We start from the raw sequence: 56,649 nt of genomic DNA, 5'->3' as shown, positions 1-56,649 counted from the left end.
AGCCCGGTCCATCGACAGGAAGGACGCCTTGCGCACGTCCAGCAGCTTCCTGGCCCGCTTGTTCACGTCCGCACGCGTCGACGCCAGCACCACGCACGCCGCGACGCGCTCATCGCCGTCCCGCGTCCCTGCGATCACCACACAGTTCGCGGACGCCTCCGCAGGCAGGCCGTACGCCTCCATCAGCGCTGCGGTGTCCGCGAGGTCCGGATCGATCGCGAAGGCGCGGGCGTCCTGCAGTGCGGCCGGGGCCTCGGCGGCGGTTCGGGCGACCGGGCCTCCCAGGAGAGGCGGCTGCCGCTCCGCTGCCTCGGACAGTGCGAACGTGGTGACGGACTCGGGAAGAATGCTCATGCCCTCAGCCTAACCAGGAGCGCTCTCCTGACCAGGAGTGCTCCGCCCCCGTGTACAATGAGTAGCCGGTCCGCGCGCGGCCCTACGGGGCCAGGCCTCCATGTCGGTCGCGGACCAGTGCGGAATTCGGGCACTGGCAGGCAGCGCGAGCTGCATCAGGGCCTGATCAGAATTCACAGCAAAGGACTCAGAATGAAGAAGGACATCCACCCGGAGTACAGCCCGGTCATCTTCAATGACCTCGCTTCCGGCACCCAGTTCCTCACCCGGTCGACCGCGACGAGCGAGAAGACCCTCGAGTGGGAGGACGGCAACACGTACCCCGTGATCGACGTCGAGATCTCTTCGGCATCGCACCCGTTCTACACGGGCAAGCAGCGCATCCTCGACTCCGCCGGCCGCGTGGAGAAGTTCAAGGACCGCTACAAGGGCTTCGGCCGCCGCTGAACGCGTCCTCGCACGACCGCGGGCCCGGAATCCTCTGCGCGAGGGTTCCGGGCCCGCAGTCATTCGGTCTGAGCGTTCAGTCCTCCGCGCCGTAGTCCTCCACTGTCACGAACAGTCCCTCCTGCGGCTGCACACGCGCGGCGGGGTGGAAGAGCGAATCGACCCCGGTCGCGTTCACGAGCGAGGAGGCGATCCCGTGGGCGACCCGGGCCTTCGCGCTCCGGACCGCCTCCGCGACGTCAAGACCCGTGGCGAGTCCCGCCGCGATCGATGAGGCGAAGGAGCATCCCGCACCGTTCACGAGCTTCTCGTTCGCCTTCGGTGCTGTGAGAACAGTGATGCGCTCTCCCGACTCCGTCTCCTCGAGAAGGACGTCGATGGCGTCCGGTCCGGCCAGACGCGCGCCGCCCTTCACGACGACGTGCTCGGCGCCCATCGCCTTGATCGCGCGAGCGGCCGTGACCATCTCGTCGATCGACTCGATCGGATCCGCGTCGGTCAGCGTCGCCGCCTCCTCGAGGTTCGGGGTGATGACAGTCGCCAGTGGCACGAGGTTCTCGACGAACAGGTCCTTGAGGTCGACCATCGTGCCGCTGCCCTTGCAGACGAGCACCGGATCGAACACGTAGGGCAGCTCGTTCTCACGGAGACGGCCGGCGAGGGCGAGCGCCGAATCGACGGACCCGAGCATCCCCGATTTGATGACGGAGAAGTCGTGGATCGCGAGTGTGGATTCCAGCTGCTGGACGATGAGGTCCGTGTCGAGGAAGCTGATGGCGTGCCCGAACGAGTCGTCCGGATCGAATGTGACGACGCAGGTGACGACGGCGGTGCCGAACGCACCGTACTCGTTGATCATCTTGAGGTCCGCTTCGATGCCCGCGCCTCCGGACACATCAGATCCTGCAATGGTGAGGACACGGGGAGTGGTGGGATCAGTCATGCGAGACGATGTCCTTCGTCGTTGGTCTTCAGTGTCTGCTTCCGCAGCCGCAGTCAGCTGCGTCCGCGGAGGCTTCCGAGCTTCGACGACGGGCCTGGGGGAGGCGCATCGCTGAGCCCGAACGGTTCGCCCCGATCATATCGCTTCGTCACGCCCCGCCGGGGTACCCGTGCTGCCGCCAGGCTTCGTAGACCGCGATCGAGGCGGAGTTCGCAAGGTTGAGTGACCGGCGGGACGGCTGCATGGGGATCCGCACCTGGAGGTCGACGTGCGGATCGTCGACGACCTCGTCGGGCAGCCCCGTGGACTCCCTCCCGAACAGGAGCACGTCACCGGGCTGGTAGGCGACGTCCGCGAAGCTGTCCTGCGTGCGCGTCGTGAAGGCGATGACGCGGCGCTCACCCAGCGTCTCCCACACATCCTCCAGGGTCGGGTGGACGGTCACGTGCGCGAGGTCGTGGTAGTCGAGCCCTGCTCGCCGCAGCTTGGCGTCGGACAGGTCGAACCCCAGGGGTTCGACGAGGTGCAGATGCGCTCCGGTCACGGCCGCAAGACGGATTGCATTGCCGGTGTTGCCGGGGATCTCTGGCGTGTGGAAGACGATGCTCAGGCCCTTCATAAGGGCTTCAGCCTACTGCCGTCCCCGCGGGGACGCTGCAGGGGTCCGCACGGAAGCCACGAAGACGGTCAGTTCGCTTGATCTGTCGATCATGATGATCGAGTGCATAGCAGTGAGGTCAGAAGATCGTCTTCCCGTGTCCGTGCCTCCTTCTACTGTGTCAGCACAGCGGCAGATCGGGGAGCCCGCCCGCGACGACGAGGTCGCGGATCCCCGGCGGCACCCAGGAGGATGCGATGACAGGCAGCACCGACGGACTCAGCACCGACGGCCCTCACGACGCGGTCGGGATCGACGAGGCGCAGGAGATCGCAGACCGGATGCGTCGACTCGCCGGCAGTATCGCCCGGCAGCAGGCGCAGTTCCTGCAGCTGCTCGACCGGATCGACCGATCAGAGGCATGGACGCACTGGATCGGAATCCGCACCCTCGCCCAGTGGGTGTCCTTCGTCTGCGAGATGGATTCGCACACCGCACGGGAGCACATCCGGGTCATGCGGGGCCTTCGCGATCTGCCACAGGTCGCCTCCCTGCTGGAGGAGGGGAGGATCTCCTTCAGCAAGGCGCGGGAGATCACCCGTCTGAGCGGTCGCATCGACGACGAGGAAGCGGCAGAGATCACCCGCCACGCGACCGCCTCCCAGATCTCCGCGATGGTCGCCGCCTACCGGCGACTCGACTCCTCGGATCCGGAGGAACTGCTCGGATCGCTCGTGGGCCGCATGCCGGAGGACATCGCCGAGCTCCGGGTCCCCCTGACCCCCTCCGCCGAGGCTCCCACCCGTGAGGACTCCGAGGTCACCGAAGATGCTGGGGCCACCGAAGATGCTGAGGTCGCCGTTCGTCTGCCTCGTCGGCTGGAGCAGGACTCTCTGCACATCTCCACCCAGCAGTACGGGCGGACCCGCATCATCCTGGATCTGCCGGAGGCCGATGCGATCGAACTCCTCGAAGCGCTCGATGCAGTCCGCGAGCGCCTCGAGCGCGCGGATGAGTCTGACGACGAAGCCGACGAGCCGCCCGTGCGCGCCGAACATCGCGCGACGCGGGTCGACGCCCTCTGCGAGGTCATCCGGGAACATCGGGATGAGCTGACACGGAAGGATCGGGGGCGCGCGGCACGCGCCACGGTCGTCGTGCACGTCTCGCCGGAAGCCCTCGGCGCCGGCAGCGGCGCAGACGTCCCCGCGGGGACGTCACAGGGATGCAGGGAACGCTGCCACACGGCGGAGCGCGGTCCGCTGACGACCGCCTCCGCTGCTCGCCTGGCCTGTGGAGGCGAACTGGTCGGGGCCCTGGTCGACGCCAGCGGCGATGTGCTTGCGCTGGGACGCTCCCGCAGGCTGGCATCTCCTCAGCAGCGCATCGCCCTGTCCGCCAGGGACCTCCACTGCCAGTTCCCCGACTGCACCCGTCGTCACAGCCTGGAAGCCCATCACATCCGCATGTGGAGCGAGGGCGGTCCCACCGACATGGACAACATGCTCCTCCTCTGCCGCTCGCACCACATCGCCGTCCACGAGAACCGTCTGCGCATCACCCGAGCCGTCGCTCGGCCACTCACAGGTGCTCTCCGCGCGGGGTCGGGATTCGACTTCCACACAGAAGAAGGCGCGCTTCTCCGTGCAGGCGATGAACTGCCCGCCGACCTCAGGGCCGCAGCGACCGTCACCCACCCGTCACTCGTCGACCTCCCGAACGCCCGTCTGGGGCCCTGCGAGCCGGACATCGTGACGATCGGCGGAGGGTGGGGCTTCACCCTCGATGCAGGAGTCGCCTGGCTGTTCGACGCGGAGAGGACTCTGTGTGAGCATCGGGGCGATGAGCAGACGCAGAGCTCTGCGTGAGCGACACCAGCACACTTGCCGCGTTCGAACGTGTGTTCGATACTGGAGGTATGTCCGTCGCCCCCACGCCCGCCACCGCCGCTGCAGATGCAGTGACGGATGCGCGCGCACTCACGCAGAAGCTGAGTCGCTCACTGGGCATCCCCACGGCGACGGCCCTCATCGATCAAGCTCGCCCCCGGCCGGTCAGCTCCGCACTCGCAGGACTCTTCGCCCGAGGAGGCCTTCCCCCGGGAGAAGTCGTCTCCATCAGCGGTCGGGCCGTGCTCTCCCTCGCGCTGGCCTGCTGCGCGGAGACGACCAGGGACGGAGGGTGGTGTGCGGGCATCGGGCTGGGAGCACCGGCGGCCGCAGCCATGCGGGATCTGGGAGTCGATCTGTCGCGCTTCGTCTGTCTCGACACCCCTGCGCAGGACTGGATGCGCGTGACGTCGATCCTGCTGGAGTCCTTCGATGTGCTCGTCGTCGACCCGGGCTTCTCCGCCTCGGCGGGGGACAGGGCGCGGATCGCCGCCAAGCTCCGAGACAGCAGAGCGACTCTCATCCTGCTGAATGGCGGTAGGGCAGTGAAGGACCGGGGAAGCGCGTTCCCCGGCAGCTCCGAACGCCTGACAGTCCTCGAGGAGTCTTGGGAGGGAACGGACCGCGGCACGGGCCGCCTGCGGAGGCGGACCCTGCGCCTGCGCAGCGCGCACACTGGGGAGCACACCCTCGTCCTCCCAGACCCCCACGGCGCGATCACCACCCCGCAGCCTCGCACCACCCCGCAGCCTCGCACCTCTCCCTCCTCCGACGCCCCCACATCCTCCAGCGTCCCCGCGGGGACGCTCCGACTCGTCTCGAACGCACCAGATCCCTCGAGCGCCTCAGACCCCTCGAACACCGCAGACCCTTCGAACACCTCCGAGCGCTCCGCCGGTGCCTCATGACGCAGCGGCTCCTCGCCCTCATCGTTCCCGACTGGCCGGCGCTCGCAGCGGCGATCGACGCGGACCTGTCTGCCACGGACCCCGTCGCCGTCATGCGGGCGAACCGCGTGGTCTCTGCGAATGCGCCGGCCCGAGCACTGGGGATCAGTCGGAACATGGTGACCCGAGCGGCTCGGAGTCGCTGCCCGGGCCTGGTCCTCGCAGCGTGGGATCCGGAGGGGGAGGCCCGCCTCTTCGTCGCAGCGACTCAGGCCCTCGACACCGCAGTCGCCCGCTTCACCGTGCTGGGGCCCGGAGCGGTGAGCGTTCCGGCCGACTCCCTGCAGCACGTGCACACGGATGAGGCCTCGGCGGTGGAGCATCTGCTCGCTCGGCTCACGGAGTCGACCGGCTGGGAGTTCCTGCCCGGGATCGCGGACACGCCCTTCGCCGCGCTCCTGGCCGCACGCACCTCCACCCGTGTCGAGGCCGGTCGCACCCCGAAGTTCCTCGCCGCGCAGCCCGTCCACGCACTCGAAGCCGCAGATCTCCTCGACGAGACCCTCGATCCGGAGGACCTCAGAGACCTTGTGAGTGTGCTCACCCGGCTGGGGCTCCGCACACTGGGCGACCTCGCACTGCTCGATCCGGCGGACGTAGGAACGCGGTTCGGGCAGCTGGGGATGCGCGCGCGGGAACTCGCACGGGGCCTCGGCCATCGAGGGCTGCGCGACCACACGCGCGAAGCGGACCTGTCCGTCGAGGCGCCCCTCGAACCTCCGACACCGCGCACGGACGTCCTCGCCTTCCGCGCCCGCAGCGCCGCCGCCGAGCTCTTCGCCGCGGTCCGACGGCGCGCACTCGCGTGCACCCAGGTGACGATCCGACTCACCGCAACCTCAGGAGAGCACCACGAGCGGACGTGGCGGCTCGAAGACATGGACGACAACCGGGTCGCGGACCGGGTCCGCTGGCAGGCAGAGGGATGGCTGAGCTCCCGAAGCCCTCGAAACCCCCGGACCAACCCCTCCTCCGCGCCCGAAGACGGCCTCGGGGTCGACGAGGGGATCGCGCTCCTCACACTCACCGCGGCAGAGCTCGCCGCCCCGCTCGAGACCCAGCGCAGCCTCCTCGACGGGAGCTCAGGCGACGTCTCCCACAGCCTCGAGCGGGTGCAGGGCCTGTTCGGTCCCGACTCCGTGCTGGTCCCCGGCCTGCAGGGAGGCCGGGATCCCGGGGAGACGACCCTCTGGACGCCGTGGCAGCAGACGCCCCGCGCCGAACGCGATCCCAAGGCCCCCTGGCCGGGCGCGATCCCTGCCCCTCACCCCGTGCGCGTTCTCGACACTCCCATCGAACTGCTCGATGAGTCCGGTGGGACTGTCAGCGCACGGCCGGCAGGCCTCGACAGACCGCCTGCCCTCCTGCGGATCCCCGGGTCCGGCGCGCGCCGGATCGTGGATCATTCGTCAGCATGGCCGGTCGACACCGGCTGGTGGGATCCCGCCGTCCGTCAGTACCGGGTGCGTCTCCAGGTGCTCGCCGACGACGGCGCCGCCTTCCTCGTGTGCAAAGAGGCAGGGCGCTGGCGTCTGCTGGGCGAGTACGCATGAGGGGAGCCTCCGCATGACGGGCTTCAATCCCCGCACCCCCTGGTCCGAGCTCGAACGCAAGCTCTCCGACCGGCCTCCGCCCGAACAGGCGGGCACAGACCTGCCCGTCTCCGTCGGATCGTGGGGGGCTCGACCTGCCCGGACGCTGCCGGACGCACCGGCACCCCGCGTCCCCGCGGGGACGTCCTATGCGGAGCTCCACGTCCATTCGGACTTCAGCTTCCTCGATGGGGCCTCGGAGCCGGAGGAGCTCGTCGAGACAGCGGTCGAAGCGGGACTCGCGGGACTCGCCCTCACCGATCACAACGGCCTCTACGGCGCACCGCGCTTCGCCTCCGCCGCGGCGCAGGCCGACCTCTCCACGATCTTCGGCGCAGAGCTGTCGATCGGCCTCACCGAACGCATTCCCGGTCAGGTGGATCCGGACGCGGAGCACCTCCTCGTGCTGGCCCGCGGGGTAGACGGCTACCGGCGCCTGTCCGCCGCGATCACGACCGCGAACATGCGCGGCGAGAAGAACCGTCCGGTCTTCCACGCGGAAGAGCTCTACGAGGAGACGCGGACCTCCGACGCCTGGCAGCTCCTCACCGGGTGCCGGAAGGGTCCGCTCGCCCGCGCACTCGCCGACCCCGCGGACCCCGACGGCGGGCTCACCGCCCTGCGGAATCTGCGCGACGCCGCAGGCAGGGACAACCTCGCGGTCGAGCTCACCCGCCACGGGCTGCCGGACGACGACGAGCGCATCCGCCACCTCACCGAGCTCGCCGAACGGACGGGTCTGCCCCTCGTCGCGACGAACGCGGTCCACTACGCGACACGAGCCCGCCACCGCGACGCGCAGGTGCGCGCGGCCGTCCGCTCCCGCCGCAGCCTCGAGGCGATGGCCGGCTGGCTGCCGCCCACCGCCTCGGCCCGCATCCACACGAGTGAGGAGATGCTCGCCCGCTTCCCCCGCGCCGCGGTCACCCACTCCGCGCGCATCGCCGCCGAGGCCGCCTTCAGCCTCCGTGCCGCCGCACCCCGCCTGCCCACCACTCCGATCCCGCCGGGACACACGGAGGCGGAGTACCTGCGCGGTCTCGTCTTCTCCGGCGCCCTCCACCGGTACGGTTCCCGAGAAGCGGCACCGGCGGCATGGGCGCAGGTCGACCGCGAGCTCGACACGATCGAATCGATGGGCTTCTGCGGCTACTTCCTCATCGTGTGGGACATCGCCCGGTTCTGCCGGAAGCACGACATCTTCTGCCAGGGCAGAGGATCGGCCGCGAACTCCGCCGTCTGCTACGTCCTGGGCATCACAGCAGTGGACGCGGTGCGCTTCGGACTGCTCTTCGACCGCTTCCTCACCCCCGACCGCGAGGGGTACCCGGACATCGACATCGACATCGAATCCGACCGCCGCGAGAAGGTCATCCAGTATGTCTACGACCACTACGGCAGAGACCGGGCGGCGCAGGTCGCGAACGTCATCACGTACCGGGCGAAGTCGGCGGTCCGGGACGCGGCCTCCGCTCTGGGCTACGCCCCCGGCCAGCAGGACGCCTTCTCGAAGGGCATCCGCCGCTGGTCGAGCCTGCCCGCGGCCGGTGAGCCGGTGGGCGACAACGAGGACGGAGTCCCCGCCCCGGTCCTCGACGCCGCAGCCGGCCTGCTGGGGACCCCACGGCACCTCGGCATCCATTCCGGCGGGATGATCCTCGCGGACCGGCCGATCGGCGAGGTCGTCCCCATCGAGCCCGCCACGATGGAAGGGCGCACCGTCGTCCAGTGGGACAAGGACGACTGCGCTGCGATGGACCTCGTGAAGTTCGATCTGCTGGGGCTCGGGATGCTCACCGCCCTCCACGAATCGATCGATCTCATCGCCCGGCACACGGGGGAGCGGATCGATCGGGCCGAGCTCCCGCAGGAGGACCCCGACGTCTTCGACATGCTCTGCGCCGCCGACGCGGTGGGCGTCTTCCAGGTCGAGTCCCGCGCGCAGATCGGCACCCTGCCCCGTCTGGCCCCCCGCAGCTTCTACGACCTCGCCGTCCAGGTCGCGCTCATCCGACCGGGTCCCATCCAGGGCGGCTCCGTCCACCCCTACATCCGCCGTCGGCAGAAGAAGGAGGAGGTCACCTATCTGCACCCGCTGCTGCGCTCGAGCCTCGAGAAGACTCTGGGCGTGCCGCTGTTCCAGGAGCAGCTCATGCAGATGGCGATGGACGTGGGCGGCTACACCGGGGCGGATGCGGACGAGCTGCGCCGCGCGATGGGATCCCGCCGGTCCGATACGCGGATGAGGCTCCTGTCCGAGCGCTTCCTCACAGGAGCCGCTGCCCGTGGCGTCGACGAGGAGGTCGCTGTGCAGATCTTCGACAAGATCGCCGCGTTCGCGAACTACGGATTCCCGGAATCGCACGCGATCAGCTTCGCGAACCTCGTATACGATTCCGCCTGGCTCAAGCGGCACCACCACGCGGCCTTCACCGCCGGGCTGCTGCGCGCCCAGCCGATGGGCTTCTACTCCCCGCAGTCGCTCCTCGCCGATGCCCGCCGCCACGGGGTCGGCGTCCGTCCCGTCGACGTGAACGCCTCCGAGGTGCTCGCGGACCTCGAGGAGGACCCCGCGTCCGGGGGCGGATGGCCCGATGCCGCCGGGGGACTGGCGATCCGGGTGGGCCTGGCCTCTGTGCGAGACGTGGGGAAGGACGCCGCCGAAGTCATCGTCACAGCCCGCAGGAGTGACGGCCCCTTCGCGTCGGTGGGCGAGGTCGCGCAGCGGACAGGGCTGCCCACCCGCGCGCTCGAAGGACTCGCGACGGCCGGCGCGTTCGCCTCCCTCGGCCTGGGCCGCAGGGAGGCACTGTGGGTGGCCGGCGGGCAGGCAGGTGCCTCGCCCGCGACACTGCCGGGGACCTCGGGTCCGGAGACCGCACCGGCGCTGCCGGGCATGGACGCCTTCGAGACGACGCTCGCCGAGCTGTGGGCGACGGGGGTGACCGTCGACGGGTACCCGACGGAGGTGCTGAGGGACGCTCTGCGCACCCGCGGGTACGGCTCCACGCGTGAGGCATGGGACGTGCACGACGGCACCCGTGTGACGGTTGCCGGCATCGTCACGCACCGCCAGCGGCCGTCGACCGCCGACGGCATCACATTCTTCAACCTCGAGGACGAGTTCGGCATGCTCAACGTCGTGTGCACCCGCGGACTCATGCAGCGGCACCGCAGGATCGCACTCACGAAGAACGTCCTCGCGGTGACCGGTCTCATCCAGCGGGCGGACGGGGCGCTGCGCCCCGATGGCGCTCCGGGTGCGGCAGTCGTGAGTCTGTACGCGCACCGGCTGACACCGATCGCCACGGACATCGCCCCTCGCGCACGGGACTTCCAATGAGACGTCCGGGGAGACCTCCCGCGAGGCCCATGACTTCCGATGACACCCTGTGACACCCCACGAGGCCGATTGTGACGTTCGATGACGTACTCCTCACCCGACCGCTGCGGGTTCAGCCACGATGGACTCAGTACGATGCCCGGCGTCACGCCAGCGCACCCTCCAGCGAAGGAGCTCCCATGACCGCGTTCGAGACCCTCCAGATCCACGCCGGCCAGGAGCCGGATTCGCAGACCGGCGCCCGCGCACTGCCGATCTATCAGACCACCTCCTTCGTCTTCGACTCGCAGAAGACCGCGGCGGACCGCTTCGCCCTGTCGGATCTCGGTCCGATCTACACACGTCTGGGCAACCCCACGAACGAAGCGGTCGAGGCCCGCGTCGCGGCGCTGGAGGGCGGAGTCGGCGCAGTACTCGTCGCTTCCGGCCAGTCGGCAGAGTTCCTCGCCCTCCTCAACGTCGCGGGCGCGGGCGACCACATCGTCGCGAGCGGCAGTCTCTACGGCGGCACCTACAACCTCTTCGCGGTGACCCTCCCGAAGCTCGGCATCGAGACGACCTTCGTCGAGGCGGGCGACCCCCAGGCCTGGAAGGACGCGGTCCGGGAGAACACGAAGGCGTTCTTCGCCGAATCGATCGCGAACCCGCGCTCCGAGGTCCTCGACATCGCGACCGTGGCGGATCTGGCCCACGACGCCGGCGTCCCGCTCATCGTCGACAACACGATGGCGACCCCCTACCTCGTCAAGCCGATCGAGCACGGCGCGGACGTCGTCGTCCACTCGGCGACGAAGTTCCTGGGAGGCCACGGCACCTCGATCGCAGGCGTCATCGTCGACTCCGGGAACTTCGACTACACGCGCTACCCCGATCGCTTCCCCGGCTTCAACGAGCCCGACGAGTCCTACAACGGCCTCGTCTTCGGCCGTGACCTGGGCCCCGACTCGCCCTTCGGCGCGAACGTGTCCTACGGCATCAAGATCCGCGTCCAGCTGCTGCGCGACCTGGGTCCCGCGGCCTCGCCGTTCAACGCCTTCCTCATCGCCCAGGGCATCGAGACGCTCAGCCTGCGCATCGAGCGCCACGTGGAGAACGCCAAGAAGGTCATCGACTTCCTCGACGGCCACCCGCAGGTGGAGAAGATCCACTTCGCCGGACACTCATCGAGCCCCTGGTACGAACTGGGCAAGAAGTACCTGCCGAAGGGCGCGGGCTCCGTGCTCGGCTTCGACATCGCCGGAGGATTCGACGCGGCGGTCGCCTTCGTGGACGCCCTCGAGCTGCACTCGCACGTGGCCAACATCGGCGACGTCCGCTCCCTCGTCATCCACCCCGCGTCGACGACCCACTCGCAGCTGAGCGAGGAGGCACTCGTCGCTGCGGGCGTGACCCAGAGCTTCGTGCGACTGGCCGTGGGGATCGAGGGGATCGACGACATCCTCGCGGACCTGGAGACGGGCTTCGCCGCCGCGCAGGCAGCGGCGGGAGCCTCCTCGGGTCAGGACACCCAGGGCGTTCAGTGACAGCCGTCGTCCCCGAGACCTCGCACCGCACGCGCACCGCGCGTCTGGGAGCACTGACGCTGGAGACCGGCGTCGTGCTCCCGGACGTGACGCTCGCCTACGACACGTACGGCGTGCTGTCCCCGCAGCGGGACAACGCGATCCTCATCGAGCACGCACTCACGGGCGACTCGCATGCCCACGAGTGGTGGGAGGGACTGATCGGCCCCGGTCGGACGTTCGACACCGACCGCTGGTTCGTGGTCTGTGCGAATGTGCTGGGCGGATGCTCGGGGTCGACGGGGCCGGCCGGTCCCACGAGCGCCGAGCAGGCGGGGAGCAACTTCCCGCTCATCACGCTCCGTGACACCGTGCACGCAGAGCTGCGTCTCGCCGATCACCTGGGAATCGATGTGTGGCATGCCGTCCTGGGCGGGTCGATGGGCGGCGCTCGTGCACTCGAGACCGCACTCATCGCCCCGGACCGGGTGGCCCGCACCGGCGTCTTCGCGGCTCCCGCGTTCTCCGACGCGGACCAGATCGCGTGGGGTCATATCCAGATCGCCGCGATCCGCGCGGATCGGGAGCGCGGCCTCGGCATCGCACGGCAGATCGCCCACCTGACGTATCGCGCCGATGCGGAGCTCAACCACCGGTTCGAGGCGCGCCAGCAGGCGACGAGTGCCCCCGCGCAGGAACCGGGGGAGAGGTACTACGCGATCCAGAGCTACCTCGACCACCAGGCAGGGAAGCTCCAGGGCCGCTTCGACCCGGATTCGTACGTGACACTGTCACAGGCGCTCATGGACCACGACGTCCGCCGAGGCCGTGGCTCGGACCTGCGTCAGGTCCTCGCGGGGGCCGGCGGGCAGTTCCTCGTGGCCGCCGTCAGCAGCGACCGGCTCTACACCCCTCCACAGGTGCGGCTGCTCGCCGACAGCCTGCCCGCCGGTGCCGAGTTCAGGACGATCACCAGCTGGGCAGGCCACGACGGCTTCCTCACGGAATCCGATCAGGTCGGAGCGCTCATCTCCGAGCTGCTCTCTTCCTGAGCTCCTTCTCGTCCACAGGCCAATCGGACGTCGCACGCGCGGCACGGAAGTACGCGCGCGCCTCGTCCTGTCTGGCGGCCTCCGCCCCGTCGGCGATCGGAGCACGGCGGTGCGCCGGCCCGTACCCGAACGCCTCGACGAGGTCGAGTGAATTCTGGGCGAGCTTCTCGCACAGCGAGTTGATCGTCGGTCCGATGAGGCGGGCGCGGGCCATCGGGAGTCGCCCGTACATGCTGTGCCAGCCCATGTGCTTCTCGATGAGGCTCAGCCCGTAGAGGTCACGGATCCGACGCAGGACCTTCGCCTCCTCCGTGTGCTTCCCACCGTCCTCGATGCGGTGCATCTCCGTGTTCAGACCCTGCCACTTGAGCAGTTCGATGTAGGCGATCGAGGCCTCGATGAGCTCGTTCTGGTGCTCATTGAACAGGCGCGCGCCGTCCGCCTGGCTCATCGAGCGAGCCGGCCGCAGGGACTGGGCCAGGGACGCGACCATGGTGTCGACCCGGTCGGACAGCAGCGCCTCCTGCACCTTGCCGGAGCGCACGCGCTTCTCATTGACGGAGACGGTGACGAGGTCACTGATCGTCCGCCCGATGTTCGCGAAGCCGGTGCGGAAGAGTGTGTGCTCCGCCGCCTGCGCACCGATCAGCCGCGCAGCACCACCGAAGTCGATGTCCTTGAGCTCCTTCGCGTAGTCGGTGAGCAGACGCTTGCCGACCAGCTGGAGCAGCACGGTGTTGTCACCCTCGAATGTGACATACACATCGAGGTCCCCACGGAGCCCCACGAGACGGTTCTCGGCCATGTAGCCGGCGCCGCCGCACGCCTCGCGCGCCTCCTGGATCGTGGTGAGGGCATCCCACGTGCTCAGCGCCTTGAAGCCTGCGGCCTGCGTCTCCAGCAGCTCGCGCGCCTGGTCGGAGTCGTCTTCACCGGAGAACACCACGTCGAAGGTGTGCAGGAGCGTGTCGTGGGAGATCGCATTGGCGTACGCCTGGCTGATGAGCGGCATGAGCCGGCGCTGGTGGCGCTGGTAGTCGATGAGCCGCGTCTCCTCGACCGGTGAGGTCGACGTGAACTGCCGGCGGTCATGCGCGTATCGCACCGCGATGTCAAGCGCGAGCTTCGACGCGACGACCGCGGCCCCGTCGAGCGACACGCGGCCCTGCACCAGAGTGCCGAGCATCGTGAAGAAGCGTCGCCCGGGCGACTCGATCGGTGAGGAGTAGTCGCCGTCGGCAGAGACGGCACCGTAGCGGGTCAGGAGGTTCTCGCGGGGGATCCGCACCTGGTCGAACGCGATCCGGCCGTTGTCGACTCCCGGCAGACCGCCCTTCAGCCCGTCGTCCTCGAGCGCGATGCCGGGCAGCGGACCGCCCTCCTCATCGCGCAGCGGCACGAAGAACGCGTGCACGCCGTGGTTCACGCCCTTCGTCACGAGCTGGGCGAACACCACCGCGGCGCGGGCGTCGCGGGCGGCGTTGCCGATATACTCCTTCGTCGCCGCGCGGAACGGTGTGTGGACCTCGAACTCCTGCGCGTCGACGTCGTAGACCGCAGTGGTCCCGACCTCTGCGACGTCGGATCCGTGGCCGATCTCCGTCATCGCGAAGCTGCCCGGCAGCCGCCCGGAGAGGGCGTCCTCCAACCACTTCGCGTGCTGCTCGTCGTTGCCCAGGTGCATGATCGCACCCCCGAAGAGCCCGAACTGCACACCCGCCTTGATCTGCAGGCTGGGCGAGGCGGTCACGAGCTCCTCGAAGCCCGCGACGTACTCTCCGTGCTTCTCACTGCCGCCCTCGTCCTCCGACATCGGCAGGCGGGCGAGCCCGGATTCGGCGACCGCACCGACTGCAGCGGTCGTCGCGGCCCGCATGTCTTCGAGCGTGCCGTCCGCCGGCAGGTGCAGAGCGGGATCCTCGCAGAGGTCACGGATGCGGCGCCGGGCCTCCGTCCACTCACCGTCGAGCACGTCCCGCAGCACCGTCGCGTCGAGCGTGAGCGGCGTCTTCCCTCGGTTCATTCTTCATCCTTTCGTGATGCCCACAGCCACGTGGCGAGGCGGGTGGTGAACTGTTCGGTCGAATCGGCGTCGGCGGAGCGGTCGCCGCCCAGCCAGTTCAGGGTGCAGCTGCGGACGAAGCCCACAGCGCCCGAGGCCCACATCCGCTCCGTCGCACCGCTCAGGCCCATGCGCGCGCAGAGCAGATCGACGACGTCGTCGAGGAATGCGCCCCCGCCGTCGTCGGCGGTGACGACGGAGTCGCAGAAGCGGTAGACGGCGGGTGACCGCACCCCCAGAGCGACGAATGCCGCGATCATCGCTTCCAGCGCCTCCTGCGGCGTGCCGTCCGGTCGGCCCGCCTCGTCGAGCGATCGGCGGATCACCTCCATGGCCCAGTCGCCCATCGCCTGCTGCAGGCCCCGACGGTCGTGGAAATAGCGGTAGAACACCGTCTTCGACGTCCCCGTCGCCTCAGCGAGTCCATCCATGGACACCGTCTCGCCCTGCACAGAGATCGCGATGCGCGCGCTGCGGAGCAGTTCACGGCGACGCGTGCGGCGGTGCTGCTCCCAGCGGAGGCTCCGACCATCGCGGACGGTCTCGTCGGTCATTGCTCGGGCTTTCATGTGACTGACGGTATCAGGTACGGTCGGTACCGGTGAATCAGCTCACAGCTGACCGAATCCTTCAGCGTGACACCCTCAGAGAGGACCCACTCCATGACCCAGTCCCCGCAGCCCGCAGCGATCCTCGGCGGCAACCGGATCCCGTTCGCGCGCGCCCACAAGCAGTACGCGCGCGCATCGAACCAGGACATGCTCACCAGCGCTCTCGACGGACTCGTCGCCCGCTTCGGACTGGCGGGGGAGAGGCTGGGCGAAGTGGCCGGCGGCGCCGTGCTCAAGCACTCCCGGGACCTCAACCTCACGCGCGAGGCCGTGCTCGGCTCCGCGCTGTCGCCCCAGACCCCCGCGTTCGACCTCGGACAGGCCTGCGCCACGGGGCTCGAGGCGACGGTGTCCATCGCACAGAAGATCCGACTGGGGCAGATCGATGTGGGGATCGGGTCCGGCGTGGACTCCGCCTCGGACGCCCCGATCGCAGTGAGCGAGGAGCTGCGCGGCGTCCTGCTGGAGCTCAATCGCGCGAAGACGGTGGCACAGCGCCTCAAGGCCATCTCCCGCCTGCGGCCCTCCGACCTCGCACCGGCGCTGCCGAGCAACGGCGAGGCCCGCACGGGACTGTCGATGGGCGAGCACCAGGCGATCACCACCGCCGCATGGGGCATCTCGCGCCAGGACCAGGATGCTCTGGCCCTGGCCTCGCATCAGCGGATGGCGGCCGCCTGGGAGCGCGGATTCTTCGACGACCTCGTCACCCCCTACCTGGGCGTCTCGCGCGACACCACTCTGCGGGCGGACTCCACGCAGGAATCGCTGGGCGCGCTCAAGCCCGCGTTCGGGCGCGGCCTGTCCGCGACGCCCACCATGACTGCGGGCAATTCGACCCCGCTCACCGATGGCGCCTCCACCGTGCTGCTGTCGTCGGAGGAGTGGGCTGCGGACCACGGCATCGAGCCGCTGGCGTACCTCGTCGACGCCGAGGCGGCCGCGGTCGACTTCGTCACCGGCACCGAAGGCCTCCTCATGGCTCCGGCCTACGCCGTCCCCCGACTCCTGGCCCGAAACGGGCTCACGTTCGCAGACGTCGACGTCTTCGAGATCCATGAGGCGTTCGCCTCGACGGTGCTCACGCACATGGCCGCGTGGGAGAGCGAAGAGTTCTGCCGCGAGAAGCTGGGCCTCGATGCGCCCCTCGGTCCGATCGACCGCGACAAGCTGAACCCCAACGGCTCGTCCCTCGCCGCCGGCCACCCGTTCGCCGCCACCGGCGGGCGGATCATCGCCTCGGTCGCGAAGCACCTCAAGGAGACGGGCCAGCGCCGTGCGCTCGTCTCGATCTGCGCGGCCGGCGGCCAGGGACTCACCGCGATCGTCGAGGCCTGAGCGGCACACCCGCCGGCACCATCCACAGATCGCCTCTCGACCGCACACCCCTCGGAGGACCCCATGACTGATCGCTACACCCGCCTCGCCAACGGACCGCTCAAGGCCCTGGTCAAGACCCTCGGGCTGCCCAGCCCCGTCCCACTGCGCCGCTACCGGGACGGCGCCTACCTCAGCGAGCCCGTGCTCGTGCTGGGAGCCGGCGCCGCCGCAGACGCGTACGCGCAGATCCTGCTGGACAACGGCTTCGAGGTCCGCCGCAAGCCCACCTCGGAGAAGCTGTCGGCCGTCCTCGCATTCTTCGATGAGGCCCAGACTCCGACCGACCTGTCGGAGACCGCCCTCGAGATCGGGGGAGCACTGCGCGGACTCGTCCGCTGTTCCCGCGTGGTCGTGTTCTCCCGCGACGCCCACATCGCGCCCGAGCGTCCCGCAGACGTCGACCCCGCCCTCAACGCGGCTCGCAGCGGCACCCTCGGCCTCATGCGATCGCTCGCCCATGAGATGCGCGGCGGGTCGACCGCCAACGGGATCGTCGTCTCGGATGGAGTGCCGATGGATGCCCCGAGCGTGCAGGGCGCCCTCTGGTTCCTCCTGTCCTCGAAGTCCGCCTATGTGTCGGGACAGCCGCTGCACGTCACGACGGCGGACGGAGAGGCCACCACCGCCGAGGCACTGGCCGGCACACATCTGGACGGTCGAGTGGCCGTCGTCACCGGTGCGGCCCGGGGGATCGGAGCGGCGATCGCCGCAACGCTCGCCAGGGACGGCGCGAGCGTCGTGGGCGTCGACGTGCCGCAGGCCGGTGACGCGCTCGCTCGCACGATGAACGAGGTCGGCGGGACCGCGCTGCAGCTGGACATCACCGCGGAGGATGCGGGGCGCGTCATCGCGCAGCGCGTCGGGGCGCCGATCGACATCTTCGTCCACAACGCGGGCATCACCCGTGATCGGATGCTCGCGAACATGGAGTCCTCGCGCTGGGACTCCGTCATCGCCGTGAACATCGATGCGCAGCTGCGGATCAACGCGCAGCTCACGGAGGCCGGCGCCTGGGGCAGCTCTCCGAGGGTCGTGTCACTGGCCTCCACCTCCGGCATCGCGGGGAACCGCGGCCAGACGAACTACTCCGCCTCGAAGGCCGGCGTCATCGGCATGGCTGCGGCAGCTGCCGACTCGTTCGCCGCGCAGGGCGGAACGATCAACGCCGTCGCTCCGGGCTTCATCGAGACGGAGATGACCGCGACGATGCCCACGCTCACGCGCGAGGTGGCCCGCCGCATCGCAAGCCTCCAGCAGGGTGGCCTCCCCGACGACGTCGCAGAGGCGATCGCCTTCCTCGCGGCGGGATCATCCGGGGGGATCTCCGGCACGACACTGCGGGTGTGCGGACAGAACATGGTGGGTGCCTGATGCTCGGAACATACCTGGCCGCCGCCGGATCGAGCGTGCTCAAGCGCATCCGGTCCGCCCCCGCGGTCCCACTCGCCCAGGTGGCCGGACCGGACTCTCCCCGTCGGACGAAGACCGTCACGGCTGACCCGCAGACGGTGGCGGAGTTCTGCCGCGCCGTCGGCGAGCCGGTCCGCAGCACCGTGCCCGTCACGTGGCTGCATACCCAGGGGTTCGGAGCCAGTCTCTCGCTCCTGAGCGCTCCGGACTTCCCCGCTCCGGCCCTGGGGATGGTGCACGTCGCGAACTCCCTCACGCAGCTGCGTCCGGTGCACGTGGGCGACACGGTGACCGCAGCGGTGTGGATCGACCAGATCCGCACGCATCCGAAGGGGACTGAGGTCGTCGTCGCCGCCGCGTTCGACGTCGATGGTCTGCGCTGCGTCGACGAGCGCTCCCACTACCTTGCCAAGGGCGTGGAGGTGGACGGGGCGACTCCGCACACTGCGGGGGAGCGCACCCCCTTCGAGGCGCCCGATGCCACGATGACCTGGAAGCTGACGCCGCGGACCGCGGACGTGTACGCCCGGGTCTCCGGCGACGTGAACCCGATCCATCTGAATGGCCTGGCGGCGAAGGCATTCGGCTTCCCGGGCCGCATCGTCCACGGGATGTACACCGCGGCCCGTGCGCTGGCGACCGTGCAGGTCAGGACCGATTCCTTCTCCTGGGACGTCGAGTTCGCCACCCCCGTGGTCCTGCCCGCCACGGTGTCGGTGCGAGTCGCCCACGACGGTGCTCAGACGTCCGTCGACGTGTGGAATCCGCGCGACGGCAGGCCCCACATGCTGTCCTCCGTGCGCACGGAGAACGGGCGGCAGTGAGCCCCCTCACACGAGGTCGAATCGATTTGGACTGGGCCTGAGGAGTGTGTAGTCTTGTCTCTGTTGCCCGCGCGGGTGGCGGAAGTGGTAGACGCGCTAGCTTGAGGTGCTAGTGCCCTATTAATGGGCGTGGGGGTTCAAGTCCCCCTCCGCGCACAGCAGTGGGTGAGGCCCCTGACAACGGAGAGATCCGAGGTCAGGGGCCTTACTCATGCGGGTATGAGACTGCTTCAGGCATGAGACTGCCGTCCCTCAGCTGAGGGACGGCAGTGCGGGCTTCATCGGTCGGCCGAACAGGGCCATGCGCCAGCCGGGCGGACGGTGATCCGACCAGTACCGCTCCACGGCCTCTTCATATCCGCCGACGAGGCTCTCCGTCGCTGCGCGCCAGCCCTGCTTCTCCGTCTCCCGACGACCGCCGGCGGACAGCCGTTCCCGCAGCTCCGCATCCTCGAGCACACGCGTGACCTTCGCCGTGATGTCGTCGACGGAGCCAGGCTCATGGAGCAGGCCGCCGACGCCGTCGCTCACCGCGAAGGGCAGCCCACCGGCACGTGCGCCGATGACGGGGACGCCGGAGGCCATCGATTCGAGGGCGACGAGGCCCAGCGTCTCCGTGGTCGACGGGAACACGAAGAGGTCAGCGCTCGCGTAGGCGGCGGACAGCTCCTCGCCGCCCATGTACCCCGTGAAGACGGTGCGCGTGCCCGCGAACAGGCGCTCCAGCTCATCCCGGTGCGGTCCCGAACCGACGAAGGCCAGCCTGACGTTCGCCGGGAGGCGATCCATCATCGGGCGCAGCAGGTCGAGGTCCTTCTCCTTCGACAGCCTGCCGACGTAGACGAGCAGCCGGTCGTCCGGATTGCCTGCTGTCAGCCGCTCGCGCATGGCGCGGTCGGCGCGGTCGGGCCGATACGCCTCGGTGTCGACGGCCTTCGGCCACAGCTGGACGTTCCGGATCCCCGAGCCGCGCGCACGCTGCACCATCTGCTGGGAGGTGCAGAGGTTCACCTGCGCGAAGTTGTGCATCCAGGTGATCCACCGACTCGTGGTGTCGGTGATCCACTCCAGGCCCAGCCGTTCGGTGTACGACGGCACATCGGTGTGGAAGCTGGCGACCAGCGGCAGATCGCGCCTCCGCGCCGACAGTGTCCCGTAGGCCGCGAGCCAGATCGGATTCACCGCATGCACGACGTGGGGATGGAACCGCTCCATGACCCGTGCGATCTCCGGAGTCGGCAGACCCACGGACAGCTCCGGGTACCACGGACGGAACGGAACCGCCCGCACCCGGATGACCTCGAAGCCCGCGAACGATTCGGGAGGATGCCCGGGCGCGAAGACGACGACCTCGTGCCCCATCGCCTGGAGCTGCTCGAGGGAGCGGACCAGCCGCGTGACGACCCCGTCGACCTTGGGGAGGAAGACCTCCGTGAAGACGGCGATGCGCACTGGGTCAGCCCGCCGTCACGCGGTTTCGGCGATCCGCGTCGGCGCACCGACCGCCTGGGCCTCGGTCCACAGCGATGTCGCCGGGATCTTCGACTGATCCGCGCGGTCGGCGTACCGACGCGCTGTCTCCTCGACCTCCTGCAGGAGTCCGGAGGACAGGGTGGTCGGCTCGAGGCCCAGGTCGAGGAAGGTCCGGTTCGACGCGTACAGGTCGTTCTCCGCCGACTCCTGACGAGGGTTCGGGACGAGTTCCAGCGAGGCGCCGGAGATCTCGCAGATGAGCTCCGCCAGGTCGCGGACCCGGTGCGTCTCCGTCATCTGGTTGAAGATCTTGACCTTCTCCCCGCCCGCAGGCGGGTTGTCGACTGCGATCGCGATGCATCGCACCATGTCCTGGATATGGATGAAGGCGCGCGTCTGTCCGCCGGTGCCGTGGACGGTCAGGGGGTAGCCGACGGCTGCCTGCATGAGGAAGCGGTTGAGGACCGTGCCGTAGTCGCCGTCGTAGTCGAAGCGGTTGATGAGGCGCTCATCGAGCTGGGTCTCCTCCGTGTGCGTGCCCCAGATGATGCCCTGGTGGAGGTCCGTGATCCGCAGCTTGTCGTTCTTCGCGTAGAACGCGAAGAGATGCTGGTCGAGGACCTTCGTCATGTGGTAGATCGAGCCGGGGTTCGTCGGGTAGAGCATCGTCTGGTCGAGGAGCTCACCGGTCGCATTCCCGTCCGGGTCCTCGCCCGGGACCTTCACGTCGAGGTAGCCCTCGGGGATCCGCATGCCCGCCGTGCCGTAGCCGTAGACGCCCATCGTGCCCAGATGGACGAGGTGCACATCGAGATCGGATTCGACGATCGCTGACAGCACGTTGTGCGTCGCGTTCACGTTGTTGTCGATCGTGTACCGCTTGTGGGTGGGCGATTTCATCGAGTATGGGGCGGCTCGCTGCTCCGCGAAGTGGACGACCACCTCCGGACGGGTCTGCGACAGCAGTGCCACGAACCCCTCGTAGTCCTGGGCGATGTCGACCTCGTGGAAGTCGATCGTGCGCCCGGTCGCGTCCGTCCACGCCGCGAGGCGCTCCTGCGGGGTGCGGATGGGGGTCAGCGAGTCAGTCCCGAGCTCCTCATCGATTCGCCGACGCGACAGGTTGTCGACGATTCCGACGTCGTGGCCCAGCTGCGACAGGTGGAGGGCTGCCGGCCATCCGCAGAAGCCGTCTCCGCCGAGGACAAGGATGCGCACGTATGTCTCCTTCAAACGTTCATTGCGAGCTCTGTTCGCGTTCGTCGCTCCACACTACCCGGCCCGTAGACTGGCCGATGGACAGTGTTCTACAGAGAGGTGAACTCATGACGGACACCCGGGTCGGGCCCCCGCTTCCGCACATGCCCGATGACTTCTCATCAGTGCTGGTGATCGTGGCACACCCCGATGACCCCGAGTACGGGATCGGGTCCGCCGTCGCAGCCTGGACACGTGCCGGGAAGCGGGTGGGCTACCTGCTCGCGAGCCGGGGCGAGGCCGGCATCGCGGGGATGGATCCCTCCGTCTGCGCGACCGTCCGCACGAAGGAGCAGGAGGCAGCGTGCCGGGAGGTCGGCGTCGAGTCGCTCGTCTTCCTCGATGAGCCCGACGGTCGGATCCTCGCGACCCCGCAGCTGCGCACGAAGATCGCTCATGAGGTGCGCCGGTTCCGACCGGAACTCGTCGTGCTGCTGAACTTCCAGTCCACGTGGGGCGGACGGTTCTTCAACTCCGCGGACCACCGCAACCTCGGTCAGGCAGCGGTCGACGGCATCGCAGACGCCGGCAACGAATGGATCGTGCCCGGCGCACGCTATGACGGAGTCGGCCACATCGCGGAGTTCGGCGCCGACCCCACCCACCGGATCGATGTGACCGATGGTGTCGAAGCGGCTGTCGCCTCCCTCACCTGCCACCGGGAGTACCTGTCCGCGCTCTCCGACGAACCCGTGGAGCAGCAGGCGCGCGCTCAGATCGACTCGACACTCACCCACGAGGAGGGACGCTCCTACCTCGGTTTCCGACTGTACGGCTGACGTACCCGCCCACACGGCCGAACACCGCCCTGACGAAAGGACCTGTTCCATGACGCAGTCACCCGATCCCTACGCGAGCGCTGTCGCAGAGACCACACAGATCGCGCAGCGGCTCATCCGATTCGATACGCAGAACTGGGGCGAGGGGAAGGCAAACCCCGAACTCGAGGCCACGGAATGGATCGCCGCCCAGCTGGCGGAGGTCGGTCTCGAGTCCACCATCAAGGAATCGGAGCCCGGACGTGCGAGCCTCGTCGCCCGCATCCCCGGCACCGACCCGGACGCCGGGGCGCTCGTCGTCCACGGCCACACCGACGTGGTCCCGGCCGACGAATCGGAGTGGTCCGTGGATCCCTTCGGCGGCGTGATCAAGGACGGGCTGCTCTGGGGCCGCGGTGCCGTGGACATGAAGAACATGGACGCGATGATCATCTCCAGCGTCCGCGACATGCTCCGCAAGGGGCTGCGTCCCCGGCGCGACCTCATCATCGCGTTCTTCGCGGATGAGGAGGCCGGCGGTGGGTACGGCGCCGGGTGGATGGTCGAGAACCACCCGGAGCTGTTCGACGGGGCCACCGAGGCGATCAGCGAGGTGGGCGGCTATTCGACGACCATCCGAGGACAGCGCGTCTACCTCGTCCAGACCGCGGAGAAGGGACTCGCCTGGCTTCGCCTGCTCGCCCACGGCACTGCCGGACACGGCTCGATGGTGAACGAGGACAACCCCATCACCCGGCTCGCAGGGGCGATCGCCCGGATCGGCGCCCATGAGTGGCCGGAGGACATGCCCCAGTCCACGCGGGACCTTCTCGAGGGAGTCTCGGAGATCACCGGCATCCCGTTCACTGCGGAGACGACGGAGGAGCTCATCAGCGAGCTCGGCACAGTGTCGCGCTTCGTCGGCCCCACCCTGCGCAACACGTCGAATCCGACCATCCTCCAGGCCGGATACAAGCACAACGTCATCCCCGCGACGGCGCAGGCCTTCGTCGACTGCCGCGTGCTGCCGGGCCAGTTCGAGGACGTCATGCTGACGATCAAGGAGCTCGTGGGGGAGGGGATCGATGTGGAACCCGTGACCGTGGGCGACGCCGTCGAATCCCCGTTCAGCGGTCGGCTGGTCGACACCATGCAGGCGTGCCTGCTCGACGCGGACCCCGGCGCGAAGGTGCTGCCGCACACGATGAGCGGTGGCACGGACAACAAGTCGCTGGCGCGACTGGGGATCGTCGGCTACGGCTTCGCGCCCCTGCAGCTGACAGACGATCTGGACTTCGCTGCGATGTTCCACGGCAAGGACGAGCGGGTGGCCCTGTCCTCGCTGGACTTCGGCACGCGCGTGCTCAGTCGGTTCATGCTGGAGGCGTGACTCATGCTGGACGCGTGACGACCGTGCGCCGCGGCGGCTGCTGCCGTCGCGGCCACGACGCGATGAGCACACCGATCAGCACGCAGGTCATCGCCGCGATCGTCGTGATCGTGATCGTCGCGCCCGGGTGGAGGAGGTCCACGACGAGCGAGCTCAGCAGGTTCCCGAACAGCGATGTCATCGACACGAGCAGGACCCCCAGCTGACTGACCGTCGTCGATGTCACGCCGATGAACACGACACCGAGCGCGCCTCCGACCAGCAGCCACGCCTCGCCCGGCATCTGCGGCAGCCGATCCACCCGTGTGCCTGCCGCCCACACGGCCGCGCTGCACGCGAGCAGGAAGAGGAAGCCCACCATGAAGTTCACCGTCGTCGCGGTGATCGCTGAACGGGACGACTCCCGCACCCTGCCGTTGAGAGCCGCCTGCACAGACGTGAGGGATCCCGCCAGCAGCGGCACCAGGGGGGCCCAGAGCGGGATGCCGCGTGAGAACCCGCCCACGGACACCAGCACGACACCTGCGAGCACGACGATCGTGCCGATGTGCCTCCGCACCGACGGCGGTGTGCGGCCACTGGGCGGCAGTGCGGTGTTGTCCACGACCAGCGCTCCCAGCAGCTGTCCGCAGACGAACGACATCGTGAGTACGGAGACACCGATGAGCGGCACGGTGAGGGCCTGTGCGAGCACGACCGTCGAACCGCCCAGTCCACCGAGCAGCATCCACCAGCGCACCGCGCCTCCGCGCAGATCCGCGATGAGACGGCCCACGCCGCGCCGCGCCCCCGATGACACCGCGAGAACGAGCGCCATGAGGATCAGGCCGCCGAAGAAGCTGAGGGTCGCGGCGTAGACACCCGAGCCGATGACGCCGGCGAGCGATCCGTTGGCACGCGACTGGATGGCCATGAGGAAGCCGGCGAACGCCGTCGCGGCACCGGCCAGGAGGATCGTTCCGTCTACCCGCACCCGGTGACCGTATCACCGGCCTATCCTGGGGTGATGGAGATCATCCTGGTGCGCCACGGCGAATCCACCGCGAATGCGGGCGGAGTGCTGGCCGGACGCGACGATTCCGTCGAACTCACTGATCAGGGCCGCACCCAGGTGCGCGAGGCCCGCGACCTCATACCGGAGCTCACGAGCGATAGGCCCGCAGCGGTCTTCAGCTCGCCCATCCGGCGCTGCCTGATGACAGCGCACGAACTCATGAACGTGCACGAACCCATCGCCGCGGCCGACCCTGCGGCCAGCCCGCAGAGTCGGGGACCGCACAGTCCCTGCACGGTGCTCCAGGACCTCTCCGAGGTCGACTACGGCGACTGGACCGGCAGGAGGATCCGCGACCTCCTCGATGAGCCCCTCTGGGAGACGGTCCGTGCCGCCCCCAGCCGCGCCCGGTTCCCGGGAGGCGAGTCGCTCGCCGAGGTCGCCCTCCGGTCCCGCTCCGCTCTCGAGTCCGCGTGCGAGCAGGCTCGCGACAGTGGTGCGAAGGTGGCGATCCTCGTGTCCCACGGCGATGTCATCAAACTGATGCTGGCCCACGCGCTCGGCATGGAGGTCGACTGCTTCCAGCGGATCGCGGTCGCACCGGCGTCCGTGTCACGGCTCATGGTGGGGAAGAACGGGTCGGTCCCGCCCATGACGGTCACCATGCTGGGTGCGACCGCACGGGGGCGGCGCGCACAGGCGCGCCAGCCCGGTGGGGGACGGTGATCAGAGGGGCTGCAGGACCCCGGTGCCCAGCAGGATGTAGATGAGGACGCCGATGGCCACTCGATACCAGACGAAGACGGCGAACGACTTCGTCTGGACGAACTTGAGGAAGCCGACGATGACGACGTAGCCGACGATGAAGCTCACCAGGGTCGCAATGGCGGTGGGGCCCCAGCCCAGCACCATCTCGTTGCCGGCGGACACCTCCGCCATAGACTTGTAGAGGCCGTAGAAGCCGGATCCCATGACCGCCGGCACTGCCAGCAGGAACGAGTAGCGCGCGGCCTCGGGACGGGTGAAGCCCATGAAGCGACCGGCCATGATGGTGCCGCCGGACCGTGACACGCCGGGAACGAGCGCGAGCGCCTGTGCGAAGCCGTAGGCGAGACCCTGCCCCCACGTCATCTTGTCGAGCGTCTGGACGCGCGGACCGACCTTGTCCGCCAGGCCCAGGATCAGGCCGAAGACGATCAGCATGGTCGCGGTGATCCACAGACTGCGCAGGACCGAGTCGATCGCATCTTCGAAGACGAGGCCCAGGACGACGATGGGCACCGAGCCGATGATGATCAGCCACCCCAGCCGCACCTTCGGATCCCTGCGATCCACCCTGCCGACGAGCGATCGGCACCATGCGCCGATGATTCCGGTGATGTCCTTCCAGAAGTAGACGATGACGGCGGACTCCGTGCCGATCTGGACGATCGCTGTGAAGAATGCTCCGGGGTCCTGACCGGGCAGCAGGAACTCACCGACGATCCGCAGATGCGCAGACGACGAGACCGGCAGGAATTCGGTGAGGCCCTGGACGATGCCCAGGATCACGGCGATGATCCAGTCCATGGAGGGTCATGTCCTTTGCTTCGGGGGCGTGAACCACGTCAGGCTACCCGCATCCGGTAGCCTTCGGAACTATGCATTCCAACCGGATGGGCAATACGGGCCTGCAGGTGTCCGATCTCTCACTGGGGACCTTCGAATGGGGTCGACGCGTTGACGTCGCGACCGCTCGGGAACTCCTCGATGCCTACGCGTCCGCTGGGGGAACCGCACTCGAGCTCCCCGCCTTCGATGCCCCCGCCGTGGGTCTCGTCACCGACATGCGGATCCCGTCCCGCGTGCAGCTCCTCGCACGGGTGGGCGTGCGCGCGACCGAAGCGGGGGGCACGCCCCAGCTGAGGACGGGCCGCTCCGACCTCCTGACCGATGTGCGCAGTCTGCTCGGCGCACTCGATCGCGATCACCTCGATGTGCTGGTGCTCGACGCCTTCGACGACCGGATCCCGGTGGAGGAGTCCGCCTCGATCCTGCGCACGCTCGTGGACACAGGGGACGTCGGCTATGTGCTGCTGTCGCACCACTCCGCATGGCAGCTGTCGCTGCGAGCCGCGGACTCCGGACTCCCGTTCGCCGGTGCGATCGCGGAGTACTCGCTCCTGAGAAGGGACGCCGAGACCTCGCTGCGGCCCGCGCTCGACTACCTGGGCCTCGGGCTGATCGCCGGCGCCGGCCTCGGACGCGGGGTCCTGTCCGGTCAGTACCTGCGTGGACTGCCCGCGGGGAGTCGGGGTGCGGGGGACCTCGGCGGATACGTCGGTGAGCTGCTCGACGACGACACGACCGGTGTCGTGCAGGGCGTCGTCAAGGCGGCGACGGCGCTGGGAGTCGACCCGATCGACATCGCCCTCGCGTGGAATCGTCGTTCGCTGTGCGCTTCGACGATCGTGTCACCGCGCACCCGCGAGCAGCTGGATCAGCTGCTCGCGTCCGATCTGGAGCTCGCGAACGAGATCAGCGAGGTCCTCGATCAGATATCGGATCCCTGCGGCTGACGTCGTCTGCGCTCGCGGAACCACCGGACGCCGGACCCGCGTCGTCGGCCTCCACATCACCGTCGTACGCGTCCTCGTCGTCGTAGTAGTCGTCCTGGTCGCTCGAGTCGCCGTCGTAGTCGTCCTCGTCCTCGTCCTCGTCACGATCGTCCTCGACGTCATCGAAGAGTTCGAACGGAGTCACCTCGCCGTACGCGGTGTAGAGGGAGTCCTCGTAGATCTCGAACGCGTCCGCGAGCGCCATGTACGAGGCCTCGACGCGGGGGTCGGTCTCCGATGTGCGGTGCGCAGACGCAGCGAAGTGTTCGCGGACGGCGGAGAGGAAGTCTTCGAGGGCAGCGCTCGGATCCGTGCTCATGCTCCCCACTCTAGCGCTACCCGAGGGTGTCGGACAGGGGTCGGCATCCTCGTATAGCCTGGGCGTATGCCCGCCCACGCCTTCGAGCACTCCGCACCCGACCGCTTCGTCGCCGGGACCGTCGGCCTTCCCGGAGAGCGCACCTTCTACCTGCAGGCATCCTCGGACGGCGCGGTCCACTCCGTCACGCTCGAGAAGGAGCAGGTGGAGATCCTCGCGGAGCGGGTCGATGAGCTGCTCGACCTGGTGCGCTCGCGCTCCGATGACGCGCACGGCGTCCCTGCGGCACCTCTTCCCGAACTCGAGGACAACGGCGGCCTCGTGACCCCCGTCGACCCGGAGTTCCGCGTCGGCACGATGAGCCTGGGGTGGGACACCGAGGACCATCGCCTCATCATCGAGTGCTTCGAGCTGACCCGCGCGGATGCGGAGGCGGGCGCGAGCTCCGAGCCCGGCGCGGACGGCGAGGACAGGTCAGTGCTGCGCATCCGTCTCACCGGACCGCAGGCACGCGAGTTCGCCCGCCGCGGCGAGCAGGTCGTCACCTCCGGCCGTGGCGAGTGCCCGCTGTGCCACCAGGCGCTGGAACCCTCCGGTCACGTGTGCCCGCGTCTCAACGGGGTGGCTCGCTGAGCAGCGGAATGTGCCGTCTGCTGTCCACCGGGACCGTCCGTCCCCTGGGCAGGATGCGCGGTGCCAGCAACGAGACGCTGCTTGCCACCGTCACGGGATCCGACGTCCCCGAGGGGCCGCAGCGCACCGTCCGCACTGTGCTGAAGACGCGTGCGGGGGAGCGTCCGCTGCACGATTTCCCCTCCGGCACGCTGTCGCTGCGGGAGGTCGCCTCCCATCGTCTGTCGGCACACCTCGGCCTCGATGTGGTGCCGCCCACCGTCTGGCGCGACGACATCGGGACGGGCGCCTCGCTCCAGGCCTACGTGGAATCGGATCCGACCGCCGAGGAGCCGGTCGTGCTCGCGGCGGAGGAAGCAGTGGACGACGGGCTGGCCCCCGTCCTGCGGGCCGTGCTGAGCGATGGCACCGATGTGGTGCTCGCGCACTCCCTCACAGCGGACATGCGTGCGCTGGCCCTCTTCGACGTCCTCATCAACAATGCGGACCGCAAGGGCGGTCACGTGCTGCGAGGAGCCTGGGAGTTCGACGGCCACTCGCCTCCGCGGGTGGCCCTCCAGGCGATCGACAACGGGCTGTCGTTCCACGCGGAGCCGAAGCTGCGCACGGTCCTCTGGGGCTTCGCCGGATCACCGCTCACCGCTGACGAACGGGCACTGGTCGAGCGCGTGCAGAGCGAGGACCTGGATCCTGTGCTGGGAGACGTCCTTGCGACCGCAGAGATCGACGCGCTGTCCGAGCGCGCGGCGATACTGCTGGACGCGGGGACCCTGCCGCTTCCCGACGACGATCGCCACGTGGTGCCCTGGCCGCCCCTGTGAGCTGTCGCCCCTGTGAGCTGTCACGCAGGCCGCCCTACGATGCGGATCATCCGCTGAGCGACCCGTGTGTGCCAAGTTCGCGTTGCACGCGACGAAGTGCGATGCTGGGCGCGTGAAGTCCTGGTCATCCCCTGAAATCCCCTCTGTCTCCGGCCGCGGGAAGCGTCCGACCGTGTTCTGCACCTCGCACCGCGGTCCGGCCGACACTCCTCGCAAGCTCAAGGAGGCGCGTCTCTACGTCTGCGGCATCACCCCGTACGATGCGACGCACCTGGGTCACGCCGCCACATACGTCGCCTTCGACGTGCTCTTCCGCACGTGGAAGGACGCCGGGGTGGACGTGACGTACGCGCAGAACATCACCGACGTCGACGACCCGCTGCTCGAGCGCGCCGACGCCATCGGGATGGACTGGCGCGAACTCGCGGAGTCGCAGATCGATCTGTTCCGGTCGGACATGGAGCTGCTGCGCGTCATTCCGCCGGACGCCTACATCGGTGCCGTCGAATCCATCGACCGCGTCGTGGATGCAGTCACCCGCCTGCTCGACAAGGGAGCGGCCTACACACTGGACAGCGGCGATGTGTACTACCGCGTCGGCACCCGCATCGAACCCCCGTTCGGCTCCACGTCGCACCTCGAACGGCACGAGATGCTCGAGCTCTTCGCGGAGCGCGGCGGCGACCCGGAGACCGCCGGCAAGGCGGATCCGCTCGACCCGCTGCTGTGGCGGGCCGAACGTGCGGGGGAGCCCGCATGGGACGGCGGCCGTCTGGGAGCAGGCCGGCCCGGCTGGCACATCGAATGCGCCGTCATCGCCCAGGACCACGCGGGTCTGCCGCTGACCGTCCAGGGCGGCGGCTCCGATCTTGCCTTCCCCCACCACGAGATGTGCGCAGCCCACGCGACGGCGCTCACCGGCGTCAATTTCGCGAAGGCCTACATGCACGTCGGCATGGTCGGGTACGAGGGCGAGAAGATCTCGAAGTCGAAGGGCAACCTGGTCCTCGTCTCGAAGCTCGTCGAGCAGGGGGAGGATCCCATGGCGATCCGTGCGCTCCTGCTCGCGCACCACTACCGCAGCGACTGGATGTACACCGACCCCCTCCTCGCGGAGTCCCGTGAGCGGCTCGCCGCATGGCGCGCCGCCGCTCGCTCCGGGACGACCATGGATGCTGCGGAGGAGATCCTCGAGGACATGCGGCAGAACCTCGGCGACGATCTCGACACCCCGGCAGTCCTCGACACGCTCGACGAATGGGCCGACTCCGTGGGGGACGACGGCACTGCAGAAGGAACCGCACTGGTGGTCGACGCGGTCGACGCGCTGCTCGGCATCACACTGCGCTGACACAGACCTCACAGCCGTCAGACCTCACAGCCGTCAGACGACACGGCCGTCAGTCGTCACCGCGGCGGTCGAGGTACCGCTCGAACTCCCGGGCGATCGCGTCCCCGCTCGCCTCGGGAAGATCCGCAGCGTCCGTCATGCTCTCGAGCCGGTGGATGTAGGCGGCGAGATCGTCGTCCGCTGCGACGGCGGCCTCGGCCTCCATCTCCCAGTCCCGGGTGCCGTCCACGAGGTCTCCCTGGTCGAGGACCAGCCCCGTCAGCTCTTCGAAGGCTCCCTGGAGTGCCAGCTGCGCCTTGGGGGAGGGGACTCCGGCGACGTATCCCGGCACTGCGGCCCACATCGACACGGCGGGATGACCGGATGCCGACAGTTCGTGAGCGAGCACTCCGATGATGCCCGTCGGCCCCTCGTACTCCGAGCGGATCGCGTCCGCGGCCGGGATGTCCTCCGGCCTGTCGGTCGTGACGGTGACGGGGATCGGACGGGAATGGACCGTGTCCGCGAGCAGCGCCCCCATGAGGACGACCGCATCGCCGTCCTCGACCCGATCGACGATGAGCGACGCGAAGCGCTGCCAGAGGAATGCGGGCTCGTCGCCCACGATCACCTCGAGCAGGGTGCCGGTGCCGGGAACGCTGCCCGTGTGGATCTCTGTGCCGGGCCAATCGATCCGCGCGGTGCCGTCGTCGCCGCGGACCACGTTCGGGCGTGCGGTCTGGAAGTCGTAGAACTCCTCACCGCCGATCATCCCCGTGCGGGTGAGGCCCATCTGCGCGACGAGGTCCTTCGTGAACCTCGATGCGGATTCCGCAGCGTCGTTCCACCCCTCGAAGGCGATGACGATGAGGCGGGAACCCGGGTCCGGCAGGTAGTCCATGCACCCACAGTACGCGCTCGGACACCGCTCGGTAGGGTGGGGTGATATGAGCACTCCCGCACGCGCCTTCGACGCGGTCCTCTGGGACATGGACGGCACTCTCGTCGACACCGAGCCGTATTGGATGAAGGCTGAGATCGAGCTCATGGGCCGGTACGGCCTCCACTGGGACGAGACCCTGGGCGAGCTCATGGTCGGGAACACGCTGCTGCGCAGTGCGGAGATCCTCGGTGAGCACGGCCTGCCGCTGCCGCCGGAGCAGACTGTCGAGATCCTGCTCGACGGCGTGGTCGCCCGGGTGCGGGAGCACGTGCCCTTCCGCCCCGGAGCGCTCGACCTCCTGGCGGATCTGCGCGCACACGACGTGCCGTGCGCACTCGTGACGATGTCCTACCGCAGGCTGGCCGAGGCCGTCGTCACCGCCTGCGACCCCGGCACCTTCACAGCGCTCATCACCGGTGACGAGGTGTCCGCCGGCAAACCCGATCCGGAGCCGTACCGCGCGGGCGCGGAAGCGGTCGGGCTGCCGCCGAGTGCGTGCGCTGCGCTCGAGGACTCGCTGCCGGGACTGCATTCCGCGGTCGCCGCGGGAACACGGGCTGTGGGCATCCCGCACATCGTGCCGCTGCCGCAGCTCGAGGGCGCCGTGCTCGTCGACTCCCTCGCGGGGATGACGACCGCAGGCCTCAGCGACCTGCTATCGCGGTGATCTCCGGAGTGGGCGGGGGAGTGCCGCCCCATGCGGGGCAGATCGGCTTGAAGTGGCACCAGCCGCACAGAGGGCTGCGCCGGGGCCGCCATTCGTCGGACTCCGCCGCCCGGGCGATCGACTCCCAGAGCTCCAGGATCTCCATCTCCGTCCGCTCGATGTCCCCCGCGGTGGGACGCTTCGTGACGGTCGTGCGGCTGCCCAGGTAGAAGAGCTGCAGGGTGTGCACCAGCTCGCGCCTGCTCAGCCAGTGGACGAGCGCGTAGAACCTCATCTGGAAGTCGGCCTCACCGCTGTACTGCGGCTTGGGCTGCTTGCCGGTCTTGTAGTCGACCAGCCGCACCTGGCCGCCGGGGGCGCGATCCGTGCGATCGACGACGCCGCGCAGCAGCAGGCCGCTGTCCATGGGGGCGGAGACGAACTCCTCACGCGCAGCCGGCTCCAACCGGTCCGGCAGCTCAAGGGCGAAGTAGGCCTCCAGGAGTGTGCGCGCCTGCTCCTGCAGCCTGATGACCTGGTCGGGTCCGGGGAACAGTTCCTCCACGGTCTGGGGATCCTTGGCGCGCAGCGCCTCGAGCGCGGGTGCGATCCCGTCGACCGCGCGTTCGATCGTGCGCTCCGGAGCGGAGGCGTCGAACAGCCGCTCCAGCACGGAATGGACCAGCGTTCCGCGGAAGGCCGCCTCCGAGGGCGGCTCCGGGAGCCTGTCGATCGTCCGCAGGCGGAATTTCAGCGGACACTGCACGAAGTCGTTGGCGCGTGACGGTGACAGTGCGAGCAGTTCGGCCATGGGGCAACCGTACCCGTACGATGGTGCGGTGCCCGAAAAGACCGTATCCGCAGACGCCCGTGCGCCCGGCGCCTCCGGAGGACTCCGGCTCGGCACGGTGCTGGGCGCCCCCGTCCAGCTCGCGTGGTCGTGGTTCATAGCCGCCGGAGCGATCGCGCTCCTCTTCTCTCCCTGGATCTCCCGTGTCCGCCCGGATCTGGGCCCGGGCGCATACGTCATCGGACTGATCTTCGCGATCGTCCTCTTCGGGTCCGTCTTCCTCCACGAACTGGCCCATGCCGTCGCTGGCCGCATGGCCGGATACCGCATCGCGGCGATCGAGCTCAACGTCTGGGGAGGCTTCACCCGGTTCGAGCCCCGTGAGGAGCCCGATTCCCCGCGATCGGCATGGACGAGCTTCTTCATCTCCGTCGTCGGGCCCGTCGTGAACCTGGCGCTGGGCGGGATGGGCTGGCTCCTGCTCGACGCGTTCGGCCGGGGGAGCGTCATCTGGCTGCTGCTGTTCGGGTTCGTGTTCGCCAACCTCGCGCTGGGTGCGATCAATCTGCTCCCGGGCATCCCCCTGGACGGCGGATGGGCGCTTCAGGCGGTGTTCTGGCGGATCACCGGCAGCCCCTTCATGGGGACGATCCTCGCGGCCTGGGCAGGACGCGTCATCGCGCTCGGATTCGTCGCGTGGGCGATCTTCCAGCCGCTGCTGGTCGGTGGACGCCCGGACCTCGTGACAGTCATGTGGACGACGGCGATCGCCGTGATGATCTGGGTCTCCGCCGCGGACGCGGCGAAGAACGCGACGCGGGCCCGCCGCGTGGAGACCTTCGACATGCGCCTCGTCATCCAGCCCGCGGTGGCCGCAGCGTGGTCGGCACCCATCGCGGAGGCCCTCGGCTATGCGGATCCCGGCACAGGCAGGCGCCCTCTCATCGTGGTCCTCGACCGATCCGGCATCCCGTACGGACTCGTCGATCGCAGCTCGGCGCAGGAGGCACCGGGCTCTGCGCTGGTCCACGATCACGTGCGCCCCCTCGGTCCGTGGATCGGCGCCCCCCGCGACATCACCGCCCCGCATCTGCTCGAGTCACTCACGCACCGTCCCAAGGCGACTCACTGCCTCGTCCTCGACGAGGACTCGCTGGTGGGCTTCATCGACCTGCAGGAGTTCTTCGACGAGCTGCTCGACCACTGAGCGCTCACACCCTGCCCGCACGGCGAGGACGACGACTAGAGTGGAGGCGATGAACACGACCCCTCACGACCCGGCTCCCACCGGCACCCGCGTTCTGCGCGGACCGTTCCGACCCGGCGACAAAGTGCAGCTCACAGATCCTCGCGGACGACTCAACACCATCGTCCTGGTGCCCGGGGACAAGTTCCACACCCACAAGGGGTGGATCGAGCACGACGACCTGCTCGGAAGACCCTCCGGTGTGACGGTGCACAGCACCGCGGGCATAGAGTTCCAGGCGATGAGGCCCGGCTACGAGGACTTCGTGCTGTCGATGCCGCGCGGGGCCGCCGTCATCTACCCGAAGGATGCGGCTCTCATCACGACGCTGGGCGACGTGTTCCCCGGCGCGGTCGTGGTCGAGGCCGGGGTCGGCTCCGGTGCGCTCACCCTCGCCCTGCTGCGCGCGGTCGGCGACCACGGACGCGTCCTGTCGTTCGAGCGCCGTCAGGAGTTCGCCGACATCGCCTCCGGGAACGTCGCGGACTTCTTCGGCAGCCCCCATCCCGCATGGTCGTGCACCGTCGGCGACCTCGGCCAGGAGCTGCCGCGGGCCCTGGAGGTCGGCGAGGCCGATCGCGTGGTCCTCGACATGCTCGCCCCCTGGGAGTGCGTCGATGTCGCAGCCGATGCACTCACCGCCGGCGGCATGCTCATCGTCTACATCGCCACTGCCTCGCAGCTGTCGCGCACGGCGGAGGCCGTGCGGAGCACCAAGCGCTTCGCAGAGCCGCGGGCGCTCGAGTCGATGGTCCGCGACTGGCACCTCGAGGGCCTCGCGGTCCGTCCCGAGCACAGGATGATCGGGCACACCGGATTCCTCCTCTTCGCCCGCAGGATGGATGAGGGCATCGAGCCGCTGGAGAGGTCGCGCCGACCGCAGGGCAGCACACCCAGCGACGAGGACCTCGACGCCTGGTTCGAACCCGAGATCACAGAGCAGGACATCGGTCAGCGGACGGCGCCGCCCAAACGGCTGCGCAAGCTCGGTCGTGCCGCAGGGTCGCGTGCCCGGGTGGAAGCGGCACAGGACAGCGCAGCCACAGACGAGGAGGTCACGGATGACACACGAGAAGACTGACGGCACGACCGACGAAGAGGTGACGATGCGCCGCGAGAACGCGATGATGCGCCAGCAGCTCGTCGCCGCGGGGAAGCGCAACGAGACCCTCACGTCGACGCTGCGCAGCGCGCGGGAGGAGCTCGCCCGCATCAGATCCGAGGTCGCGTCGCTGTCCGAGCCCCCGAACACCTACGGGACGGTCGTCGCCGCACCCCACGGCGCCGGGGAGTCGAGGACCGTCGACGTCCTCGCGTCCGGCCGCCGCATGCGTCTGGCTGTCGCGCCGGACCTCTCCGACGAGGTGCTCGCGCCCGGTGCGGACGTGCGGCTGTCCGAGGGCCTCGTCGTGCTCGAACCCGCGGAGGGCCGGGGCGTCGGCGACGTGGCACCGGTGCGCGAGGTGATGCCCGACGGTGACCGCATCATCATCGGGGGACCGAACGACGACGAGCTCGTCTGCCGTCTCACGGCGCAGCTGCAGGAGCACGGTGTGCGCGTGGGCGACCACGTGCTCGTCGACAGGCGCACGCAGTTCGTCCTCGAGATCATCGAGAAGCCCGAGGTGCAGACTCTCCTCCTCGAAGAGGTGCCCGACATCTCGTACGAGGACGTCGGCGGTCTCGCGGCGCAGATCGGCCAGATCCAGGATGCGGTGGAGATGCCGTTCGAGAACCCGGAGCTGTTCGCCGAGCACGAACTCAAGCCGCCCAAGGGCATCCTCCTCTACGGTCCTCCCGGATGCGGCAAGACGCTCATCGCGAAGGCGGTCGCGAACTCGCTGTCAGCGCGCAGGACGGACCGTGCGTCGAAGAGCTACTTCATCAATGTGAAGGGTCCGGAGCTGCTCGACAAGTACGTGGGCGAGACGGAGCGCCAGCTGCGGATCATCTTCTCCCGCGCCCGGGAGAAGGCGACGGCCGGCTCTCCCGTCGTCGTGTTCTTCGATGAGATGGAATCGCTCTTCCGCACGCGCGGGACCGGCAAGTCGTCTGATGTGGAGACGACGATCGTGCCCCAGCTTCTCGCGGAGATCGACGGCGTCGAGTCCCTGGAGAACGTCATCGTGATCGGTGCGTCCAACCGGGAGGACCTCATAGACCCGGCGATCCTGCGGCCCGGCCGCCTCGACGTGAAGATCCGGATCGAGCGTCCCGATGCGGACGCCGCACGGGACATCTACTCGAAGTACGTGACGGATCGGCTGCCGCTCCACGACTCGCTCGCGGATGGCGGCGCCTCCGCCCTCATCGACCGGTGCGTCGACCGGATGTACACCCGATCACGCGCGAACGAGTTCGTCGAGGTGACCTATGCGGACGGCCGCAGAGAGGTCCTCTTCTTCGCTGACTTCGCGTCCGGTGCCATGATCCACAACGTCGTCGACCGCGCCAAGAAGCATGCCATCAAGGCGGTGCTGTCCGGCGAGGGACGCGGTATGCGCTGGGAGCACTTCGACCTCGCGATCGAGGAGGAGTTCGGCGAGCACGAGGACCTGCCGAACACGACCAACCCGGATGAGTGGGCGCGGATCAGCGGGCGCAGGGGTGAGCGGATCACGCACCTGCGGATGATCCACACGGGTCAGCAGACGCCGACGCCCGTGTGAGCCTCACCGGGCGCTGCGTCCCACTGCCGTGGAGGCGATGAGGCGCCACCCCACCAGTGTCACGAAGTTCAGCCCGGTGGCGACGATGAGGAACGCCTCTGCGACGGAGACCCCGCTGATCGCACGCAGCGTCAGGCCGACGAGCACCATGACCGCCCAGACTCCGGTGCCGGTCGCGAGCGGCGACAGCGGTCGGTCCCAGACGCGGATGAGCAGCCAGGCGAGGACCAGCGACGCGACGAACGGCCACGCGGTCTGCACGAGCGCTGACGGATCGAAGTCCCGGTAGTGCTGGTAGTGCCCGATCACGATGAACGCGAGCACCAGCACGAGGTCGACGATGAGGGCGAGGACGAGATGAGACGATTTCTTCGAGGCCACGCCTCGATTGTAGGGGGCTGAGCCGCTGCTCGGTCCGGGGAGGAGAAGCATGAGCCACCACGAGGTCGCGCCCTTGAGCGTCGTCCGCGTCATGGGTGCGGAGACGGAGTTCGGCATCAGCCAGCCGGGGCGTCCCGGTGCGAACCCCATGAGGGACTCCGCACGCGTCGTCGACGCCTACGCGGCGCCGCGCGGACTGCGGTCGGCGCAGAGCTTCTGGGACTTCAGCGCGGAGACGCCCCTGGCCGACGCCCGCGGGTTCCTCATGCACGAGTCAGACGCGCATGCCACCCAGCTGACGCATCTGCCCGACGCGATGCCCGACGCCCAGTACCTCGCGAACGTCGTCCTGCCGAACGGCGCACGCCTCTACGTCGATCACGCACATCCGGAGTACTCGTCACCGGAGGTCCTCACGCCCCGCGACGCCGTCCTGTGGGATCGTGCGGGCGATCGGGTCGCAGAAGAGTGCGTGCGCACGCTGTCCACCGGCCCGGAGCCTGTGAACCTCTACAAGAACAACACGGATTCGAAGGGGTCGTCCTACGGCACGCACGAGAACTACATCGTGCGCCGCGACGTCGACTTCGAGGCGCTCGCGGAACAGCTCATCCCGTTCTTCACGACGCGGGCCATCCTCTGCGGAGCGGGGCGCGTGGGGATCGGACGCAGCGGCGAGGAGCCCGGCTACCAGATCTCGTCCCGCGCAGACTTCTTCGAGGAGCAGATCGGACTCGAGACGACCCTGCGCAGACCGATCATCAATACGCGCGACGAGCCGCACGCAGATGGGACGCACTGGCGCAGGCTCCATGTCATCATCGGCGATGCGACACTCGCGGAGCCGGCGACCCTCGTGCGCTTCGGCTCCACCTCGCTGGTCCTCGGCCTCATCGAGGCAGGGATCTGCCCGGACATCCGGTTCGCCGATCCGGTCACCGCGCTCCAGACGGTGAGCCACGACCTCACTCTCACCGCCGAACTGCCCCTGGAGGACGGCACCACGACGACTGCTCTGGAGGTCCAGCGCACCTACCTCGCCGCGGCCCGTGAGGCCGCCGGCGCAGCACCGGACGCGGACACGGCCGAGGTGCTCGAGGAGTGGGAGCGCTTCCTCACCTCTCTCGCGCAGGACCCGATGCAGCTCGTCGCGGACATCGACTGGGTGGCGAAGCTCGCGCTGCTGGACAGCTACCGGACGCGGGAGGGGCTGGCCTGGGACAGCCCGAAGCTCGCCCTCATCGACGTCCAGTACTCCGACGTCCGGGACGGCAAAGGACTGTTCTACCGCCTCGAGGCGGCGGGACGCATCCGGCGCCTCACGACGGACGACGACGTCACCCGCGCCGTGGAGGCGGCACCGGGGAGCACGCGTGCCTTCCTGCGCGGGGGCGCGGTCGCCCGCTTCACAGAGGCGGTCGCCGCCGCGAGCTGGGATTCGCTCGTGCTGGAGCGGGCCGACGGCTCGCTCGTGCGGATCGCCCTGCGCGACCCGCACGGGTTCACCCGCGACGAGGTGGGCGACGCCCTCACCGGAGCACAGGACGCCGATGATCTCGTCGCACGACTGTCCGCACCCGGTGACCCGGGGACGGACGCGGCGTCCGATCATTAGACTGTGCCTCACACGACTCCCGAAGGGCGGAACATGACGAGCAGCAGCGAACAGGCGAACAGGGACCGCAATGAGCGTCCCGATCTCCCGGAGGACGACGGACCGGTCGCACCGCAGGCGCAGACCCAGGTCGATGCGACGGCTGTCGATTCCATCCTCGACGACATCGACAGCGTGCTCGAGTCGAACGCGGAGGAGTTCGTGAAGAACTTCGTGCAGAAGGGCGGCCAGTGAGCGGATTCGGCCCCGCGTTCCTCACCTCGACGTCGACGTCGTTCTTCGACCTGGTGAGCTCGCTCAGGCCGGAGGCCCTGCCGGCGACGCCGGGGACTCCGCAGTCCCTGCCTCCGGAGGGCACGACAGTGCTCGCCTTCCGGACCGCGGACGGTGTCCTCATGGCCGGTGACCGGAGGGCGACCGCCGGACACCACATCGCGAGCCGACGGATCGAGAAGGTCCATCGCGCCGACGCGACCTCCGTGATCGGCATCGCGGGCACCGCGGGCCTCGCCCTCGAGCTGATCCGGCTGTTCCAGGTCGAGCTCGAGCACTACGAGAAGATCGAGGGCACGCCCCTCTCACTCGAGGGGCGGGCGAACCGCCTCGCAGCGATGCTGCGCTCCAACCTCGGCCTCGCACTGCAGGGGCTCGCAGTCGTACCCCTCTTCGCGGGACTCGGAGCCCGGAGCGCGCGGGACCCCAGCCCCGTCGGGCGGATCTTCAGCTTCGACGTGACCGGCGGCAAGTACGAAGAGGTCGACCACCACGCCATCGGATCCGGAGCGGGCCCCGCACGCTCGGCGCTCAAGCGCCTGTGGCACGAGGGACTCGATACGGAGACGGGCGTGCGCATCGCGCTCGAGGCCCTGACCGACGCCGCGGACGACGACGCGGCGACCGGAGGTCCCGACATCGTGCGGGGAATCGCACCGCTCATCCGCGCCGTCGGCCCCGACGGGGAGCAGAGGGTGCCGGAGGACGAGGTCCTGGCAGCGGCCTCGGCGCTCGCAGACGTTCAGATGCGCGGGGAGGCGACCCCATGAGCACTCCGTTCTACGTGTCACCCGAGCAGCTCATGAAGGACCGTGCGGAGTTCGCGCGGAAGGGCATCGCCCGCGGGCGGCCCGTCCTGGTCCTCAGCTGCGCCGACGGCATCCTCCTCCTGGCGGAGAATCCGTCGTCCTCGCTGCACAAGATCGCAGAGGTCTATGACCGCATCGGCTTCGCGGCGGTCGGCAAGTACAACGAGTTCGAGGGACTGCGGCAGGCCGGGGTGCGGTACGCGGACCTGCGCGGATACTCCTATGACCGGGGCGATGTGAGCGCCCGCGGACTCGCCAACGCGTACGCCCAGACGCTCGCAGGCGTCTTCACGACGGAGCAGAAGCCGTTCGAGGTGGACCTCATCGTCGCGGAGCTGGGTGCAGCCCCGGAGGACGACCGGCTGTTCCGCATCTCCTTCGACGGCTCCGTCTCCCACGAGAGGGGACACGTGGCGCTCGGTGCGGGAGCCGACGCGATCGCGAAGCGGCTGGCCGACGTCGACGTCACCGCGCTCGGCCTCTCCGAAGCCCTGCGGAGGGGACGGGAGGCCATGGGACTGGCGGCGGACACCGCGATCGAGGCCGCAGTGCTGGACCGCGCCACCGACTTCCACCGCACCTTCCGCAGACTCGAGGGGGACGCATGAAGCGCATCTACGGCCTGGAGACCGAATACGGGATCGCCTTCACCGCGGGGGACTCCCGCCGACTGGGCCCGGAGGAGGTCGCACGATACCTCTTCCGCCCCGTCGTGGAGTGGGGTCGCTCCTCCAACGTCTTCCTGCCGAACGGGGCGCGCCTCTACCTCGACGTCGGCTCCCACCCGGAGTATGCGACGGCCGAATGCGACCGTCTGGACGACCTGATCGCACAGGATGCCGCCGGCGATGCGATCCTCACTGATCTGCTGGCCCGCGCGCAGACCGCGCTCGAAGCCGACGGCCACGACGGCCGCGCCCACCTCGTGAAGAACAACACGGATGCGCAGGGCAACTCATACGGCAGCCACGAGAACCTCCTGGTGCGCCGCTCGATGGACTTCTCTCACCTCACCTCCGTGCTGCTGCCGTTCCTCGTCACGCGGCAGCTGATGGTCGGGGCAGGAGCCCTCATACCCTCCCGGCCGAGCATGCAGGCTCCCGCAGCAGAGTCGAACCGCGCAGCTTCGCAGCAGGAGCAGGGGCCGGCCGCCGGCGAGATCGCCGCGGGCGGATCGCGCGCCTTCGGACTCTCCGCGCGCTCCGATGTCATGTGGGAGGGCCTCTCGTCCGCCACGACCCGCTCCCGACCCATCATCAACGCGCGCGACGAACCCCACGCGGACGCGGAGAAGTACCGCAGGCTCCACGTCATCGTCGGCGATTCGTCGATGCTCCAGGCGACGACCGAACTCAAGGTCGGCACAGCGATCCTCGTCCTCGATCTCATCGAATCGGGCGTGCCCATGGGCGATCGCTCGCTGCGTCACCCCATCCGCGACATCCGACTGGTCGCCCGCGACCTCTCCGGACGCACCGCCCTCGAATCGGCGGCCGGCGGCACGACGAGCGCACTCGCGCTCCAGTCCCTCTACCTCGAGCACGCGACTCGCCTGGTCGAGCGCGGGGACCATTCGCTGGGCGACGACGCCACGGCTCACCGCGTGATCGACCGCTGGCGGCGCATGATCGAGGCACTCGAGGCGGGCGACACCTCGCCCATGGCCGGGGAGATCGACTGGGTGCTCAAGAAGACCCTCATGGACCGCTATCTGGCGCGCAGCGGCGCGGACTGGGACGATCCGCGCCTGACCCGCCTGGACGTCGCCTACCACGACATCACGCCGGGCGTCGGCCTGCTCGGTCCACTGGCGGAATCGGGCCGCACCACCCGGGTCGTCGGCGACGACGCGGTCACCGCGGCGCGCAGCACGCCGCCTGCCACCACGCGCGCGGCGCTGCGGGGGCGATTCGTCGAGGCCGCCCACGCCGCGCGCCGCGATTTCACAGTCGATTGGGTCCACCTGCGGCTCAACGATCAATCGCATCGCGCGGTCGTCCTCAAGGACCCGTTCGCGCCGGACAGCGAACGCGCGGAGGCAGTCATCGACGCCCTCATCGACGAAGCGCCCAGCTCGACCGTCTAGGATCGCTCCGGCACCCATCGGAAGGAAACCCCTGTGAAGAAGACCGTGCTCACCACGGCAGCGGCCACTGCGGCGCTCGTGCTCGTGCTGTCCGCGTGCAGTGCGGAGGAGGCGGACCAGACCGCACCCTCACCCACTGCGGACGTGACGCCGGCCGCGACGTCACTCGACGAGGTGACCGTCGGGGGCGACGTCGGCGAACAGCCCGACGTGAGCTTCGACGCGCCGCTCGTCATCGAGGACACCCAGACCTCAGTGATCTCGGAGGGCGACGGCGAGGCCGTCGAAGAGGGACAGCAGGTCACCGCACACATGACCCTGGTGTCCGGAACGTCCGGCGAGGTCGTCGAATCATCGTATGAGGCGGGAAGTCCCTCGGGATTCCCGACCGACACGGAGCAGATCAACTCAGGTCTCCTCGAAGCCGTCGTCGACCAGCCCGTGGGCTCGCGCGTCCTGCTCTCCCTCAACGGCGCGGCATCCGCCGGACAGCAGTCGGAGACGCTCATCTACGTGATCGACATCGAAGGCGTCGAGGACATCCCGGAGCCGCTCGAGCGTGCGGAGGGCGAGGAGCAGGAGCTGCCCGAGGAGTTCCCGGAGCTCACCCGCGGGGATGACGGTGCGCCGTCCATCTCGCAGCCGGAGGCCGAGGCGCCCTCCGAGCTCACGACCGCCGTCGCGATCGCCGGCGAGGGCCCGGAGGTCGAGGAGGGGCAGAACGTGTCCGTCCACTACACCGGCTGGCTGTGGGACGACGCGAGCGAGCCCTTCGACAGCTCGTGGGAGCGCGGGGAGCCGTTCGTCGTCCAGGGCGTGGGCTCCGCTCCCGTCATCGACGGATGGAACGAATCGCTCGTCGGCCAGCAGGTCGGTTCGCAGATCGTCGTCGCCATCCCACCTGAGAAGGGCTACGGCGAGGCCGGTTCGCCTCCGAACATCCCCGGCGACGCGACACTCGTGTTCGTCGTCGACATCCTGTCCTCGGTCGGCTGAGAAGCCGTACCGACGTACCCCGAGAACACACCGCTCACCCTCGAAGGAGCATGCATCATGGCGAAGCAGAAGCCCGAGATCGATTTCCCCGGCGACACCGCCCCCACCGACCTGGAGGTCGTCGACGATGTCGTGGGCACCGGGCCCGAGGCGAAGGCCGGCGACACCGTGTCAGTCAACTACGTGGGCGTCGCCTTCACGACCGGTGAGGAGTTCGACGCCTCCTACAACCGCGGCACCCCGCTGCAGTTCAAGCTGGGCGTGGGCATGGTCATCACCGGCTGGGACCAGGGCGTCCAGGGCATGAGGGTGGGCGGCCGTCGCACGCTGCGCATCCCGCCCCACCTGGCCTACGGAGCGGGCGGAGTGCCCGGCACGATCGGCCCGAACGAGAGCCTCATCTTCGTGTGCGACCTCGAAGGCGTCGCCGGCGCCTGACGCGCCTCAGGCCACCGGTACGACGGCCGCGGCCGCAGCGCGCCCTGCGGCCGCGGCCGCCAGGAACGCGATGGGATCGGCGGCCAGTCCGCGCCCCATCGTCGACAGGCGGACGGGGGACCCCTCCAGCGCGGAGAGCAGACCCTCGAGACCCACGTCGACCAGCGAATGGCCGGCCTCGGCCAGCTCCGGCAGCTGCGCACGGGTCGTCTCCGCGACCGCACCGGGACTGTGCTCCCATGCGGAGGCGACCGCGGCCTCGGCGTCGGTGAGGGTGTCCGGAGTGGGGACCGGGATGACGCACCCGGGCCGTGCGACCCGCGTCACCGCGGTGAGGGTGTGATGGGAGATCCCGCGGTGACGCTCCCGCGCGTCGGCCTGCGACATGCGCAGGGCGGCGATCGGGACGCCCCCCAGCAGAGCGGCCGCATTCAGATGCTCGCCGACGACGAGCCCGGAGTAGCCGTACGGCGTGCCGGTGCCGAGGTTGCCCGGACCCTGTGCGACCACGACGACGTCTGCGCCGGCGACGTGCACTGCAGCGAGCAGGCCCGTATGGACCGTGACGGCCTCGTAGTCGCCGCCGTGCGCCTGGCCGACGGTCACGGTCGCGTGCAGCCAGCCCGCCTCCCTGAGGCCGTGGACGGCGTGGGAGAACGCCAGCGGCAGCGCGGCCCCGTCCGTCATGATGTACACGACGCGAGCCTGCGGCCGGTCGGCCCGGATCCCCGCGATGATCGCCGGCAGCGAGGAGTGCAGATCGGCGACGATGACCGGGGTGCCGCTGATCTCAGCGGCCTCGGCGAGCGTCCGGTGGTGGGGCGACTCCTGGTCGTCGACCCCCAGCACCATCGTCTGCGACGGGGAGTACCGGTCCTTCACGAGATGACCGGGGCTCGGCGGTGGATCCGCGGGGAGGCGGTCGGGGATCGCCGTCACGAGAGCGAAGCCCCCCGTTCCGAGCCTCCGCGCCAGCGCCGACACGTTCAGGAGCACGTCGTCGTCCGGCTCGGGGGCACCGACGAGGTCGGTGAAGGCCAGCGCCCGCACCTCAGCGGCGTCTTCGGCACCCGGCAGCGGGGTGTGGAGCGCTGCTGTCACCTCCCGTGCACCCGGGCGGTCTGTCAGGACTGTGCGGACTGTCGCGCGACGCCAGTGGATCATGATGAGTACTGTAGGGGACGTGACACGAGTGCGACGTCAGACTGAGCGGCTGATGAACCTGCTCATCGCCCTGCGCGCCGCCCGCGGGTGGACGGACAGGGATGATCTGCGCCGCAGCATCGCCGATTACGCCGATCTCGACGACACGGCGTTCGATCGGCAGTTCTCCCGTGACAAGGCTGCCCTCGAAGCGATGGGGATGGCGATCTCCACGACGTCCTGGGACGATCCCTTCACAGACGGCACGGGCTACGGGTACCGCATCGACGACGCGGGATACGCACTGACCCAGATCGACTTCACCCCGGAGGAGGCGGCCGTCGTGTCCGTCACGCAGTCGCTCCTGGCCGACACCGCGCTCGAATCCGACGCCCGTTCGGCCCTGAACAAGCTGCGCGGACTGGGGGAGGGCTTCGCGCTCGATCCCGCCGACGACTCCGGATCCCGGACTCCGGACGCTCCCTTCGCCGCCGTCCCCGCGCACATCGCGGGCACCGTCTTCGCCGGGCTCCTGCGGGCGGTCGAGGCCCGCCGCGCCGTCGCCTTCGACTACCGCCGTCCCGGTGCGCAGACCTCACGGCGCACGCTCGAGCCGTACGCGCTCCTCACGCGGGGCGACCGTTCGTACGTGGTCGGCCGCGACGTCGACCGGGACGCCGTGCGCACCTTCCGCCTCACGCGCATCCAGGGGCGCCTCCGATCGGCCCCCAGGCGCAGGGACGGCGACTACGGCGTCCCTGACGGCTTCGACGCCGCAGCGCACACCACTCTGGACGGGGCACTCGCACCGCACGACGAGGACGCGAGGAACCCGGCCGTCGACGTCGTGCTCGCGGTGGCGCCGGGACGCGCGGTGCCCCTGCGGGAGTCCGCGCATGACGCGGTCCCGACGGTCCCCGCCGAGGCTCCCACGATCCCCCCGGGCTGGGATGTGCTCGGCCTGCGCACCAACGACCAGTCCGCGTTCGCCGACGGGCTGCTCGAGTACTCGCCGTCCGTCCTCGTGCTCGCCCCCGATTCGCTCGCGCAGCACCACGTCGCGTGCCTCACGCGCACCGCCGATTCGCTCGACGCGCTGGTCGGCCAGCCGCCGGAGACGACCGTCGGAGAAGCAGGGGGCGACCATGCCTGAACGCGCGCACGACCGTCTGTCACGTCTGCTGGGGCTCGTCCCTTACCTCACGCGCAGACCCGGGACCGACCTCGCCGATGTCGCCGCACACTTCGACGTGGCCGCGGAGCAGATCGTCGATGACCTGGAGCTCCTGTTCGTGACCGGGCGTCCCGGGCATATGCCGGACGACCTCATCGAAGCGGAATGGGAGGGGGGCCGGGTGTACGTCGGCAACGCCGACGAGGTCTCCGTCCCCGTCCGTCTGAGCCCCCACGAGGTCGGGGGGCTCCTCCTGGCACTCGACTACCTCGAGTCCGCCCACGAAGCCGACCCCACGACGATCCGCTCCGTGCGGGAGAAGCTGCAGCGCGCCTCGGGCGAGAACTCCGGCGGGATGCTCGACATCTCACCGCCCCGCCTCCCCGAGGAGCTGGCCGAGACCGTGCGCGGCGCCCTGCACGGGGGGACCGCACTCGACATCCGCTACTACGTGCCCGCCCGCGACGAACTCACGGAGCGCACCATCCGTCCGCTGCGGCTGCGGCTGGGCCGCGTCTGGTATCTGGACGCCCACTGCCTCACCTCCGGCGGCGATCGCTCGTTCGCCGTCGACCGGATCCGTGCGGCGACCCCTGCGCCGGCCCCCGCTGCCGGCTCCGTCGCGGACCGTCACGTCGACGCCCCGTCCGCTCCCGCCGTCGCCGAGGTCCCGGACGCCTGCGCCTCCGGAGCCCCGCAGTCCGCGGCGGCGGGACGAACGGGGGTCTGCCTCACTCTGCGGCCCGAGTCCGCGTGGCTCGCTGATGAGATCGACGCGGTCGCCGCCGGCGGGACCCGTCACGACGATGAGCACGGTGCAGGCACGGTCTCACTCGAGCTCCCGCGCGTGGGTCGTGCGTGGGCGGTGCGTCTGCTGAGCGCCCACGGCGGGGGAATGCTGGCCGCGGATCCTCAGGAGGTCGTGCGCCGGGCCGCCGATGTGACCCACGAGGCCCTCGCCCTGTACGCGCGACGAACACCCGAGGACTAGAATGTCCTGGAGCATCGACCCCTAGGAGCCGGAATGCGCCCTGAGCCCATCCATATTCTCATCCTCGTCATCGTCATCCTTCTGATCTTCGGCGCACCCAAGCTGCCGATGATCGCGAAGAACATCGGCAAGTCCCTCAAGGTCTTCAAGTCCGAGGTGGACGACCTCCGCGGCGACAAGGGCGAGAAGGACTCCGAGGGTGGAGAGCGCAGAGAGGTCACGGGCACCGGGTCGGCCCCGTCCGTCGACGACGTGACCGGGAGGAGCTCCGCGGAGTCGCAGAGCAGTGACGACCAGGCGCTGCCCGAAGACGACCAGCGCCGCGACTCCTGAGTCCTTCGGACCCGACGACGACGGTGGAGGCAGAGGACAGAGCGGGCTGGAAACGCTCGAAGAGGAACCCTGACAAGCGGATGCCGCTGTCGGAGCACCTCGTCGAGTTCCGCAACCGTGCGATCGTCTGCAGCGTGGTCCTGGGGCTGGCATCGGTGCTCGGCTGGTTCCTCTACGACCCGGTCCTCGAGATCCTGCAGGCGCCGGTCAACGAGATCGCGGCGCAGGACGACCGGATCGCAGAGCTCAACTTCGCGGGCATCGCCTCGCCCTTCGACATGAAGATCAAGGTGTCGCTCTTCATCGGCTTCATCCTGTCGTCGCCGGTGTGGATCCAGCAGCTGTGGGGGTTCATCGTCCCGGGCCTCACCAAGACGGAGAAGCGGTACACGCTGGGCTTCGTGGCCGCGTCCATCCCGCTGTTCCTCGCAGGCGCGTGCCTGGCGTTCTTCGCGATGCCGAACGCGGTGCGGGCCCTCACGTCCTTCACGCCCGCCGGGGCCAGCAACATCATCCCGGCTCAGGACTACCTCACGTTCGTCATGATCATCATCGTGGTGTTCGGCATCGCGTTCGTCCTGCCGGTCCTCATGGTCGGCCTCAACATGCTGGGGATCCTCAGCGCCGACCGGATCCGCAGGTCGTGGCGCATCGTGGTCCTCATCGTGTTCGTGTTCGCAGCGATCGCGACGCCCGCGCCGGACGCCATCTCGATGTTCTTCCTCGTCATCCCGATGCTCGCGCTCTTCTTCATGGCCTGGGTCATCTGCCTCCTGGGCGACAGGCGGCGCAGGAAGCGACTGATCGCGCAGGGCCTGTGGGAGGATCCGGCTGAGGACTGACGCAGAGAGCGCAGCGCATGCAGTGGATGCACCCGTACGGATCAGCAGCGGCACAGCCGCACGATGAGAGGAGCGTGACGATGAGCGCTGAGCACGACCCCCTCACCGCGTTCGAAGCAGGTCTGGGATTCCCCCTCGATCGATTCCAGCGCACCGCCTGCCAGGATCTCGAGGAGGACCGCTCCGTCCTCGTCGCGGCGCCCACCGGCGCGGGCAAGACAGTCGTCGCGCAGTTCGCGGTGGCCCTCGCACAGCATCGAGGCGTCCGCGTCTTCTACACGTCGCCCATCAAGGCGCTCAGCAACCAGAAGTTCGCTGAGTTCTCGCGCGACTACGGTCCGGAGAACGTCGGGCTGCTCACGGGGGACACGTCGATCAACCGCGAAGCTCCGATCGTGGTCATGACGACCGAAGTGCTGCGGAACATGCTGTACTCCGGCGAAGCGCTCACGGACCTGGGCTTCGTCGTCCTCGACGAGGTCCACTATCTCGCCGACCGCTTCCGCGGACCCGTGTGGGAAGAGGTCATCATCCACCTCCCCGCGCACGTCCGCATCGTCGGCCTGTCCGCGACGGTGTCCAACGCGGACGAGTTCGGAGCGTGGCTGCGGGAGGTCCGCGGCCGCCTGGACATCGTCGTGACCGAGCACAGGCCCGTCCCGCTCCACAACCACATGATGGTGGACGGCCGGATCCATCGCCTGTTCCGCGCGGGTTCGGGAACAGAACTGGAGCCGGACCTGGTCCGCGCGATCCGCCAGCACGAGAAGTCGCAGGGCGGGGGACAGGGGAACCGTCGCGGACGGGGCGGCCCGCCGCGCCGTCGAGCCCGCGCGCCCAGGGCATCGCGCATGGAGATCCTCAACCGCCTCCACGAGGACTCTCTGCTCCCTGCGATCTTCTTCATCTTCTCCCGCAACGGGTGCGACGAAGCCGTCGAACAGCTGCTCACGCGAGGGGTCGACCTCACGGATGCGGAGGATAAGCGCGCGATCGAGGCCAGACTGGACGAGCTCGTCGAACAGATGCCGCGAGAGGACTTGGGCGTCCTCGGCTTCGGGACCTTCTCCACGGGGCTCCTGCACGGATTCGCCGCCCACCACGCAGGCATGATCCCGCAGTTCAAGGAACTGGTCGAAGACCTCTTCGCTGCGGGACACCTGCGGGCGATCTTCGCGACGGAGACGCTCGCCCTCGGCATCAACATGCCGGCACGCACCGTCGTGCTCGAGAAGCTCGTGAAGTTCAACGGGGAAGCGCACGTGCAGATCACGCCGGGGGAGTACACCCAGCTGACCGGACGCGCCGGGCGGCGGGGCATCGACACGGAGGGCCACGCGCTCGTCGTGTGGCAGCCGGGGGTCGACGTCGCGGACATCGGCGCCCTCGCATCGAAGCGCACCTACGCCCTGCGCAGCCAGTTCGTCCCCACGTACAACATGGCGGCGAATCTGCTCGCGCGCATGGACCGCGATTCGGCCGGAAGCGTGCTGGAGACGTCGTTCGCGCAGTTCCAGGCCGACACCGGCGTCGTGGGGCTGGCCAAGAAGCTGCGCCGCAACGAGGAGGCGGTGGACGGCTACCGCAGGTCCATGACGTGCGATCGCGGTGACTTCGCCGAGTACTCGCAGCTGCGTCGCGCGGTGTCCGTGGAGGAGAAGCGGCAGCGGCGCACCCGTTCGAAGTTCCGTCAGCGCGAAGTCATGGAGTCGCTGGGCCTGCTGCGAGTGGGCGATGCCATCACGCTGCCGTCGAAGCGGTCACTGGGTGCGTGCATCGTCCTCACCCCGATGCAGCGCAAGGAGTCGGACACGCGCCTGCCCAGCGTGCTCACGGAGGAGGGCCGCGTCTGGCACCTGCGGCCGCACGAGGTGACGGAGCCCGCAGTGAAGCTGGGGCGGGTGAAGTTCCCCAAGAAGTTCAACCATCGTGTCGTCGAGCAGCGCAGGCGACTGGGCGAGACGCTCATCGATGCCCTGGCCGACGGCCGCGTGAAGGATCCGACGACGGCGATGGCAGAAGCCCGCGAGTCCGGGAAGAAGGACCGTCCGCCGAATCCCGACGCGGCCCGCGTCGAGCAGCTGCGCGAGGAGATCCGGACGCACCCGTGCCATTCCTGCCCGGACCGCGAGAACCATGCGCGCTGGGCCGAACGGGCGGAGAGGCTCGAAGCGGAATCGGCCTCCCTGCGGGCGAAGATCGAAGGTCGCACCACGTCGATAGCGATGGTCTTCGACCGTGTCTGCGACGTGCTCACGTCCGTCGGATTCCTGCCCGACAGCCAGATCCTCCGTCGGATCTACGGTGAGCGGGACCTCGTCACCGCACTCGCCGTGCGGGGCGGGGTCTTCGACTCCCTCAGCGAGCCGGAGATCGCCGCACTGGCCTCCGGGCTGGTCTACTCCGCACGGCAGACAGAGACCTTCGGCGTCCCCCGTATGCCGACGGCATCGCTCGACGCCGCAGTCCTGGACGTGCACGGTCTCTGGAGGACGGTGACGGAGCTCGAGCGCTCCGCACGGCTGAGTGACACCCCCGAACCCGACTTCGGGATCGGGCGGCTCGTGTACAACTGGACGGAGGGCGCCTCTCTGGCGAGCACTCTCCGGGGGTCCGGCATCGCCGCCGGAGACTTCGTCCGGTGGGCGAAGCAGACGCTCGACATCCTCGGGCAGATCGCGGACGTCGCCGAGCCCGCGACCGCCGTGCGCGTCCGCAGGGCTGCTGAGTCGATCCGTCGCGGAGTCGTCGCGGACTGACGGTGCGGCGCAGGCGCCGTGAGGCGCCTGCACCGCGGACTCGTGTCCGTGCCGCCGTCGCCGTGTCAGGGTCGCCGCAGCGACTTCACCACCGTCTCGAGGTCGGAGCCGAAGACGTTCTCCGTCGTCAGGTAGGTCCAGGTCGACGACGGCCGCTTGAGGCCGTGGGCCGGCAGATCCACCCCCTCGCCGGTGAAGTCCGCTTCTGCGAGCACATCGTGCGCACGGGTCAGGACGTCATCCCAGAAGCTCGCGAACGCGCCGATGGACTCTTCGTTGAACGCCTCGTGGGGCTTCTCCCGCGCCAGGGTGCGCAGGTGGATGCCCTCGCGGAGGTCGTTGAGGAACGCGAGGTGATCGACCCAGCGCTCGTCGACGGCGAAGAGGAGGATGTCGCGGATGGCGGTGTCGAGCACGTCGGCGGACTGCTCGCCCTCGATCTGTGAGACCCGTTCCTCACCCAGCAGGTCTCGGACCTCGTCGGGTCCCCGCGTGCCGTCGCGCACCTCGTCGCGACGCGTGAGAACCAGCTGACGCTGCTTCGCCATGAGGTCGTTGAAGCGCCACGTGTCGCGGTGCACCGCGGTGTTCTCGCCCTCGGCCATGCGCTGTGCGTGCTCGACGAGCAGCGCCGCGCGCTTCGAGGTGATGAGACCCGTCTCGTCGCCCTCCTCCACGAACCGCTGCGCCTCCGGCACGCGGCTCATGAGTTCGTCCTCGAGGCTCGTGAAGAAGACGGAGCTGCCCGGGTCGCCCTGGCGTCCCGCACGACCGCGCAGCTGATCGTCCAGTCGGGACGATTCATAGCGTCCGGCACCGATCACCAGCAGTCCGCCGGCCTCCGCCACCTCCTCGCCGCCCAGCCTGATGTCGGTTCCGCGACCGGCCATCTGCGTGGAGACGGTGACAGCGCCCGCTTCACCGGCACGGGCGATGATCTGCGCCTCGCGGGTGTCGTCCTTCGCATTCAGCACCTCGCAGTCGATGCCCCGCTCGCGGAGCCTCTCCGCGAGCGACTCGCTCTCCGCGACGGAGCGCGTGCCGACGAGGACCGGGCGATCGAATGCGTGGGCCTCCGCCACCTCCTCGACGATCGCCCGCTCCTTCGACTCCTGGAAGGTGTACAGCCTGTCGACCTCATCGATGCGGATGACCGGCTCATGGGGTTCGACGGGTACGATCTCCAGCTCGTAGAACTCACGGAGGTCGTCGCCCACAGCCAGCGCGGTCCCGGTCATCCCGCACACGTGGCGGTACGAATGGACGAGCTCCTCGACCGTCATCTGATCGAGGATCTCACCGCTGGTCGACGTCTCGACCTTCTCCTTCGCCTCGACGGCGGCCTGCAGGCCATCGGGCCAGCGCTGCAGCGAAGCGATGCGGCCGCGCGATGCGTCGATGAGCTTGATGGCGCCGTCGACCACCAGGTAGTCGACGTCGCGGTGGACGAGCATGCGTGCATAGAGGGCCAGGTTCACCGAGGCGAGGGTCCCGGCGTCCTGCCCGTACAGCTCGACGTCGAGTGCATCCTCGACCTCGTCGATGCCCGCGGTCGTGAGCGAGACTGCTCTGCGATCGTCGGTCACCTCGATGTGCTCGTTCGGGTCGAGCCGCGCCACCAGCCGGGCCACGCGCTGATCAGCGTCCTCCTTCTGCGTCGAGCCGGCCAGAACCAGCGGTACGCGGGCCTCGTCGATGAGGACTGAGTCCGCTTCATCGACGATCACGACGTCGCGGGACTCGACCCGGACGTCCTCATCGGGCAGCCGGAACCGATCGCGGAGGACATCGAAGCCGATCTCCGACACGGAGCCGTAGACGACCTCCGCGCGGTAGGCCTCGCGGCGCTCCTCCTGGGACATCGTGCCGGACACTGCCGAAACGGAGACGCCCAGCAGCTCGAAGACCGGCCCCATCCAGCCCCGGTCGCGCACGGCGAGGTAGTCGTTGACGCTCACGACGTGGACGCGTCGCCCCTGGAGGGCGTAGCCCGCGGCTGCGAGCGCGCCGACGAGGGTCTTGCCCTCACCGGTGAGCATCTGCACGACGGTGCCGTCCAGCAGTCCCACGAGGCCGCGCAGCTGTGTGTCGTACGGACGCTCGTCCAGCACCCGCTCCGCGGCTTCGCGCGCCAGCGCGACGAAGCGGATGAGCTGCTCCTCGCGGCTGCCCGTATCGAACACCACGGCTGCGGCAGCGGTGAGCTGTTCATCCGTCGAGTCGGTGTACTCCTCCTGCCGCTGTGCGACGGAGTCCTGTGCGCGGTCGAACCAGCCGATCCGCTTGTCGGCCTGCTCTCCGGGCCGGTTGAGCAGTCGCGAGAAGAGTCCCATTCGTCGTGTGCACCTCGTCGATAGCGTGTGGGGCCGCCGGGTCCACCCGGGGTCGGACCCGAGTCAGTCTAGGCGTTCCAGCGGCCAGTCCCCGCTGACCACCGCTGTGGGTCGCCTGCGTCGCAGGAACTCCTGCAGCGAAGCGGCCTGTTCGCGCTTCCACACGGTCTGCTGGTCGTGGAGGGCGACGGCCGGCGTCTCCGCCAGTGCGGGGGAGGAGCGGGCGAGGGCGAGGGCGATGAGACCGGCTGCCCGCGCGTCCTCGAGTGCGTCGTGAGCATCATCGAGCGACACGCCGTAGTGCTGCGCCAGGGCTCCCAGAGTGCGCGGTCCCCGGCGGTACGTGTCCACCTCCCGATCCACGACCAGCGTGTCGAGGACGGGTGGGAGGCGGTCGAGCAGCGAATCGGGGGAGGGGAGGATCCCTGCCCGCACCGCCTCCGCCGCGAGCACGGTCAGGTCGTAGACGATGTTGTGCCCGACGAGCGTCGTGCCGGACGCAGACAGGGCGCACACGGCGTCCATGATCTGCGGCAGTGCCACGGCGGTCGGCTGACCCTCTGCACGCGCGCGCTCGGTCGAGATGCCGTGGACCCGCTGAGCGGCCTCCGGGATCTCCACACCGGGATCGACGAGCCACGTGCGGGCGGGGCCCTCGTCGCCGCCGGCGAAGGGGAGCAGGGCCGCGGACACGATCCGACCGGTGTGCGGATCCACCCCCGTCGTCTCGAGGTCGAAGGCGCAGAAGTCCGCGGCCCACCCTGCCGAGGTGCTGTCGACCGCGCGATCGACGGGTGCGCCTCCGACGACGGGCTCCGCCGTCGCTCTCACGTGCTCGGTCGTCTGCACCTCGACGTCGTCGCCGGTGAGGGTGGCCAGCAGCCGTGCGACGGATCGTTCGAGGCCCCACAGACCGCTGAGCTCTGCGATCCGCGCCGTGTCCGGCTCACCGCCCGCAGCGGCGACGAAGTCCGACACCGCCAGGTCCGTGAGGCCCTCCATCACCCGCTCGCCCGCACGCACGCCGTCGGCGTGGGCGAGGATGTTCTCGCGGCGTCGGGCAGAGAGTCCGTGCTCCTTGTCACCGCGCTGCGCGGCGGCGATGATCGCATCAAGGCCTCCGTAGCCGGCCACGAGCCTCGCCGCCGTCTTCTCCCCGATCCCGGGGACACCGGGGATGCCGTCCGACGGGTCGCCCCGCAGAGCCGCGAGAGCGCGATACGCGTCCCCGTCCGCCACGCCGTAGGCGGCCGGCAGATCTGCGAGCGCCGTGGTCTCCCAGCGTCCACCGGTCCGCGGGCGGTGCACGCACACCCTGCGACCGGGCGCCAGCAGTGCCAGGAGATCCCGGTCGGACGAGACCACGACGATGTCTTCGTCACCGCCCTGGGCGACGATCGACGCGATGACGTCGTCCGCTTCGGTGCCCGGCACCTCGGCGATGGGGATGCCGAAGGCATCGAGGGCATCGAAGATCACAGGCAGCTGGGCCTCCAGCTCCGGCGGCGTCTCCGTCCCCCGGGCGGGATCGGTGATCCGATGCGCCTTGTACTCGGGCAGGAGCGCGGTGCGGAAGTCCGGACGCCAGTCCGCGTCCATGACCGCGATGATCCTGCGGGAGTCCCATCGACCGACCAGCTGGCTGATCGTGTCGAGCAGACCCTTCGCCGCATTGACGGGTCGACCGTGGGGCGACCTGATGGTGTCCGGCAGACCGTGGAACGACCGGTAGTAGAGAGCCGGGGTGTCGAGCACGAGCAGTGGTGGTGTCACGAGCGCCACCCTACCGGGTGCCTCCGACGCAGAACCGGACGTGGGAGAATCGCGGAATGACCGATATGCCGACGATCCTCCACAGCGGCGACGTGTACTCCAGCGTCGATCCCTTCGCCACCGCCATCTCCTTCGCAGGTCCGACCGTGTCCTGGGTCGGCGAGGACGAGGCGGCCGCTGCGACGGACGGAGATCACACGGACCTCGACGGCGACCTCGTCGCCCCCGGATTCGTCCATGCGGGGCTGCTCCTCACCGGCGACGATCCCCAGCCCGGCGCACTCGTGGAGGCGGGCATCACCACCGTCCACGTGCTCGGCCCCGCGGACGCCGTCGCAGCCTTCTGCGACGCGGCACCGGCCGCCCTCGCGATCACCGCGTACCCGGCGGCCTCCGACACTGGGGCGACCAGCATCGCTGCCCGTGACCTCGCGGACGCCCTCACGGTGGACCGACCTCTCTACATCGTGGCGGAGGATGAGGCGGACCTCACAGCGGTCCTCGACGCCCTCGACGACGCCGAGGTCCGCACGCGGGCCCAGCGTTCGCTCTGGCGGATCCTGGTGACCGGCCCGGTCCCCGGCGACGCCGTGGACCGGCTCGCTGCGACCGGCGTGGGTGTCACGCTCGACCCCCAGGCGCATGACCAGCCGCTCGCCCCGCTCCTGGCCACGGGGGCTCAGGTCAGCTTCGTGCTCGATCCGGCTTCTCCGTGGAGGACCCTCGCAGCGGCCGTCTTCAGCGGCAGCGCCGGCATCTCCGCCCGGGCGGCCTTCAACGCCGCCACGCGATTCGGCTTCCGGGCGATCGGGAGCTTCGAGGGCGGTGTGCTCGCTCCCGGCGCAGAGGCCACGGCAGTGCGCTGGAAGGTGGGCGAGCTGATCGTCCAGGTGGCTGACGATCGTCTGGCCGCGTGGAGCACCGATCCGCGCTCCGGCACACCCGGACTCCCGGACCTGTCCGGCGAGTCGCCTCTGCCCGTCGTCCGCGACGTCTGGGTGCGCGGACAGCGACACGCGTCGTGTTCTGCACCGATGCAGACGCCGTGACAGCGCCGGTTGCGACAGCAGTTACCCCTGGGTAGATTGCTCCCAGACGCCCTCCAGGGGCGAGGTCCGGCGGCGGGCCATTAGACAACGCAGGTGCCCTGCACCTGCGGCCCGAAGGCCCAGCCGCCGGACCGTTTCGCTTCTGGCCGGACAGATCACGACCGCCTCGACGCTCCGCTAGAGTTGCACCGATGAAGACACTGGTCGTGATCCCCACGTACAACGAGATCGACTCCCTCCCGCGGACACTCGCAGCCCTGGACACCTGGGCTCCTGCCGCACATGTGCTGGTGGTCGACGACGGCTCACCCGATGGGACGGGAGAGTGGGCGGACCGTCATGCGGAATCCGATTCCCGCGTGAACGTCCTGCACAACTCCGTCAAGAGCGGGCTGGGCGGAGCCTACCTCGCCGGTTTCCGGTGGGCGCTGGCCCGCGACTGGGACATCGTCTGCGAGATGGACGCCGATGGGTCGCACCGCGCACGTGACCTGCCGCAGCTGCTCGCCGCTGTGCGCGATGGAGCGGATCTGGCCATCGGGTCCCGCTGGGTGCCCGGGGGCGCGGTCGTCAACTGGCCGCGCAACCGCCACCTGCTGTCCCGGGGCGCCAACCTCTACGCGAACGTGCTCATCGGACTCGGCGTCAGCGACGCGACCGCCGGCTTCCGCGCATTCCGTCGCGAGACCCTCGAGACCCTGGACCTCGAGGACGTGGAGTCGACGGGCTACTGCTTCCAGATCGACATGACCCGACGGGTGAAGGAGGCGGGGCTGCGCATCGCAGAGATCCCCGTCACCTTCGTCGAACGAGAGCTCGGCGAGTCGAAGATGG

At 69.3% G+C, this 56,649-nt stretch carries 51 protein-coding genes and 1 tRNA gene (2 of these 52 running past the window's edge); 36 read left to right on the top strand and 16 right to left on the bottom strand.

All coding sequences use genetic code 11. The features are described 5' to 3' along the window. Nucleotides 1-354: the 5' portion of a YbaK/EbsC family protein gene (locus BJEO58_RS02365; protein ID WP_101587427.1), read on the bottom strand. Its footprint begins 210 nt before the window's first position; 354 of the gene's 564 nt are visible here — the first part of the coding sequence; the start codon lies at nt 352-354; its stop codon lies off the left edge, out of view. A 192-nt stretch (nt 355-546) separates the two neighbouring features. On the opposite strand from BJEO58_RS02365, the gene BJEO58_RS02360 reads away from it, so the two are divergent. Continuing rightward, on the top strand, nt 547-801 hold the full coding sequence (locus tag BJEO58_RS02360; RefSeq protein WP_101587424.1) for a type B 50S ribosomal protein L31: 255 nt from the start codon (nt 547-549) through the stop codon (nt 799-801). Nucleotides 802-877: 76 nt separating this feature from the next. Here the strand turns inward: BJEO58_RS02360 and BJEO58_RS02355 are convergent, their stop codons facing one another. Both BJEO58_RS02355 and BJEO58_RS02350 read right to left on the bottom strand, forming a co-directional pair. Further along, nucleotides 878-1,744 (bottom strand): PfkB family carbohydrate kinase, encoded by an 867-nt coding sequence (locus BJEO58_RS02355; protein WP_101587422.1) that lies wholly within the window; start codon nt 1,742-1,744, stop codon nt 878-880. A 148-nt stretch (nt 1,745-1,892) separates the two neighbouring features. Next, complete coding sequence (locus BJEO58_RS02350; protein WP_101587420.1) at nt 1,893-2,363, bottom strand: tRNA (cytidine(34)-2'-O)-methyltransferase; 471 nt, start codon at nt 2,361-2,363, stop codon at nt 1,893-1,895. A 236-nt stretch (nt 2,364-2,599) separates the two neighbouring features. Here BJEO58_RS02350 and BJEO58_RS02345 point away from each other — a divergent pair, with 236 nt between their 5' ends. From BJEO58_RS02345 to metX, 6 genes are all read left to right on the top strand, one after another. Then, complete coding sequence (locus BJEO58_RS02345; RefSeq protein WP_101587418.1) at nt 2,600-4,210, top strand: HNH endonuclease signature motif containing protein; 1,611 nt, start codon at nt 2,600-2,602, stop codon at nt 4,208-4,210. 50 nt (nt 4,211-4,260) lie between these two features. Further along, nucleotides 4,261-5,139 carry a DnaE2-dependent mutagenesis accessory factor ImuA' gene (imuA', locus tag BJEO58_RS02340; protein ID WP_180951798.1) on the top strand — a complete coding sequence of 293 codons (879 nt, stop codon included), beginning with the start codon at nt 4,261-4,263 and terminating at the stop codon, nt 5,137-5,139. Further along, complete coding sequence (locus BJEO58_RS02335) at nt 5,136-6,731, top strand: DNA polymerase Y family protein (protein ID WP_101587416.1); 1,596 nt, start codon at nt 5,136-5,138, stop codon at nt 6,729-6,731. The genes imuA' and BJEO58_RS02335 overlap by 4 nt, the downstream gene beginning before the upstream one ends. Nucleotides 6,732-6,744: 13 nt before the next feature. Then, nucleotides 6,745-10,113 (top strand): error-prone DNA polymerase, encoded by a 3,369-nt coding sequence (locus BJEO58_RS02330; RefSeq protein WP_101587414.1) that lies wholly within the window; start codon nt 6,745-6,747, stop codon nt 10,111-10,113. Nucleotides 10,114-10,292: 179 nt separating this feature from the next. Further along, the gene (locus BJEO58_RS02325; RefSeq protein ID WP_101587412.1) at nt 10,293-11,636 is read left to right on the top strand and encodes an O-acetylhomoserine aminocarboxypropyltransferase/cysteine synthase family protein; all 1,344 of its coding nucleotides are present in this window, start codon (nt 10,293-10,295) and stop codon (nt 11,634-11,636) included. Then, nucleotides 11,633-12,667: a homoserine O-acetyltransferase MetX gene (gene metX / locus BJEO58_RS02320; protein WP_101587411.1), complete on the top strand. Its 1,035-nt coding sequence runs from the start codon at nt 11,633-11,635 to the stop codon at nt 12,665-12,667. The genes BJEO58_RS02325 and metX overlap by 4 nt, the downstream gene beginning before the upstream one ends. Here the strand turns inward: metX and BJEO58_RS02315 are convergent. Both BJEO58_RS02315 and BJEO58_RS02310 read right to left on the bottom strand, forming a co-directional pair. After that, nucleotides 12,642-14,690, bottom strand: a complete 2,049-nt coding sequence (locus tag BJEO58_RS02315) for an acyl-CoA dehydrogenase family protein (protein ID WP_101587409.1) — start codon at nt 14,688-14,690, stop codon at nt 12,642-12,644. The genes metX and BJEO58_RS02315 overlap by 26 nt on opposite strands. Beyond that, nucleotides 14,687-15,298: a TetR/AcrR family transcriptional regulator gene (locus tag BJEO58_RS02310; RefSeq protein ID WP_101587408.1), complete on the bottom strand. Its 612-nt coding sequence runs from the start codon at nt 15,296-15,298 to the stop codon at nt 14,687-14,689. The genes BJEO58_RS02315 and BJEO58_RS02310 overlap by 4 nt, the downstream gene beginning before the upstream one ends. Nucleotides 15,299-15,391: 93 nt before the next feature. Between BJEO58_RS02310 and BJEO58_RS02305 the strand changes: the two genes are divergently transcribed. The 4 genes from BJEO58_RS02305 (at nt 15,392) to BJEO58_RS02290 (ending at nt 19,110) form a co-directional block, all read left to right on the top strand. After that, nucleotides 15,392-16,678, top strand: a complete 1,287-nt coding sequence (locus BJEO58_RS02305; protein ID WP_101587406.1) for an acetyl-CoA C-acetyltransferase — start codon at nt 15,392-15,394, stop codon at nt 16,676-16,678. A 63-nt stretch (nt 16,679-16,741) separates the two neighbouring features. Then, the gene (locus tag BJEO58_RS02300; protein WP_101587404.1) at nt 16,742-18,091 is read left to right on the top strand and encodes a 3-oxoacyl-ACP reductase; all 1,350 of its coding nucleotides are present in this window, start codon (nt 16,742-16,744) and stop codon (nt 18,089-18,091) included. Continuing rightward, nucleotides 18,091-18,954 carry a MaoC/PaaZ C-terminal domain-containing protein gene (locus tag BJEO58_RS02295; RefSeq protein ID WP_101587403.1) on the top strand — a complete coding sequence of 288 codons (864 nt, stop codon included), beginning with the start codon at nt 18,091-18,093 and terminating at the stop codon, nt 18,952-18,954. Before BJEO58_RS02300 ends, BJEO58_RS02295 begins: the two co-directional genes overlap by 1 nt. Before the next feature lie 69 nt (nt 18,955-19,023). Beyond that, nucleotides 19,024-19,110, top strand: a tRNA-Leu gene (locus BJEO58_RS02290). A gap of 96 nt (nt 19,111-19,206) precedes the next feature. On the opposite strand, the gene BJEO58_RS02285 is transcribed toward BJEO58_RS02290, so the two are convergent. Both BJEO58_RS02285 and BJEO58_RS02280 read right to left on the bottom strand, forming a co-directional pair. Further along, the gene (locus BJEO58_RS02285; protein WP_101587401.1) at nt 19,207-20,406 is read right to left on the bottom strand and encodes a glycosyltransferase; all 1,200 of its coding nucleotides are present in this window, start codon (nt 20,404-20,406) and stop codon (nt 19,207-19,209) included. 15 nt (nt 20,407-20,421) lie between these two features. Then, on the bottom strand, nt 20,422-21,645 hold the full coding sequence (locus BJEO58_RS02280; protein ID WP_101587400.1) for an NAD-dependent epimerase/dehydratase family protein: 1,224 nt from the start codon (nt 21,643-21,645) through the stop codon (nt 20,422-20,424). Nucleotides 21,646-21,752: 107 nt separating this feature from the next. Here BJEO58_RS02280 and BJEO58_RS02275 point away from each other — a divergent pair, with 107 nt between their 5' ends. Beyond that, nucleotides 21,753-22,463, top strand: a complete 711-nt coding sequence (locus BJEO58_RS02275) for a PIG-L deacetylase family protein (RefSeq protein ID WP_101587398.1) — start codon at nt 21,753-21,755, stop codon at nt 22,461-22,463. Between the two features lie 49 nt (nt 22,464-22,512). Then, on the top strand, nt 22,513-23,832 hold the full coding sequence (locus BJEO58_RS02270; RefSeq protein ID WP_101587396.1) for a M20/M25/M40 family metallo-hydrolase: 1,320 nt from the start codon (nt 22,513-22,515) through the stop codon (nt 23,830-23,832). 1 nt (nt 23,833) lies between these two features. Here the strand turns inward: BJEO58_RS02270 and BJEO58_RS02265 are convergent, their stop codons facing one another. Continuing rightward, nucleotides 23,834-24,805, bottom strand: a complete 972-nt coding sequence (locus tag BJEO58_RS02265) for a DMT family transporter (RefSeq protein WP_101587394.1) — start codon at nt 24,803-24,805, stop codon at nt 23,834-23,836. 33 nt (nt 24,806-24,838) lie between these two features. Between BJEO58_RS02265 and BJEO58_RS02260 the strand changes: the two genes are divergently transcribed. After that, complete coding sequence (locus tag BJEO58_RS02260; protein ID WP_101587392.1) at nt 24,839-25,552, top strand: histidine phosphatase family protein; 714 nt, start codon at nt 24,839-24,841, stop codon at nt 25,550-25,552. Here BJEO58_RS02260 and BJEO58_RS02255 read toward each other — a convergent pair whose 3' ends face one another. Continuing rightward, nucleotides 25,553-26,395, bottom strand: coding sequence for an undecaprenyl-diphosphate phosphatase (locus BJEO58_RS02255; protein WP_101587390.1), 843 nt, complete (start codon nt 26,393-26,395; stop codon nt 25,553-25,555). 71 nt (nt 26,396-26,466) lie between these two features. Here BJEO58_RS02255 and BJEO58_RS02250 point away from each other — a divergent pair, with 71 nt between their 5' ends. Then, nucleotides 26,467-27,384 (top strand): aldo/keto reductase, encoded by a 918-nt coding sequence (locus BJEO58_RS02250; protein WP_101587388.1) that lies wholly within the window; start codon nt 26,467-26,469, stop codon nt 27,382-27,384. Here the strand turns inward: BJEO58_RS02250 and BJEO58_RS02245 are convergent. Next, a complete protein-coding gene (locus BJEO58_RS02245; RefSeq protein WP_101587387.1) occupies nt 27,344-27,742 on the bottom strand; it encodes a hypothetical protein in 399 nt (132 codons plus the stop codon). The two genes, BJEO58_RS02250 and BJEO58_RS02245, sit on opposite strands and share 41 nt — an antisense overlap. A gap of 66 nt (nt 27,743-27,808) precedes the next feature. Between BJEO58_RS02245 and BJEO58_RS02240 the strand changes: the two genes are divergently transcribed. From BJEO58_RS02240 to mshC, 3 genes are all read left to right on the top strand, one after another. Next, nucleotides 27,809-28,375, top strand: a complete 567-nt coding sequence (locus BJEO58_RS02240) for a DUF3090 domain-containing protein (protein ID WP_101587385.1) — start codon at nt 27,809-27,811, stop codon at nt 28,373-28,375. 8 nt (nt 28,376-28,383) lie between these two features. Further along, nucleotides 28,384-29,196 carry an SCO1664 family protein gene (locus tag BJEO58_RS02235; RefSeq protein ID WP_101587384.1) on the top strand — a complete coding sequence of 271 codons (813 nt, stop codon included), beginning with the start codon at nt 28,384-28,386 and terminating at the stop codon, nt 29,194-29,196. 112 nt (nt 29,197-29,308) lie between these two features. Then, nucleotides 29,309-30,547, top strand: coding sequence for a cysteine--1-D-myo-inosityl 2-amino-2-deoxy-alpha-D-glucopyranoside ligase (gene mshC / locus BJEO58_RS02230; protein ID WP_101587383.1), 1,239 nt, complete (start codon nt 29,309-29,311; stop codon nt 30,545-30,547). A gap of 49 nt (nt 30,548-30,596) precedes the next feature. Here the strand turns inward: mshC and BJEO58_RS02225 are convergent, their stop codons facing one another. Then, nucleotides 30,597-31,427 (bottom strand): PAC2 family protein, encoded by an 831-nt coding sequence (locus tag BJEO58_RS02225; RefSeq protein WP_180951796.1) that lies wholly within the window; start codon nt 31,425-31,427, stop codon nt 30,597-30,599. 46 nt (nt 31,428-31,473) lie between these two features. On the opposite strand from BJEO58_RS02225, the gene BJEO58_RS02220 reads away from it, so the two are divergent. After that, a complete protein-coding gene (locus tag BJEO58_RS02220; protein WP_101587380.1) occupies nt 31,474-32,136 on the top strand; it encodes an HAD family hydrolase in 663 nt (220 codons plus the stop codon). On the opposite strand, the gene BJEO58_RS02215 is transcribed toward BJEO58_RS02220, so the two are convergent. After that, nucleotides 32,114-32,926: a RecB family exonuclease gene (locus BJEO58_RS02215; protein ID WP_101587378.1), complete on the bottom strand. Its 813-nt coding sequence runs from the start codon at nt 32,924-32,926 to the stop codon at nt 32,114-32,116. The genes BJEO58_RS02220 and BJEO58_RS02215 overlap by 23 nt on opposite strands. Before the next feature lie 28 nt (nt 32,927-32,954). Here BJEO58_RS02215 and BJEO58_RS02210 point away from each other — a divergent pair, with 28 nt between their 5' ends. From BJEO58_RS02210 to arc, 3 genes are read left to right on the top strand one after another with little or no spacing between them, the layout of a single operon-like run. Next, nucleotides 32,955-34,112, top strand: a complete 1,158-nt coding sequence (locus BJEO58_RS02210) for a site-2 protease family protein (RefSeq protein ID WP_101587377.1) — start codon at nt 32,955-32,957, stop codon at nt 34,110-34,112. Nucleotides 34,113-34,161: 49 nt separating this feature from the next. Then, nucleotides 34,162-35,232 (top strand): tRNA (adenine-N1)-methyltransferase, encoded by a 1,071-nt coding sequence (locus tag BJEO58_RS02205; RefSeq protein ID WP_101587782.1) that lies wholly within the window; start codon nt 34,162-34,164, stop codon nt 35,230-35,232. Continuing rightward, on the top strand, nt 35,213-36,820 hold the full coding sequence (gene arc / locus BJEO58_RS02200; RefSeq protein WP_101587375.1) for a proteasome ATPase: 1,608 nt from the start codon (nt 35,213-35,215) through the stop codon (nt 36,818-36,820). The genes BJEO58_RS02205 and arc overlap by 20 nt, the downstream gene beginning before the upstream one ends. A gap of 3 nt (nt 36,821-36,823) precedes the next feature. Here the strand turns inward: arc and BJEO58_RS02195 are convergent, their stop codons facing one another. Then, entirely contained in the window at nt 36,824-37,201 is a 378-nt protein-coding gene (locus BJEO58_RS02195; protein ID WP_101587779.1) for a DUF3054 domain-containing protein, read from the bottom strand. Between the two features lie 49 nt (nt 37,202-37,250). Here BJEO58_RS02195 and dop point away from each other — a divergent pair, with 49 nt between their 5' ends. From dop to BJEO58_RS02160, 7 genes are read left to right on the top strand one after another with little or no spacing between them, the layout of a single operon-like run. Further along, nucleotides 37,251-38,816 (top strand): depupylase/deamidase Dop, encoded by a 1,566-nt coding sequence (gene dop, locus BJEO58_RS02190; protein ID WP_101587374.1) that lies wholly within the window; start codon nt 37,251-37,253, stop codon nt 38,814-38,816. 33 nt (nt 38,817-38,849) lie between these two features. Next, nucleotides 38,850-39,050, top strand: coding sequence for a ubiquitin-like protein Pup (locus BJEO58_RS02185; RefSeq protein WP_101587372.1), 201 nt, complete (start codon nt 38,850-38,852; stop codon nt 39,048-39,050). Then, a complete protein-coding gene (gene prcB, locus BJEO58_RS02180; RefSeq protein ID WP_101587370.1) occupies nt 39,047-39,859 on the top strand; it encodes a proteasome subunit beta in 813 nt (270 codons plus the stop codon). Before BJEO58_RS02185 ends, prcB begins: the two co-directional genes overlap by 4 nt. Then, entirely contained in the window at nt 39,856-40,506 is a 651-nt protein-coding gene (gene prcA, locus BJEO58_RS02175; RefSeq protein ID WP_101587368.1) for a proteasome subunit alpha, read from the top strand. Before prcB ends, prcA begins: the two co-directional genes overlap by 4 nt. Beyond that, complete coding sequence (gene pafA, locus BJEO58_RS02170) at nt 40,503-41,984, top strand: Pup--protein ligase (RefSeq protein WP_101587366.1); 1,482 nt, start codon at nt 40,503-40,505, stop codon at nt 41,982-41,984. The genes prcA and pafA overlap by 4 nt, the downstream gene beginning before the upstream one ends. 33 nt (nt 41,985-42,017) lie before the next feature. Further along, a complete protein-coding gene (locus BJEO58_RS02165; protein WP_101587364.1) occupies nt 42,018-42,980 on the top strand; it encodes an FKBP-type peptidyl-prolyl cis-trans isomerase in 963 nt (320 codons plus the stop codon). 57 nt (nt 42,981-43,037) lie between these two features. After that, nucleotides 43,038-43,418, top strand: a complete 381-nt coding sequence (locus tag BJEO58_RS02160) for an FKBP-type peptidyl-prolyl cis-trans isomerase (protein WP_101587362.1) — start codon at nt 43,038-43,040, stop codon at nt 43,416-43,418. 6 nt (nt 43,419-43,424) lie between these two features. On the opposite strand, the gene BJEO58_RS02155 is transcribed toward BJEO58_RS02160, so the two are convergent. After that, nucleotides 43,425-44,582, bottom strand: a complete 1,158-nt coding sequence (locus tag BJEO58_RS02155; protein WP_101587360.1) for a DUF3866 family protein — start codon at nt 44,580-44,582, stop codon at nt 43,425-43,427. 52 nt (nt 44,583-44,634) lie between these two features. Here BJEO58_RS02155 and BJEO58_RS02150 point away from each other — a divergent pair, with 52 nt between their 5' ends. The 5 genes from BJEO58_RS02150 (at nt 44,635) to BJEO58_RS02130 (ending at nt 50,660) form a co-directional block, all read left to right on the top strand. After that, nucleotides 44,635-45,714, top strand: a complete 1,080-nt coding sequence (locus BJEO58_RS02150; protein ID WP_180951795.1) for a helix-turn-helix transcriptional regulator — start codon at nt 44,635-44,637, stop codon at nt 45,712-45,714. After that, the gene (locus BJEO58_RS02145) at nt 45,707-46,726 is read left to right on the top strand and encodes a WYL domain-containing transcriptional regulator (RefSeq protein WP_101587356.1); all 1,020 of its coding nucleotides are present in this window, start codon (nt 45,707-45,709) and stop codon (nt 46,724-46,726) included. Before BJEO58_RS02150 ends, BJEO58_RS02145 begins: the two co-directional genes overlap by 8 nt. Nucleotides 46,727-46,759: 33 nt before the next feature. Next, nucleotides 46,760-47,059, top strand: a complete 300-nt coding sequence (locus tag BJEO58_RS02140) for a twin-arginine translocase TatA/TatE family subunit (RefSeq protein WP_101587354.1) — start codon at nt 46,760-46,762, stop codon at nt 47,057-47,059. 80 nt (nt 47,060-47,139) lie between these two features. Further along, nucleotides 47,140-47,901: a twin-arginine translocase subunit TatC gene (gene tatC, locus BJEO58_RS02135; protein WP_101587351.1), complete on the top strand. Its 762-nt coding sequence runs from the start codon at nt 47,140-47,142 to the stop codon at nt 47,899-47,901. Nucleotides 47,902-47,981: 80 nt separating this feature from the next. Next, a complete protein-coding gene (locus BJEO58_RS02130) occupies nt 47,982-50,660 on the top strand; it encodes a DEAD/DEAH box helicase (protein ID WP_101587777.1) in 2,679 nt (892 codons plus the stop codon). Between the two features lie 65 nt (nt 50,661-50,725). Here BJEO58_RS02130 and secA2 read toward each other — a convergent pair whose 3' ends face one another. Further along, the gene (secA2, locus tag BJEO58_RS02125) at nt 50,726-52,993 is read right to left on the bottom strand and encodes an accessory Sec system translocase SecA2 (protein WP_101587349.1); all 2,268 of its coding nucleotides are present in this window, start codon (nt 52,991-52,993) and stop codon (nt 50,726-50,728) included. Nucleotides 52,994-53,056: 63 nt separating this feature from the next. Beyond that, nucleotides 53,057-54,766 (bottom strand): exonuclease domain-containing protein, encoded by a 1,710-nt coding sequence (locus BJEO58_RS02120; protein WP_246076001.1) that lies wholly within the window; start codon nt 54,764-54,766, stop codon nt 53,057-53,059. 56 nt (nt 54,767-54,822) lie between these two features. On the opposite strand from BJEO58_RS02120, the gene BJEO58_RS02115 reads away from it, so the two are divergent. Continuing rightward, complete coding sequence (locus tag BJEO58_RS02115; protein WP_180951794.1) at nt 54,823-55,815, top strand: amidohydrolase family protein; 993 nt, start codon at nt 54,823-54,825, stop codon at nt 55,813-55,815. Between the two features lie 191 nt (nt 55,816-56,006). Continuing rightward, nucleotides 56,007-56,649, top strand: the 5' portion of a protein-coding gene (locus tag BJEO58_RS02110) for a polyprenol monophosphomannose synthase (RefSeq protein WP_101587348.1). 92 nt of this gene lie beyond the right edge of the window; the window shows 643 of its 735 coding nt (coding positions 1-643); the start codon lies at nt 56,007-56,009; its stop codon lies beyond the right edge, outside the window.

Origin of the sequence: Brevibacterium jeotgali (assembly GCF_900169175.1) — a bacterium.
In the GTDB taxonomy this organism is placed as follows: Bacteria; Actinomycetota; Actinomycetes; order Actinomycetales; family Brevibacteriaceae; genus Brevibacterium; species Brevibacterium jeotgali.
The sequence above is the reverse complement of the archived record's forward strand: the minus strand, read 5'-3'. Positions and strand labels throughout refer to the sequence as shown.

What these genes read in the sequence shown, in the direction of transcription:
- BJEO58_RS02115 (WP_180951794.1), top strand. Translation starts at nt 54,823, where the DNA reads ATGACCGATATGCCGACGATCCTCCACAGCGGCGACGTGTACTCCAGC.
- BJEO58_RS02310 (WP_101587408.1), bottom strand. Translation starts at nt 15,298, where the DNA reads ATGAAAGCCCGAGCAATGACCGACGAGACCGTCCGCGATGGTCGGAGC.
- BJEO58_RS02225 (WP_180951796.1), bottom strand. Translation starts at nt 31,427, where the DNA reads ATGGACTACCTGCCGGACCCGGGTTCCCGCCTCATCGTCATCGCCTTC.
- BJEO58_RS02305 (WP_101587406.1), top strand. Translation starts at nt 15,392, where the DNA reads ATGACCCAGTCCCCGCAGCCCGCAGCGATCCTCGGCGGCAACCGGATC.
- BJEO58_RS02345 (WP_101587418.1), top strand. Translation starts at nt 2,600, where the DNA reads ATGACAGGCAGCACCGACGGACTCAGCACCGACGGCCCTCACGACGCG.
- dop (WP_101587374.1), top strand. Translation starts at nt 37,251, where the DNA reads ATGAGCCACCACGAGGTCGCGCCCTTGAGCGTCGTCCGCGTCATGGGT.
- BJEO58_RS02215 (WP_101587378.1), bottom strand. Translation starts at nt 32,926, where the DNA reads ATGGCCGAACTGCTCGCACTGTCACCGTCACGCGCCAACGACTTCGTG.
- BJEO58_RS02240 (WP_101587385.1), top strand. Translation starts at nt 27,809, where the DNA reads ATGCCCGCCCACGCCTTCGAGCACTCCGCACCCGACCGCTTCGTCGCC.
- secA2 (WP_101587349.1), bottom strand. Translation starts at nt 52,993, where the DNA reads ATGGGACTCTTCTCGCGACTGCTCAACCGGCCCGGAGAGCAGGCCGAC.
- BJEO58_RS02260 (WP_101587392.1), top strand. Translation starts at nt 24,839, where the DNA reads ATGGAGATCATCCTGGTGCGCCACGGCGAATCCACCGCGAATGCGGGC.
- BJEO58_RS02275 (WP_101587398.1), top strand. Translation starts at nt 21,753, where the DNA reads ATGACGGACACCCGGGTCGGGCCCCCGCTTCCGCACATGCCCGATGAC.
- BJEO58_RS02220 (WP_101587380.1), top strand. Translation starts at nt 31,474, where the DNA reads ATGAGCACTCCCGCACGCGCCTTCGACGCGGTCCTCTGGGACATGGAC.
- BJEO58_RS02300 (WP_101587404.1), top strand. Translation starts at nt 16,742, where the DNA reads ATGACTGATCGCTACACCCGCCTCGCCAACGGACCGCTCAAGGCCCTG.
- BJEO58_RS02235 (WP_101587384.1), top strand. Translation starts at nt 28,384, where the DNA reads ATGTGCCGTCTGCTGTCCACCGGGACCGTCCGTCCCCTGGGCAGGATG.
- BJEO58_RS02355 (WP_101587422.1), bottom strand. Translation starts at nt 1,744, where the DNA reads ATGACTGATCCCACCACTCCCCGTGTCCTCACCATTGCAGGATCTGAT.
- BJEO58_RS02330 (WP_101587414.1), top strand. Translation starts at nt 6,745, where the DNA reads ATGACGGGCTTCAATCCCCGCACCCCCTGGTCCGAGCTCGAACGCAAG.
- BJEO58_RS02160 (WP_101587362.1), top strand. Translation starts at nt 43,038, where the DNA reads ATGGCGAAGCAGAAGCCCGAGATCGATTTCCCCGGCGACACCGCCCCC.
- BJEO58_RS02255 (WP_101587390.1), bottom strand. Translation starts at nt 26,395, where the DNA reads ATGGACTGGATCATCGCCGTGATCCTGGGCATCGTCCAGGGCCTCACC.
- BJEO58_RS02140 (WP_101587354.1), top strand. Translation starts at nt 46,760, where the DNA reads ATGCGCCCTGAGCCCATCCATATTCTCATCCTCGTCATCGTCATCCTT.
- BJEO58_RS02315 (WP_101587409.1), bottom strand. Translation starts at nt 14,690, where the DNA reads ATGAACCGAGGGAAGACGCCGCTCACGCTCGACGCGACGGTGCTGCGG.
- BJEO58_RS02185 (WP_101587372.1), top strand. Translation starts at nt 38,850, where the DNA reads ATGACGAGCAGCAGCGAACAGGCGAACAGGGACCGCAATGAGCGTCCC.
- BJEO58_RS02150 (WP_180951795.1), top strand. Translation starts at nt 44,635, where the DNA reads ATGAACCTGCTCATCGCCCTGCGCGCCGCCCGCGGGTGGACGGACAGG.
- imuA' (WP_180951798.1), top strand. Translation starts at nt 4,261, where the DNA reads ATGTCCGTCGCCCCCACGCCCGCCACCGCCGCTGCAGATGCAGTGACG.
- arc (WP_101587375.1), top strand. Translation starts at nt 35,213, where the DNA reads ATGACACACGAGAAGACTGACGGCACGACCGACGAAGAGGTGACGATG.
- BJEO58_RS02350 (WP_101587420.1), bottom strand. Translation starts at nt 2,363, where the DNA reads ATGAAGGGCCTGAGCATCGTCTTCCACACGCCAGAGATCCCCGGCAAC.
- BJEO58_RS02245 (WP_101587387.1), bottom strand. Translation starts at nt 27,742, where the DNA reads ATGAGCACGGATCCGAGCGCTGCCCTCGAAGACTTCCTCTCCGCCGTC.
- BJEO58_RS02250 (WP_101587388.1), top strand. Translation starts at nt 26,467, where the DNA reads ATGCATTCCAACCGGATGGGCAATACGGGCCTGCAGGTGTCCGATCTC.
- BJEO58_RS02205 (WP_101587782.1), top strand. Translation starts at nt 34,162, where the DNA reads ATGAACACGACCCCTCACGACCCGGCTCCCACCGGCACCCGCGTTCTG.
- BJEO58_RS02295 (WP_101587403.1), top strand. Translation starts at nt 18,091, where the DNA reads ATGCTCGGAACATACCTGGCCGCCGCCGGATCGAGCGTGCTCAAGCGC.
- BJEO58_RS02325 (WP_101587412.1), top strand. Translation starts at nt 10,293, where the DNA reads ATGACCGCGTTCGAGACCCTCCAGATCCACGCCGGCCAGGAGCCGGAT.
- pafA (WP_101587366.1), top strand. Translation starts at nt 40,503, where the DNA reads ATGAAGCGCATCTACGGCCTGGAGACCGAATACGGGATCGCCTTCACC.
- BJEO58_RS02145 (WP_101587356.1), top strand. Translation starts at nt 45,707, where the DNA reads ATGCCTGAACGCGCGCACGACCGTCTGTCACGTCTGCTGGGGCTCGTC.
- tatC (WP_101587351.1), top strand. Translation starts at nt 47,140, where the DNA reads ATGCCGCTGTCGGAGCACCTCGTCGAGTTCCGCAACCGTGCGATCGTC.
- BJEO58_RS02335 (WP_101587416.1), top strand. Translation starts at nt 5,136, where the DNA reads ATGACGCAGCGGCTCCTCGCCCTCATCGTTCCCGACTGGCCGGCGCTC.
- BJEO58_RS02270 (WP_101587396.1), top strand. Translation starts at nt 22,513, where the DNA reads ATGACGCAGTCACCCGATCCCTACGCGAGCGCTGTCGCAGAGACCACA.
- BJEO58_RS02360 (WP_101587424.1), top strand. Translation starts at nt 547, where the DNA reads ATGAAGAAGGACATCCACCCGGAGTACAGCCCGGTCATCTTCAATGAC.
- BJEO58_RS02155 (WP_101587360.1), bottom strand. Translation starts at nt 44,582, where the DNA reads ATGATCCACTGGCGTCGCGCGACAGTCCGCACAGTCCTGACAGACCGC.
- BJEO58_RS02130 (WP_101587777.1), top strand. Translation starts at nt 47,982, where the DNA reads ATGAGCGCTGAGCACGACCCCCTCACCGCGTTCGAAGCAGGTCTGGGA.
- prcA (WP_101587368.1), top strand. Translation starts at nt 39,856, where the DNA reads ATGAGCACTCCGTTCTACGTGTCACCCGAGCAGCTCATGAAGGACCGT.